Origin of the sequence: Roseicella sp. DB1501 (assembly GCF_013112485.1) — a bacterium.
GTDB lineage: Bacteria > Pseudomonadota > Alphaproteobacteria > Acetobacterales > Acetobacteraceae > Paracraurococcus.
Map to the genome: position 1 here is coordinate 1 of NZ_JABFHG010000022.1, position 53,406 is coordinate 53,406.

Consider the following 53,406-nt stretch of genomic DNA (forward strand, 5'->3'; position numbering starts at 1 on the left):
CCTGCCGGCCGTGCGCCGCGCCATTATGGCGCGGCTGCTCGCTGAGCTTGTCCCACCGATCTGCTGTCCGCATTGCCGACGCCGGTTCCGACCGCCACCAGATCGAATACTGCCCAGGTAGTGCTATGACGTGTTCAAGACCGGCGCCGTTGCGGCGCGGGAGGAGGTGGACGACACCGTCGTGCCGGATGCCGTCACGACGACCCTCGGCAGCGGCAGCGACACGCTGGTGCTGAAGATCTCGCAGGAGGCCTATCAGGGCAGTGCCCAGTATACCGTCGCGGTCGACGGCAAGCAGATCGGCGACACCCAGACCGCCGGCGCCCTCTATGGCAGCGGCGGCGACACGATCACCTTGCTGGGCGATTTCGGAGCGGATGCGCATACGGTCACGGTGACCTTCCTCAACGATGCCTGGGGCGGCTCCGCCGACAAGGACCGCAACCTGCATGTCGATGGCATCACGCTGAACGACACGGAAGTCGAGGGCGCCGTCGCAACCCTCGGCACGACCGGCTCGACGAGCTTCACCGTGAAGGCGGCGACGCGCACCGCCTGATACCGGGGGTGGCGAGCCTGGTGCATCGCCGCCCCTTCGCTCCTGCCAACAATGCCATGGCCGCCGTCGCAAGAACCGTCACGACGGCGGCTGGAGTTCCATGCGGCACGCGACGGATCGGTCGCCTGCGGTCAGGATGCATCATCCGGCTTACGACCGAAGACGCGGCCGGTGACGTTGTTGCGCCAGAGATCCTCCGGCCGGAGATAGCCCAGCGCGACCTCGCTGGATTTGTGCCGGGTCTGCCGCATGAGATCGGCAAGGCCCGCCCCCGCCTCGGCCGCCGCAGTCGCCAGCCCGGCCCGCAGGCTGTGTCCGGAATAGCGGCCGGGATCCGGCAGGCCGCCCTCGGCGGCCGTGCGCTTCACCAGCCGCCAGACCGCCTTGTCGGACAGGCCGGCGCCGGTCACCTGCCCGCGCCGCGTGATGGCGCAGAAGAGGGGACGCTCGGCATCGCTGTCGCTGCGCGTCAGGTCCGGCGCCTGGCGCCGCACCGCCAGCCAGCGCGTCAGCGCGGCGACCGGGCAGAAGGCGCTGTCCTGCGGATTGGCGCAGACCGCGACCTCCTGCCCGCTGCCGCGTGGATCGGTCTTCGATCGGCGCAGGAGGACGCGCAGCCCACGGCCCGGGACCATCTCGACATCGCCGAGCGCGAGGCTCGTCACCTCGCTGCGTCGCAAGGCCGCGGCGAAGCCGAGCAGCAGCATGGCCCGGTCGCGCGCACCACGTGCCGTCGTGTCGGGCGCGCAGGCGGCCAGCATGAGGCGCAGGGCCTCCGGCCCCGCTGCCGCGGCCCGGCGACGCGGCCTTAGGCCCTTGCTGCGGGTGATGCCCTCCATGACCATGCCGAGGCGCGGATCCCGAGGATCGAGCGACAGGCCGGCCAGCCGGTGCGCGGCCTGGATCGCGGCGAGATGCACGCGCAGGCTCGCCACCGAGAGGCCGTCATCGGCGCGGCGCACGGCATACATGGCGATGGTCTCGGCATCGCCGGCGAGCGGGTCGCGGCCGAGGCTCCGGCACCAGGCGGCATAGGCCTGCCAGGCGGAACGGTAGGCGCGGCGCGTGCCCTCGCTTCGGGCCCGCGTCGCATAGAGGGCGGCGCGGGTGGCCAGGTCCCGCAAGGTCTCGGCGCGCGCTGCGCCCTGCGGCACGACGAGCGTGCCGAAGAGATCGGTCTCGAGCGACAGGTCATCCTTGTCGGCAGGGCAGCTCATGCATCCTCATGCGGCATCCGACGCATCGCGCAGCCCACAGGGCGTCGATGCGGCTCTTGGCCTATTCCATCACCTGCACCAGGCTCGCATGCACCCAGCCGAGCGAGGCCGGATCGCCGACGCGCATCCAGCCCCCGGGCGCCCGCTCGAGGACATCGAGGGTCTTGCCGCGCGGTAGCACGCCGATGACCGAAGCGCCGCCCCCCGGACCGGTGCGCAGGTTGACCGGCGAGCGCACGGCGATCCGGCCGAGGACCAGTGCCGGCGGGGAGGAGGCCGGGCGGAGGTTGCCGCCGCCCTCGGCAGGCACCGCGGCCGGCGCGCCGGAGGTCCCCGTCGGCATCGCCGAGGCGGGCGGCGCAGGGGCCTGCGCGGTAGGGGGCGCAGCCAGGCGTGGGGCAGGCGATGGATCGCGGACGGGCGCAGGCTGGACGGGCGCCGCGGGGGAGGCCGTTCCGTCGCGGCAGAAGCGCTGGCGCGCCAGGTACAGCGCGCGCATGCCGCCGGGCCCCTCGGCCAGGAAGACCTCGGTGCTGGTCACCGCCGGACGGCTGCCGCTCGCCGCGCGCTCCAGCCGCACGCGGACCGCGAAATCCGTCCAGCTCCCGCCGGTGCGGGGACCGGCGAGGACGCGGCCGCAAACCCCGCGCTCATCATCAAGAGCATTGTTGTACTGGTAGACGGCCATGTCGCGCCATTCCGGCTCCTGCTCGCCGGCGGGCAAGGCCTGGGCAACGGCCTGCTGGCCAACTCTCTCAGCGGTCGCCGACCAATCGGCGGCCGACCCGGAGCCGGCGATGCGGAGGATGGCGAAGCCGGCCAGGACGGCAAGGGCGAGTGCCGCGACCAGCCAGGCCGCGGACAGCCGGCCACGACGGGCGCGCGCTCTGCCCTGGCTGGTTGTGCCCTGGCTGGTTGTGCCCTGACTGGTTGCGCTCTGACTGGCCGTAACCACCTTCGCCATGCCGCCTCCTCGGATGCCACGCGGCGTCCATGCCGCAAGGGATTGCGGCGCCACGCCCGCAGCCCCGACGCGCCGATGACGCAATGACTTCTCTGCGGCGCTTTCCGCGGCGAAAAGGGCAAGGCGAGGAAGATTATACAGCCAGGGCGTTGGGGCACGGTAGCCTGGGGCAGCAAGGCCGGGGCGTCACGGGCGGGTTGAACAGCGGATTGTTGATGCTGGCGATCGTTGTGGTGCCGCATCCTGCGGCGCGGCCCTGGCGCAGGTCAGGCATGGACATGCAGGTGCCGATGCGCGCCGGCGCCGTGGTCGTGCCGTGTCTCCTCCAGCTGGGCCGGCACGAGATGCAGGGCGTGGTGTCGGACGCCGCGCTGGCTGGTGATCGAATCCGCGAGCCGCCTGACGGCGCCCGAGGGTCCGCGCAGCACGGCGATCTCGAGCCGGGCGTGGTGATCGAGCTGCAGCTGCTGGGTCGTCACCGCCAGGTCGTGATGATCGTGATAGGTCCGGGCCAATCGCTGCGCCAGGCCCCGCACGGCGTGGTCATAGACATAGGACAGGGTGGCGATGCAGGGCCGCTCGGGCGTGGTCTCGCGCTGCGTCGCCGCGCGCACCAGGTCCCGGACGGCTTCCGACCGGCTGGCATAGCCCTTCCGCGCCACCAGGCTGTCGACCATCGCCAGAAGCTCTTCATCGATCGTGATGGTGATGCGGTCCAAGGCCGCCTCCCGCAAGCGCAAGAGCGGCATCCTGTCCACGCGCCCGCCCGCACGGCAAGCGGCGCCTAGGCATCGGAGGGCCGCGGCGGCGACCGGCCTGGCGCTAGGCCCGGCCCGCGCGGTGGAGCTCGACGAGGAAATCCGTCGTGATCTCGTTATAGCCCCAGAAATTCCGCAGCGAGAGCCGCAGCGTGTTGGGCGGGCGGCGAAAGCGGGTGCCGCAGCGTCGGGTCACGGGCAGGACCGGCGCGAGCGCATCCCGCCAGAAATCCGTCTCGAAGCAGGCATCGTAGATGCCGAGATGCTGGGCGGGATGCGGCTCCCGCGACCCTTCGGCGAAATCGAAGGGCGGCTTGCCCAACATGATGGCCTGCTTGCCGAAGAAGCCCGCCTCGATCAGGACGCTCGAGCTGATGCTGATCACCCGGTCGATGTTCTCCTGCGCGAGCAGCGCATAGACATTCGTCGAGGTCCAGTGCAGCGCGCGGTGAGGCAGGCCGATATCGTACAGGCCGAAGGGCGCCTGGTTGTAGGGATGCGGCTTGAACAGGATCTGGTCCTGGCCCTGGAGCAGGGACCGCAACCTCTCCGCGTGATGCCCGAAGTTCTGCAGGACGCCCGCCGAGATCAGCGACCGGTCGACATTCGTCTGGCCGATCAGGAGCGCCGTGTCCCTGGCGACGGAGGGCTGCGGCAGCCGCACCACCGAGGCCGACAGCAGATCCGCCCAATCCCGGAAACTGGCGCTGGGCATGTCGTGCGCCTGCATGGCGTGGAAGATCTCGGCGCGGTTCGTCTGGATCGCGAAGAAGACGTCCGGGAGAAACCGGACGGGATGGATGACGACGTCGATGAAGGGGATGCGCAGATGGCTCAGGATGCGCTTCACGCTCTCGGGTAGCTCGAAGGAGATGACGAGCGAGGCGCGGAAGACGCTTTCGATATGCCGCACCGCCTCGGCGGGAACCTCGAGCATCGAGCAGGCCTCCGCCCAGCCGGATATGCTGCGGTCGAGTTCGAGCAGGCGATAGAGCAGGGGCGTGTCGATGCCCTTGCCCCAGGCCCTGACCTCGCAGCCGAGCCCCGTGGCCTCGGCGAGACGGCGGCGCATCAGGCGGTGGAACCAGGCGATGTTCTCCGTCTGCGACGGGCGGAAGGCCGCCTGGCCGGACAGGCCGAGACCATCGGCGCCATCGAGCGGACGCAGGAAATCGCCCGTGAAGATCACCCGTTCGATCACGGCGTCACGGGTCCAGCCTTGGCGGCCTCCGCAGCGGGGCGGCGAACGGTGAGGATGCGGGCCATGGCGCTAGGCGGCCGAGGCTTCCGCACCGTCCTCGATCCTGCTGAGGATGAGCTTGTGAAGCCCGAGGCCGAGATGCCGCGATTCATGCGCCGGGCGTCCGTTGGTCAAGCTCGCGGTCATCGTCTGCAGCACCAGGGCGAAGCTGCCGGACCCGTCATCCTCCGGTAGTTCGACGATGCCCGTGAAATGGCCGCCCGAACCCTGGACGCGGGTGGGCAGGAGTTCGAGCGCCCGGTCATTCGCCAGCGCCAGCATCGGCTCGGCCGGGAAGGCTTGCTGGAACGGCAGCATCAGCACCAGCTTCAGGCTGAGGCGCCCCCCGCCCAGGCTCGGCAGCACCACCGAGGCGCGCGGGCCGAATCCGCTCCAGCGCCAGGTGAAGCCGTCCTTGCTTTCCGCGTTATGCCAGCCGGTTCCCTGGAAGGCCGGCGAGTTCGCCCGCAACTCGAATTGCCGCGGCACCTCCGCCGCGGCCGATCGGCGGGTCTCGGCGATCAGCGGCAGCGGATCGAGGCGAATCAGCTCGGCGCGGCTGCGCGTCGCATGGTCGAGCCGCTGCTGCACGGCATCGAGCTGGGCCGACAGCCGCGCCACGGCCTTCAGGATGGTCTCGACGATCTGCCTGGCTTCCGGGTCGGCCAGGGCATCGAGCTGACCGACCTCCTTCGTCAGGGCGGCCCGATGGGCGAGCAGCAGGGCGTCCGACACCAGGGCATCGGCCTTGGCGCCGGCCGTGAGGTCGATGGCGTCCGCGGCGGAGGGGATGCGTGTTGCCATGTCCGTCATCGCAGGGTCTCGGGCGCCAGGCGGGCGCCGCGCGTATGGCCGATCGGCGCCGGCAGGCGCAGGCGGGGCGCGGGGCAGGATGCCTCCGTCTCCGGCGCGGCGCGCAGCATCGCGGCCATGGTGGCGATCGCCGGCCGCATCGCGGCGCTGGCGAAATGGCGCCGGCCGAAGGTGAAGGCGCGCTCGGAGAGAGACTGCCGAAGCGCCGGGTCGCGCAGCAGGCGGTCGAGATGCTCGACGAAGCCGGCACGCGACCGCGCCAGCAGATAGGCCTCGCCCTCGCCGTCATCGATGCCGAAGACGGCTTCCAGGGTGAGGACGGAAGGGATGCCGTAGCAGAGATATTCGACGGTCTTTATCTTCAACCCCCCGCCGTAATAGACCGGATTCACGGCGATGTCGGCGGCGCTGAGGAAGGCCGGAAGGTCGTCGACGCGGCCATGCCGCACGACGTCCGGGCCGGCATCCGCCAGGGCGTTGCAGACCGCGCCGGCCACATGCAGCTCCGCGCCATGGCGCCCGAGACAGGGCCAGACCTGGGCGAGGAACCAGGCCAGGCCGTCGCGGTTCATCGGGTTGTCGCCGCCGACGAAGACGACGCGCAGCGGCTCCGCCCGCACTCGCCGCCGCGCGACGCTCGGGATCGCGTGCGGCAGATGCAGGACCGCATTCGGGAACAGCGCATGCAGGTAGCGATATTCATGCGCCTGGATGGCGAGGGAGAGGCTGAAGCCGGACAGGATGCCGAGCTCCTCCCGGGCGCTGACCTGGATGAAGTGCTTCTTGCCGAAGCGGCTGAAGGCCTCCACGCGCATCGACATGATGTCGTGCAGGTCGATGATGCGGAGGGCCGGGGCGCGGCGGGCATGGCGCAGGTAGGAAAGGCGGAGATATTCCAGCAGCAAGCCGCTGTAGCGATGCTTCTGCAGATGCTCCTCCAGCGCCGTGAAGGCGCCGCGATGGAAGCTGCGCCGCTCGAAGCCCGAGAGGCTGGGCGAGGATTCGATCCAGGAGGGCTGCGTCCGATGCGCCCCGGGATAGGCGCTGTGCACGAAGACCCGCCCGCGGGCGCCGAGGACCTGCTGCGCCGCCGCCTTCTCCGCCGCGGACAGGCTTCGGAGCATGAAGAGGTCGATATCCGCCTCACCGCGCAGGCCCCGGATCAGCCCGGCGATCCGGGCCTGGTTGCCGAGGCATTCCTGCCAGAAGGCGATATCGGTGACGAGGAGCATCCGCGGACGCCGCGCGCGGACCCGCAGGGCGTCGAGGTCCCGGAACATGGCGTACTGCGCCTCGACGCGCCGGCGATAGCGCTCGAAGACGCGCCGGCTGGCCTCTGCGACCCGGAGGCGGAACTCCGGCTGTTCGGCGAAGCGCATGACAAAACCGGCCAGCTCGGCCGGCGAGGCCGCCGCATGGAAGACCTCCTCGGCATCGAGTCCGAGGAAGGCGTCGCCCGTTCCCATCACCGGAACGCCGTGGGCGAGCGCCTCGATCGTCTTGATCTTCAGGCCGGTCCCACCCTCATGCGGATTGATGGCCAGGGCGAGCGAGCCGTAGAATTCGTCGATCCTCTCGACCCGGCCGATCCGCTCGACGAAAGGGGCGTCCCGCCCGACCTCCGCCGGGATGCCGCCGGCGATGCGGAGCCGCAGATCCGCCGCGGCGAGGCGCCCGGGATCCATCGCCTCGATGCAACGCCCGATGGCCCGCGCATTCAAGGGGTTCGGACTGCCGATATAGCCGATGCTGCGGGCGTCCTCGCCCTGGGGCGGCGCTGGCGCGATGCCGGGCGGCAGGTGACCCAGCGTGACGACCGCGGCGCGCGTCATCGCCTGCAAGGCGGTGGCTTCCTCGTCCTGGATGGCGAGAACGAGATCGGCGCGATCGAGGCCCCGCGCCTCCTCGGCGCGGGTCGTGAAGAAGAAGCCGGGCGTCAGCCCCAATTCCTGCAGGCGGAGATGGCGATCGCTGAAGACGTCATGGGTGTCGATGACCTTCAGCACCGCATCGTCGAAACAGCCGAACGCCCGGCTGCAGAAGACGTATTCGGCGATCACGACGTCCGGGCGTTCCAGCGCGGCGAGCCGCTCGATGCCCGCGACCAGCGAGGCCGGGAACCAATCGTCGATGCCGAAGACCGCGCCGAGGCTCTTCCGTTCCTCGCTGCGGTCGTAGGGCAGGACGGTCAGCTGGCCCCAGTCCTGCTGCATCTGCCGCAGATGCGCCTCCTCCACCGCCTCGCGCGCGATGAAGCAGAGATGCAGCTCGTGGCCGTATTGCCGCAGCCGGTGCAGCAGCGCGAAAATGCGCTGCCGGTTTCCGGCATCCTGTGGGTGCGTCGGCGTCGGCGATACGACAAGGACCTTCACGGCGTCTCCGCTCTCGGCCGCAACAACGATGCCTCAGGGAAGGATCCATCATGGCGGCCGGCCGATCCGGATCCGGCTCGATCGGGTCGCTTCCTGCCCAGGCCTGACCTGCCCTGTCGCAGGCTCGGCCGATTGCGCGACTGAAAAATGAATGCCGCTTCCGCCGTTGGCATGGGACGGCTTCGCGGGCAGGCTGGGGCCATGCCCGACCGTCGCAGCCTTCTCGCCGGCGCCGCCGGCCTGCTCGCCGCGCCAGCCCTGGCGCAGCCCGGGGCGGCGGCGACGCTCCGCATGGTGCCCCAGGCCGATGTCACGGTGCTCGACCCGCTGGCCACCACCTCCTACGCCGTGCGCAACCACGGGCATCTTTGCTGGGACACGCTGTACGGTCTCGATGCCGGCTATCGGCCGCAGCCGCAGCTCGCCGAGGGGCATGTCGTCGAGGATGCGGGCAGGCGCTGGATCTTCACCCTGCGCAACGGCCCGACCTTCCATGACGGGGAGCCGGTCCGGGCCGCCGATGCCGTTGCCTCGATCCGCCGCTGGATGGGGCGGGATACGCATGGGCAGACCCTGGCCGCGCGGCTCGACGCCGTCGCGGCCCTCGACGACCGGCGGTTCGAGATCCGGCTGCGCCAGCCCTTCGGCGTCATGCTGGACGCGCTCGGCAAATCCTCCTCCTATCCCTGCTTCATCATGCCGGAGCGCTTCGCCGCCCGCCCGGCGGCGGCGCCGCTGACCGAGATCGTCGGCTCCGGCCCCTATCGCTTCGAGGCCGCGGAGCGGCGGGCCGGCGAGCAGCTCGTCTACCGTCGCTACGACCGCTACGTGCCGAGCCCGGTCGGCCTGCCGGCGGTGACGGCCGGCCCGAAGCTCGCGCTCTTCGAGCGGCTGGAATGGCGCATCCTGCCCGATGCCGCGACCACCGCCGCCGCCCTGCAGGCCGGCGAGGTGGATTGGTGGGAGCGCGTCACGCCCGACCTGCGGCCGCTGCTGGCGCGGCGGCGCGACCTGGTGCTGGACCGGGTGGAGACGCTCGGCACCATGGCCATGCTGCGGCCCAACCACCTGCACCCGCCCTTCGACGATCCGGCGGTGCGGCGGGCCGTGCTGCCGGCGTTGTCGCAGGCGGATTTCATGGCCGCGCTGTTCGGCGACGAGCGCAGCCTGTGGCGGGATGGCGTCGGCTGCTTCCCGCTCGGCAGCGCCCTTGCCTCGGAGGAGGGGCTGGCGGCGCTGACCGGGCCGCGCGACCTCGGCCGGGCCCGCGCCGCGCTGGCGGCGACCGGCCAGGCGCGGGCGAGACTCGTCATGCTGCATCCGGCGGATCAGCAGACCAACAGCGCCCTCACCATGGTGGCCGACGACCTGCTGCGGAAGATCGGCTTCGAGCCGGAGGACGCGACCTCGGATTGGGGCACCATGCTGCAGCGCCGCGCGAGGAAGGAGCCGCCCGCGCAGGGCGGCTGGAATGCCGTGGTGGTGTTGTTCGGCGCCGAGGACCTGCTGAACCCGGGCGGCCATCCGCTGCTGCGCGCCAATGGCGGCGATGCCTGGTTCGGCTGGCCGAGCAGCCCGGCGCTGGAGGCGCTGCGCGATGACTGGCTCGCGGAGTCGGACCTGGCGGGGCAGCAGCGGACGGCGCGGCGTATCCAGGCCCAGTTCTTCACCGACCTGCCCTATTGGCCGCTCGGCCTCTATCAGGTGGACAGCGCCTATCGCCGCGGCCTGAAGGTCGAGCGGCGCGGCCTGGCCCTGCCGCTGAACGTCCGCCGGGAGGTGTGACGCCGGGCGTGCGCCCTCATACCTGGTGCGCGAAGTAGCGACCTACGGCCCGCAGGGCCGAGCGCCCGAATGGGCGCCGCGGCTTATGCCGCGAAGCCAAGCAAACCGGAGGTTTGCGCCCGGCGTTTGAGGCGCGCGAAGGTGAAACCTTCGCGCGCTTGGTATCAGGTCCCGGCGCCGGCATCCAGCGGCGGCGAGAAGGCTCCGAGGAAGCGCCGCACCGCCGCGGCGCCGCGTCCCGCTGGGTCGTTGCCCAGCACCGGATGCCCGACGCCCGGCAGCAGCAGGAATTCGGCCGGCCCGCCGGCGGCGGCGGCCACGCGCCGGCCATGGTCCGGCGGGATCAGGTCGTCCGCCTCGCCATGCAGCACCAGCAGCGGCACGCGCACCTCCGGCAGGCAGGCCATGCTGTCGAAGCGGTGCCGCAGCAGGGCGCGGGCCGGCAGCCAGCGATACATGGCGGCGGCGAGGTCGGCGATCGAGGTATAGGGCGCGTCCAGCACCAGGGCGCGGGCCGGCCGCTCCTTCGCCATGCGCACGGCGACGCCCGAGCCGATGCTCTCGCCGCAGAGGATCGGCGCCGACTCGCCCCAGCTCGCGGCCACCCAGTCGAGATAGGCGCGAGCATCCTCGAGGAAACCGGTCTCGGAAGGCGTGCCGGGATTGCCCGCATAGCCGCGATATTCGGCGAGCACCATGCCATGGCCGGCCTCGGCGAAGGGCGCGAGCAGGGGCGAGCGATCCGCGGCATTGCCGACATTGCCGTGGAAGACGACGAGGACCGGATAGCCCGGCAGGGGCGGCGCGGCCCAGAATTGCAGCTCGAGGCCATCCGCGGTGCGCAACCGCTCCAGGGCGAAGCGGCAGGCGGCGAGGCTGGGCGGGACGGGGCCGAGCGGCCGCGCATCGGGCCGGAAGATCAGCCGCTCCTGGCGTCCCCAGACGATGGCGACGGCGCCTAGCCAGACCAGCGTCGACAGGCCGGCGATGCCGAGCAGCGCCTGCAGCAGCGGGGCGGGGGAGAAAGCCGGCAAGGCATCGAGCGGCACGCGTGCGACCCTCCGGCCCGCAGGCATTGCGTGGCGAGGGCGCGCCCGGACCGCTCGCCGCCCGGAATGCCGCGCGGGCTGACGGCGATGCCTGGCTGGTGCGGGAACGATGCCAAAGTGGGTTTCGTTCTGGCTATGCAATTTGTTTTGATGGCGGGTCGATGGAGCGGCTCAGCGCGCCCCGCCGAGCAGGGCGGCGAGCTGCGCCTCGGTGAGCACGCCCGTCGCGGCCTCGCCGCGGCTCTCCTGGAAGGATTGCACCGCCGCCACGGTCCGCGGGCCGGGAAGGCCATCCGGCGCGCCGACGCGATAGCCGCGGGCGCCCAGCGCCTCCTGCACGCGCGCGAGGGCCGGATCGCCCGGCACGACCGCGGCCGCCGGCCGGGGCGCCGCGGGGCGCGCGCCAAGGGCCTGCTGCTCGAGCCGCGCGATCTCCTCGGCGAAGACCTCGTGGTGCGGCGCATCCGCGGCCGCCGGATCGGCGCCCGCCCGCAGCGCCGCCGGCCGCGCGAGGCTGACCTCGGTCAGCACGAACTGCCAGTCCCGGGCATCGCGGCTGAACCCGCCGAGGCGCCGCAGCAGCCGGCCGGCCGCGCCTGCCGGCGCCGGATCCAGCTTGGCGCAGCTTGCCTCCGGCTGGCGCCAGCTCCGCCAGGGCGGCAGCCCATCCTCCTTCGGCCCGGTCAGGAGGAGGATATCGGCCATGCGATCCTCTGCCCGGAAGAGCTCGGCGGCGCCGTCCCCCATCAGCGGGGCGCCGCGCAGCCGGAGCGCCAGGCCGATCGCCCGCACCGCCAGCGGGCCGGTATTCGCTAGGTCGAGGCAGAGCGCCGGATCGCCGGCCGCCCAGCGCTCGCCGGGCCGCGTCGACAACCGCAGGTAGCGCTGGCGGTATTCGGTGGCGAGGGTCTCGCCGAGGGCCGCGCGCGTCTCGGCCAGGAAGGCCTCCGCTTCCCGGCTCTGGCGGCTGGCGGCCTCCACCATGGGATCCTCGGCCTTGGCGCCGGCCTCCCGCAGCGCCTGGACGGCATCCCGCGCCGCCTTTGCATCCCGCGCCGCCTGCTGGAAGGCGGCTTCGGCGGCGGCGCGCGGCAGCGGCTCGGCCCTTGCGCCGGGCGGACCAGCGAGAAGCAGCAGCGCCAGGAGGGCGCAGGACCAAGAGAGCCATGGTTGTGGCATTCTGCCTCAACTCCACCCTGCAGATGCGGGCCAGCATGGCGCGAAGGCCTCACCGAAGCCCTAACCGGCAACGGCGCATGGCAGCGGGGCCGGCATTTACCCCTTGGCAGGGGTTCGGCGCTCTATCGCTCTCCGAAGGGCAGGCGGCCATCCCCGCGAGGCGCTGGCCCTGGCGGGTTGCGCCGGCGCCCCGCGACGAAGAGCACCGGAGAGGTGTTTCCAGCCGGACCGATGCCGGGCCAGAGCAGATCGCCGCGGGGCGGAATCGCCCGGAGGCGAGACTCTGCTCTGCAAACAACGAGATAGAGCGCATTCCGCTGTTCCAGTCAGAGGGAATGCGCTCTAGAGGGCGCGCATGCTCAAGGGTGTCCTCACCGTCGGCGGCTGGACCATGGCCAGCCGCGTCCTCGGCTTCGCGCGCGACATGCTCATCGCCGCCCGGCTCGGCGCCGGGCCGATGGCGGATGCCTTCTTCGTCGCCCTCAAGCTGCCGAACCTGTTCCGCCGGCTGTTCGGCGAGGGCGCCTTCAACGCCGCCTTCGTCCCGGCCTTCGCCGGGACGCTGGCGGTGCAAGGGCCGCGCGTCGCGCAGCAGCTCGCCGAGCGGATGGCGGCGCTGATGACGCTCTGGCTGTCGCTGCTGGTGGTGCTCGGCATCCTGGCGATGCCGCAGCTGATGACGGTGCTGGCCCCCGGCTTCACCGACGACCCGGCGAAATTCGCCCTCGCCGTCGAGCTGACGCGGATCACCTTTCCCTATCTGTTGCTGATCTGCCTCACCGCCCTCGTCTCCGGCGTGCTGAACGGGCTGGACCGCTTCGCCGCCGCCGCGGCGGCGCCGATCTTCTTCAACCTGCTCTCCATGGCCTCGCTCATCATGCTGGCGCCCTTCGTGGCGACGCCGGCGCATGCGCTGGCCTGGGGGGTGACGGCCTCGGGCGCGGTGCAGCTCGGCCTCGTGCTCTGGGCCTGCGCCCGGGCCGGCATGGCGCTGCATTTCCTGCGCCTGCCCTCGCTGGCGCCCGAGGTGCGGCAGGTGCTCCGGCGGATGATCCCCGGCATCATCGGCGCCGGCGTCACCCAGCTGAACCTCGCCGTCGATGTCATCATCGCCAGCTTCCTGCCGGCCGGCGCCGTCTCCTACCTCTACTACGCCGACCGCGTCGGCCAGCTTCCGCTCGGCGTCATCGGCGCCGCGGTGGGCACGGCGATGCTGCCCCTGCTCTCGCGCCAGGTGCGCGCCGGCGAGACGCTCTCGGCCCATCGCACCATGAACCGCGCCATGGAGATGTCCCTGCTGCTCTGCCTGCCGGCGGCGGCGGGGCAGGCGGCGGCGGCCTGGCCGATCGTGCAGGTGCTCTTCGTGCGCGGCGCCTTCGGGCCGGCGGAGGCGAGCGCGACCGCCGCGGCGCTCGCCGCCTATGCCGTCGGCCTGCCGGCCTATGTGCTGGTGAAGGTCTACGCCCCCGGCTTCTTCGCCCGCGGCGACACGGCGACGCCGGTGAAGGTGGGCCTCGCCGCGGTGGCGCTGAACCTGGCGCTGAACCTCCTCCTGACCCGCTATCTCAGCCATGTCGGCGTGGCGCTGGCGACCGCGCTTTCCGCCTGGTTCAATGCCGGCATGCTGGGCTGGCTGCTGAACCGGCGCGGCCAGATGATCCTCGACCGCCGGCTGCGCCATGCCGTGCCGCGCCTGCTGCTGGCGGCGGCGCTGATGGCCGTGGTGATCCTGACCCTGGAGCGGATGCTCTTCCCGGTCGCCGGGCTGCTGCGCTTCCTGGCGCTGGCGGTGCTGGTCGGGGCCGGAGGCGCGGTCTATTTCGCCACGGCGCAGCTGCTCGGCGCCATACGGCTGCAGGAGCTGCGCGGCATGCTGCGGCGGCGGCGCAAGCTGCCGGCGACGGCCGGCTCGGCCTGACCCGCCGGCGCAGGCCGGCTCCGCTTGACCCGCTGACTTGACCCGCTGGCCGGTCCGGGCAATCACGCGTTCCCTTCCCAACCGCGATGGTCTCCACCCCCATGCAGCGCGTCTTCTCGGGCATCCAGCCCTCCGGCATCCCGACCCTCGGCAATTACCTCGGCGCCATCCGCAATTGGGTGCCGCTGCAGGACACGCATGACGCGATCTATTGCGTGGTCGACCTGCACGCCATCACCGTCTGGCAGGACCCGAAGGCGCTGCAGACCCAGACGCGGGAGATGGCGGCGACGCTGATCGCCTGCGGCCTCGACCCGGCGCGCTGCATCCTCTTCCTGCAGAGCCATGTGCACGCGCATGCGCGGCTGGCCTGGATCTTCAACTGCGTCGCCCGGCTCGGCTGGCTGAACCGGATGACCCAGTTCAAGGACAAGGCGGGGAAGGACCGGGAGGCGGCGAGCGCCGGCCTCTATGTCTATCCGAACCTGATGGCGGCCGACATCCTGGCCTACAAGGCCACGCTGGTGCCGGTCGGCGATGACCAGAAGCAGCATCTCGAGCTGGCCAATGACATCGCCGAGAAGTTCAACCACGATTACGGCGTGCCGGACTTCTTTCCGCGCATCGAGCCGCTGATCCAGGGCGTCGCCGCCCGCGTCATGTCGCTGCGCGACGGCACCAAGAAGATGTCGAAGTCGGACCCCTCCGACCAGTCGCGCATCAACCTGAACGACGACCACGACGCCATCGCGCTGAAGATCCGCCGCGCCAAGACGGATCCCGAGCCGCTGCCCGAGCATGTCCAGGGCCTGGAGGCGCGGCCCGAGGCACGCAACCTGGTCGGCATCCTCGCCGCCATCACCGGCACCCTGCCGGAGAACGTGCTGCGCGAGCATGGCGGCAAGGGCTTCGGCAGCTTCAAGGAGGTGCTGGTCGAGGCGCTGGTCGCGCATCTGGCGCCGATCCAGGCGGAGACGCGCCGCCTGCTGGACGACCAGGCGGCGCTGGAGGCGCTGCTGCGGCGCGGCGCCGAGCGGGCGGCGGCCATCGCCGAGCCGATCGTCACCGAGGCGGAGCGCGTCGTCGGCTTCCTGCCGCGCTGATGATTGTCCCCGCGACGTTGCTGCGCGGCGTCGCGGGGGCCCTGTCACTGGGCGGCAGCTGATTCCGCTTGCGCCGGCCGTCGCCCTGCGCCTACCCTGCCGGTTCGGCCAATGCGAGGACAGGAGGGCAGGCATGGATACCGTCTATCGTCTGCAAATGCCTCCGCCATCGCGGCAGGATCGGGCCAGCTTCCGTGATCACGGGCATCCGGCCAGTCTCCACATGCGCCGTTAGGTCCGCCGCGGCTTAGGCCGCCGACCTCTCTCCCGCCTTTCCCATCTCCGGTTCCGGCCGTGCGCCGCGGGCTCATGTCCGCTTGGCTGCACGCGGCCGGCCCGTCGTCAGCGCCGCCCTCAGGGGTGGCCGGGATGCCGATCGTGACCGCCCAGACTCCCCGGCGCGCGGAGCCCTTCCGCGCCGTCCTCGCCTTTCTCTGGCGCCATTGGTGGCGCCATCCCGCCCTGCTGGCTGCCATCCTGGCCGGCATGACGCTCGCCACCCTGGCCGATGTGCTGGTGCCGGTCTTCGCCGGCGCCCTGGTCGAGGCCGTCGCCAGTGCCGAGCCTGGCGACCGGGCAAGGGCGCTGGACGCCGCGCTGCGGGCGCTCGGCCTGCTCGCGCTGCTGGGGCTGGCCGTGCTCCTCGGCCGCGCCTCGGCCATCCTGGCGATCATTGCCCTCACCCTCCGCCTGATGGCGGCGAGCGGCGCCGAGGCCTTCCAGCGGGTGCAGCGCTTCTCCGCCGACTGGCACGCCAACAGCTTCGCCGGCTCCACCGTGCGCAAGATCAGCCGCGGCATGTGGGCGATCGACCTGCTGAACGACACCATCCTCATCGCCCTGCTGCCCTCGGCGCTGATGCTGCTCGGCGCGACGCTGCTGCTCGGCGCGCGCTGGCCGCTGATGGGGGCGCTGGTGGCGGCGGGCGGCGTCCTCTACGTCGTACAGACCGTCCTGCTCTCGCTGCGCTGGGTGGCGCCGGCAGCCCGCCTCTCCAATGCCTGGGACACAAGGCTCGGCGGCGCCATGGCGGATGCGGTCGGCGCCAATGCGGTGGTCAAGGCCTTCGGGGCGGAGATGCGGGAGGATGCCCGGCTCGCCTGGCTGATCGGCAAGTGGCGGCGCCGCACCGCGCGCAGCTGGCATCGCGGCACGGTCGCCGAGGCGGCGCAGATCGTCACCATGACGCTGCTGCGGATCGCCATCCTCGGCGCGGCGCTCTGGCTCTGGTGGCACGGCGAGGCGAGCCCGGGCGACCTCACCACGGTGCTGACCATGTTCTTCATGGTGCAGGGCTACCTGCGCGATGTCGGCTACCACATCAGCAACCTCCAGCGCGGGGTGAACGAGATGGAGGAGCTGGTGGCGCTGCATGCAACGCCGCTCGGCATCGAGGACGCGCCCGGGGCCCGGCCGATCGCCGTCGGCCGCGGCGAGATCGCCTTCGAGCGCGTCACCTTCCGCTATGGCGGGCATGCGGAGCCGCTCTACCGCGACCTCGACCTGCGCATCCGGGCCGGCGAGAGCGTCGGCCTGGTCGGGCCCTCGGGCTCGGGCAAGACCACGCTGGTCAAGCTGATCCAGCGCCTGCACGACGTGACGGAGGGCCGCGTCGTCATCGACGGGCAGGACGTGCGGGGCGCCAGCCAGGCCTCGCTGCGGGCGCAGATCGCCATCGTCCAGCAGGAGCCGGTGCTGTTCCACCGCTCGATCGGCGAGAACATCGCCTATGCGAGGCCGGGTGCGACCATGGCGGAGATCCGGCGCGCCGCCGAGTTGGCCAATGCCGACGACTTCATCCGCCGCCTGCCGCGGGGCTACGGCACGCTGGTCGGCGAGCGAGGGGTGAAGCTCTCGGGCGGGGAGCGGCAGCGGGTGGCGCTGGCCCGCGCCTTCCTCGCCGATGCGCCGATCCTGATCCTGGACGAGGCGACCTCGGCCCTGGATTCCGAGAGCGAGGCCGCGATCCAGGAGGCGATGGGCCGGCTGCTGCACGGGCGCACCGCCATCGTCATCGCCCACCGTCTCTCCACGGTGCGGGCGATGGACCGGATCCTGGTCTTCGACCGGGGCCGGATGGTGGAGGAGGGCACACATGCGGCGCTGGTCGCGCGGCCGGGCGGACTCTACCGGCGCCTGTTCGAGCGGCAGGCGCTGGAGCTGACGGCGGGGGCCTGACCCCCGTCGGCGGTCAGCCGACCCGCAGCAGGGCCGGCCCGTTCTGCCGCAGCCACTCCACCGCCGCGTCGCGGTGGGGCGTCAGGCGCTCGACATGCGCCCAGAAGCGCGGGGAGTGGTTCAGCTCCTTCAGATGCGCCACCTCATGCGCCACGACGTAGTCGAGCACCCAGTCGGGCGCCATCACGAGGCGCCAGGAGAAGGCGAGGGTGCCGTCCGGGGCGCAGGACCCCCAGCGGCTGCGGGTGTCCTTGAGCCGGATGCCGCGCGGGGCGACGCCGAGCAGCGCCGCATGGCCGGCGGCCAGCACGCGGATGCGCCGCTGCGCCTCGGCCTTCAGGAAGGCGGCGAGCTGGGCGCCGACCTTGCCCTCCGGCCCGCCGACCAGGATGGCCCCGGCCGCGAGGGTCACGCCCGTCATCTCCGGGTCGTGGCGAATGACGTGCCGCAGCCCGCCGAGCGGCAATTCCGAGCCGGGCAGGAGCGGGATGTGCGGGGCGAGGGCGGCGAGGCGCTCGCGCACCCAGGCGGCATGGGTCGCCAACAGCGCCATGCCGGCGCGGCGGCGGGCCCGCGGTGGGAGGGTCACCACCACCTCCCCGGCGCGGGCATCGATGCGAAGGCTGACCCGGCGGGCGCGGTTGGAGCGGCGCCAGCGCACCGGGCAGGCCATGGCCTCGGCCGCCCCGGCCAGGGCGCCAGGCAGGGCAATGGTCTCCGCTTCGGTCTGATCCATGGCCTGGAAGATGCAGTCGCCATGGGGTCAGGTTCAACGGCTTGACATGGATCGTTGCGGAATGACCTGGCAATGTCAGGGCTGGGCGCCGCCTGGCGCCCGGAACGTTCTGCCCCATCCGGCTTCGTTGCCTCTTCAGCCAGGCAACGACTTCAGCTCGGTCTCGACGAAGGAGAGCGGCGCCGTCCCGGCATTGACGACGTTGTGCTCCGTTCCCGCATCCCGGCTATAGGACAGGCCGGCCTTCAATTCGGCGGTCATGGTCTGGCCACCCGGCAGTTCGAGCAGCAAGGTCCCGTCGGTCACCGGCACCACCACATAGAGCCAGCCATGCCGGTGCCAGCCGGTCTCCGCGCCGGGGTTGAAGTCCCAGCGGGTGACTTTCACATGTTCATTGTCGAGCTGCACCGTGCCGGTCGCCGGCTCACGGCAGCGGAGGGGGCCGCCATCCTGCGGCAGGCCGGAGGTGGCGCTCATGCCGCGTCCCGCTTCGCCGGGGTGAGGCCGGGCAGCGGCAGAGCCCCGGCCTTCTGCCAGGCGGCCCAGACTGCCTCAGCCTGCTCGCGCGTCAGCTTCAGATGCGGCGGGCGGATGGTGCGCCAGCTATCGTCGCCGGTGGAGCGGGCGATGATCTCCCGCAGCCCGGGGATCAGCGGTACCGAGGTCGCCGCCCGGCGGGTCGCGGTCAGCACGGCCTGCGCCGCATCCGCCTCCGGCCCGGTCCGCTTCGCATAGACGATGCCGCCCCAGTGGCTGTTGGCGTTGGAGGCCGCGGTGATGCAGCCGGCGCCGCCCTCGGCGAGGATGCGCTGCAGGTACTCGTCCGAGCCGGAATAGACCTCGAAGCCGTCGCGGGCGAAGGCGTCGATCATCGCCTTCATGTTGGCATGGTCGCCGCTGGAATCCTTCACGCCGCGGATGGTGCCGGGATAGGCCTTCAGCAGCCGCTCGATCAGGGCGAGGCTGAAGGGCACCGCCGATTGCTGAGGGAAGTTGTAGAGATAGAGCGCGATGCCGCCGCCGACGCGCTGGATGACCTCGGAGAAATAGGCGAACAGCCCGTCATCGCTCGGGGCCTTGTAGTAGAAGGGCGGCAGGACCAGCACACCGCGGCAGCCCTGGGCCTTGGCGTGCAGCGTCAGCTCGACCGTGTCGGTCAGGTTGGCCGTGCCGGTGCCCGGCATCAGCACTGTGGCCGGGACGCCCTGGGCGATCAGCCCTTCCAGCACCTGCTTGCGCTCCTGCAGGCCGAGGCTGTTCGCCTCGCCGGTGGTGCCGAGCACGCCGAGGCCGTTGCAGCCATGCGCCAGCAGCCACCGGGCATGCGCCGCCATGCGCACCGGATCCGGCGAGAGATCGGGCGTCATGGCCGTCAGGATGGCGGCGTTCACGCCGCCGAAGAGGGCGTCCTGCATGAGCTTGTCCTTGTACAACGGCCGTTGATGGTGACCCAGCAACAGCCCCCATTGGTGTCGCCTTGGCGCCGGGCGCAACCTCCGGTCTGCTTGGCTGCGCGACAGATGCCGCGGGCCTCGGACCGGTCGGGCGGCCGGTCCGTTGTCCTTATGCGCCGGCCTCGCGGCCTTCGTCGCGCGCTCCGGCATGGGCGTCAACCATGCGAGCTACTCTCAGCCGAGGCCGAGCTTCAGGCTGGCGCTCATCACCGCGCCGCAATTCCAGGCCGCATGCATCGCGATGCCCAGGCGCGGCGAGCCGCTGCGCTCGCGTGCCCAGCCGAGCAGCAGCGCCATGGGCAGGAGGGCCAGCATGCCGAGCGGGCCGCGCAGATGCGAGGCGATCCAGAGCCCGCCGGTCGCCACGCCGCGCAGCGCCGCGGACCGGGATCCGAGCCGGCGCCAGAGCCAGTGGCGGAAGAACAGCTCCTCGCCGACCGGTGCCAGGACGACCACGACGGCAAGGCTGAGGATCGAGGCGAGCGCGGCCAGGCCCGGATGCGCCATCGCCTCCCGAATGACGGTGCCGGGGGACGGCGCCGCGGTCGGCCCGGGCACGGGAGTGGGCACGGGGGTGGGCATCGGGTCCGGCCTGGAGGATGGCGCCGGTTGCGAGACCGGGAATGACCAGGTGAGGTGCACCAGGCCCGCGCCGCCGACCAGGCAGAGCAGCACCAGGGCAAGGCCGGGGAGCCAGCCGAGGCCCGGCGCGGGCGCGGCGGGCGGCAGGCGCCGCAGCCCGCGCCAGGCCGCGACGAGCCAGACAATCTGGCCGATTGCGATGCCGCTGCCCGAGGCGAGCGCGGCGCCGATCAGCGGCGGCACGCCCAGCCGACGCAGCAGCGCACCGGCCAGCCACATGGCCAGCGACACGGCGAGGATCGCGGCGAGGAGCCAGGCGAGGCAGCTGCCGATGATCCGCCAGACCGATTCCGGCGCGGCCGACCGGCTCATCCTCCGGCCCGCAACGGCCTCGGCCGAGCCGGGCCGATGCGCGCCGGGCGGGCGGTCACGGCGTCTCCGGCGGCGTGCTGCGCTTGCCGCGCGGCACCTGTCCGGGCCAGCGGACGATGTGGTCCTCGAAGGCGCCGGCATCGCGCTCGCGGACCGCCTTGCCGCGCACCGAGACGCCGGCCTCGTGCACCGTTTCGGGATCGCCGGAGATCAGCGGGTGCCACCAGGCGAGATCCTTGCCCTCCGCCACCAGGCGGTAGGCGCAGGTCGGCGGCAGCCAGTCGATCCGGCGCAGGCGGCGCGGCGTGAGCTTGACGCAATCCGGCACCCAGGCCTGGCGGTTCGCGTAGTCGGCGCAGCGGCAGGTCGGAATGTTCAGTAGCCGGCAGGCGACGTTGGTGAAGGCGATCTCATCGGTCTCGTCGTCGCGCAGCTTGTGCAGGCAGCAGCGGCCGCAGCCGTCGCACAGGCTTTCCCATTCGCTGCGCGCCATGCGCTCGAGCGGCTTGGTCTTCCAGAAGGGCTTGGGCTCGGACACGGGGCCAGCCTAGAGCAGATCGCCGGCCGGCGCGAACGTCCGGCCTGGCCGGATGCCGTCCGGAGGATCACTCCTCGGTGCCGGGCGAGCCGGACCCGCCCCCTGCCGATCCGGGGCAGACATCGGGTCGCGGCCGGCTACGCTGGGCGGGCGGCACCTTGCAGTCATTCACCCGTTGCTCGTCCGCGCCCTTCCCGCCCAGGCGCTCCTTTCCGGTGCGCAGGGCAGGGTGCCCGGCCGGGGACGGCGATGCGGCAGCCAGAAGGGCGGCCACCGGGGACAGGATCAGGACGCGGCGGCGCGGCATCGGCATTCCCCCACGGGTCGGGCCGCAGCCTTCCATGGTCGCGCGCCGCCCGCCATCCGCCCGTTGCGGCGATCCGCGGTCGCGGCGTCAGCGCCGCGGGCCGGCGATCGGCGGCAGAGGGCTGCTCTGCACCGCGCCGGCACCCGCGGCGGGGCGCTCCGCCGGCAAGGCGGCCGGCGAAGCGGGTGGCGAAGTGGGCGGCGCCTGGGCCGACGCTGCGCCCTCCGGCGTGCCGAAGCGCATCAGCATCGCCCGCAGCGGATCGGCGCCGGGATTGTGCGCCTGCATCGCCACCACGATCTGCCGCGGCGAGACCTCCTGCCGGTAATAGGCCCGATTCAGCTCGCTGCGGGCCGAGAGCAGCGAGCCCTCCAGCGCGATGCCGGCGAAGAGGCCGCGGCTGCGGGCGAAGGCGATGATGTCGGCGCCGGCGGCCGCGGTGGTCGAGCCCTCGACGCCGGCGCCGATGGTGGCGACGGCCATGGCGGCATCGGCGCCGAACTTGAACTGGCTGTCCATCAGCGCGGTCAGCGCCCGGTCGGACATGATCAGCATCAGCACCTGCATGTCCTGCACGCCGATCTGCAGACCGAGGCTGCCCGAGGCCATGCCGTAGAAGGCCGGTGAGGACCAGGAGCCGGCGGCGTCGCGGCCGAGCAGCACGCAGCCGCCGCCCTCGCCGCCCAGGATGAAGCCGGCGCGGAAGACGCGCGGGCAGATCATGGCGGCGCGGGCGCGGCGGAGGAAGCGCTGCGCATCGGCGATCGCCTGGGCGTCGCCGGTGGTCAGCAGCTCCTGCACCGTCAGCGCGCTGCGGTCGACCAGCTCCTGCGCCTCGCCGGCATCCTGTGCCCAGGCTGGAGACAGGCCTGGCAACAGGCCAAGCAGCAGGAGCAGCCCGGCGAGCAGGCGCCGCATCAGCGGAGCGGCGGCAGGGTCGATTGCTGCACCGGCCCACTGCCGAGCGTCTGGCCGGGCGTGATGCCGGCCGGGTTGCCGTTGGCCTGAGCCGGGGTCATCGCAGGGGCCGCCGCGCTGCCGCCCGGGCTGCCGAAGCGCATCAGCGCCGCCCGCAGCGGATCGGCGCCGGGGTTGTAGACCCGCATGGCGACGACGATCTCGCGCGGCCCGACCTCCTGCCGGTAATAGGCGCGGTTCCACTCGCTACGGGCCGAGAGCAGCGAGCCTTCCAGGGTCAGGCCGGCAAAGAGGCCGCGGGCCCGGGCGAAGGCGACGATGTCGCCGCCGACCGCCGTCGTGGTCGCCCCCGAGACCGAGCCGCCGACGGTGGCGACCGCGATGGAGGCATCGGCGCCGAGCTTGAGCTGGCTGTCCAGCACCGCGTTCAGCGCCCGCTGGTTCATGATCAGCATCAGCACCTGCGCATCCTGGATGCCGGCCTGCAGGCCGAAGCTGCCGGAGCCGATGGTGTAGAAGGCCGGCGAGGACCAGGAGCCGGCGGCGTCGCGGCCGACGAGCACGCAGCCGCCGCCCTCGCCGCCGAAGAAGAAGCCGGCGCGGAAGATGCGCGGGCAGATCATGGCGGCGCGGGCGCGGCGCAGCAGGCTCTGGGCGTTCAGCTTGTCGTTGCCCTCGCCCAGGATCTCCTGGATGGAGAGGGTGGCGCGGTCGACCAGCGCCTGCTCCTCCCCCGCGCTTGGCGGGCTGCTGGCGCAGCCGGACAGGGCGGCCAGCACGAGGCCCAGCGCCGCCAGACGCCGCTTGATGAGACGCCGCATGAACACCCCCTGACAAACCCCCGGAATTGACGCGACGTTACCGGGTCGGCGCCGACTCTCCAAGGGTTGTGGGCCCGGCGTTGCGGCAGGCGCTGCCGATTTTGGCGCCAGGCCAACTTCTGCTGACGCTTCTGACGCGTAACCGCATCAGGGGCCCTTCAGACGCCAAGCGCAAACCTCCGGTTTGCCTGGGCCTTCGCCGCGCTTGCGGCGGGCCCCATTCGGGGCCTCGGACCGATCCGTTGGGATTATTCCCAGTGGGATTATTCCCAATCAGGCGGGGTCCAGGGCTCCTCGTTCACCGCGGCGATGCGCCAGTCCGCCCCGACCCGTTCCAGCCGCGTCAGGCCGAGGTTGCGGATGGAGAAGGCGAGCGCCTGGTGGCCGGTCAGGCCGAGCGCATGGGCGAGGGAGGCGCGGATCGAGCCGCCATGGGCGACAATCACCACATCGCCGCCGGCATGCGCCGCCACCAGCCGCTCGAGCGCCGCGCCGACCCGCGCCTGCAGGTCGGCGAAGCTCTCGCCGCCGGGCGGCGTCTCCTCGGCGGCATGCGGCCAGAAGGGGTGCGGCGCGTGGCGCAGCCGGACGGCCAGCGCCTCATGCGCGATGCCCTGCCACTCGCCGAGATGCTGCTCCGCCAGGTCGGGCTCGATCTCGAGCTCCTGCTCGGGATAGCCGGCGGCGAAGATGGCGGCGGCGGTGGCGCGGGTGCGGGCGAGGTTGGTGACGACCCAATGCGCCGGCCGCGGCAGGCGGAAGGCGAGCCAGCGATAGAGCGCCGCCTCCTGCCGCAGGGCGAGGTCGCAGAGGGCGACATCCAGGCTGCCGTAGAAGGTGGCGCGCGCCGAGGGCTCGACGAGGGCGTGGCGGATGAGGAAGAGGCGGGTCGGGTCGGGCACGCCCGCGATGTAGCAGGGTCGCGCCCGGCGCCATAGCGGCGGCGCGCTACTCCACCCGGATCCCCTGGACGCGGATGATCTCGCCCCAGCGCTCGCGCTCCGCCGTCACCCGGCGGGCGAAGGCGCCCGGCGCGTTGGGCAGGGTGATCAGCCCCTGAGCGGCGAGGAAGCGCTGTGTCTCCGGCAGGTCGGCGACGCGCGTGTATTCCGCATGCAGGCGCTGCAGCACCGGCGCCGGCGTGCCGGCGGGCGCGATCACCGCATACCAGGTGGAGACGTCGATATCGGGATAGCCGGCTTCCATCAGCGTCGGCACCTCGGGAAGCTGCGGGACCCGCACCGGCGTGGTGACGGCGAGCGGCCGGACGGCGCCGGAGCGGATCTGCGGCAGCATCAGCGGCAGCGTGTCGAACATCGCCTGGATGTCGCCGCGCATCATGGCGGGCAGGCTCTCATTGGTGCCACGGAAGGGCACGTGCTCCATGGCGATGCCGTCGCGCTGGCGGAACATCTCGAAGATCAGGTGCTGCGCCGTGCCGACGCCGACGCTGGCGTAGTTGGAGCGGTCCGGACGGGCGCGCACCCAGGCGATGAACTCCGGCACGCTGCGCGCCGGCACGTCATTGGCCACCACCAGCACGAGGGGCGAGGCGGCGAACATCACCACCGGCACCAGGTCCCGCCCGGCATCGTAGGGGATGTCCTTGAAGAGGTGCGGGAAGATGGTCAGCGGGCCGAGATTGCCCATGCCGATGGTGTAGCCGTCCGGCACGGCGCGGGCGACCTCGGCGACGCCGATGCGGCCGCCCGCGCCGGCCTTGAAGTCGTTGACGATGGGCTGGCCGAGGGCGCGCGAGACCGGGTCGTTGAAGGCGCGCGCGATCAAGTCGTTCAGCCCGCCCGGCGGCCAGGGGACGACGAAGCGGACCGGGCGGTCGGGCCAGGAACCGAGCGAGGCGGGTTGCGCCCGCGCGGCGAGCGGCAGGAGGGAGGCGGCGAGCAGGGCACGGCGATGCATTCGCCCATCCTGCGGGGCGGCGCGGCCCCTGCCAAGCGGCAGCGCAACGAGACAGGCTCGATGGGGCGCGCTATCCTCGCGCCGAGGAGGCCCCGCCCGCATGACGCTCCAGACCCTCTCCCGCATCGGCGGCCGCGCCGCCTGGACCGGCGCCGATCTCGCGCGCGATTCCGGCTGGATCATGCCGCTGCCGCCCGGCGCGGCGCGGGAGATCGAGGCGGCGCTGGACAGCCTCGGCGAGCGGGCGCCGCCGCGCTTCGGGGCGCCGGACTTCCCGCTGCCGGAGACCGCCGGCTTCCTGGCGCGGGTCGCCGAGGAGCTGGAGCATGGCCGCGGCCTGGTGCGGCTGACCGGCCTCGACCCGGCGCGCTACGCGCCGGCCGATCTGAAGCGGGTCTTCTGGGGGCTGATGTGCCATCTCGGCACGCCGCTGCCGCAGAACACCACGGGCGAGATCCTGGCCGAGGTGAAGGACGAGACCGGCAGCGGCGCCGCGGTCTCGGCCGGCACGGCGCGGGCGCGCAGCCGCTCCACCGGCCCGCTGCGCTGGCATACCGACAAATGCGACCTGCTGGCGTTGCTCTGCGCCTCGAACGGCATCGCCGGCGGCGTCTCGCGCATCGTCTCGACGGTCGCCATCCAGGATGCCATGGCGGAGCGCTGCCCGGATCTCCTGGCCACGCTCTACGAGCCGTTCTGGCGCGCCCGCCCGGCCGACGAGGAGGGCGAGGGCATGGCGGCGAAGCCCTTCCCCATGCCGGTCTTCGCCCGTGGCCCGCAGGGCGACTTCACCAGCCAGTACAGCCGCACCTATGTCGAACTGGCGCAGGGCCAGCCCGGCGTGCCGCCGCTGACGGAGCGGCAGGTGGCGGCGATGGACAGGCTGGCGCAGGTGGCGGACGAGCTCTGCATCGAGATGCCCTTCGAGCCGGGGCAGATCCAGCTCATGAACCAGCACGTCACCTATCACGGCCGCACCGCCTATGCGGATGGCGCCGGCGGGCGGCGCAACCTGCTGCGCATCTGGCTGGCGAGCCCGCTGAGCCGCGCCCTGCCGGCGGGCCATGCCGGGCAATGGGGCGATGTGCGGGCCGGCGCGTTGCGCGGCGGCGCGATGCCGGGCCGGAGCGCGCTGGCGGCCTGATGATATCCCCACGACGTCGCTGCGCGCCGTCGCGGGGGCCCCGGTGAATCCCTTCAAGCCCGAGGGGTGTCACGCCCTGCCGCGGCGAAGCCGCGGCAGGGCATCAGGACGGCGCTACTCGTTCAGGCCCTTGCCCGGATAGGGGTGGGCGGCGATCCAGTGCCGGGCGATGTCGGCGCGGCGAGTGATCCAGACATCCCGGCGCGTCAGCATGTGGTCGAGCAGCCGCTGCAGCCCGGCGGCGCGCGCCGGATGGCCGATCAGGCGCATGTGCAGCCCGACGGACATCATCTTCGGCGTCGTCGCCCCTTCCTCGTAGAGCATGTCGAAGGCGTCGCGGATGAAGGCGAACCACTCGTCGCTGGTGCCGACCCAGCCGGCATATTTGCCGTCGTTGTTGGTCAGCGAATAGGGCACGACGAGTTGCGGCCGGCCTTCCACCGTCACCCAGAAGGGCAGCTCGTCGCCGTAATAGTCGCTGTCATAGAGGAAGCCGCCATGCTCGACGACCAGGCGGCGGGTGTTCTCGCTCGGCCCGTAGCGGCAATACCAGCCCTCCGGCTTGCGGCCGGTCATGCGCTCGATGCTGGCGACGGCGCGGGCGATGTGCTCGCGCTCCGCCGCCTCGTCGAGCTCGAAATGCTTTACCCAGCGCCAGCCATGCGAGCAGATGTCGTAGCCCGCCTCGCGGATCGCCGCCGAGGCCTCGGGATTCGCCTCCAGCGCCAGGCCGCAGCCGAAGATGGTGAGCGGCAGGCCGCGTTCCTGGAACAGCCGGTGCAGCCGCCAGAAGCCGACGCGCGAGCCGTATTCGAACATGCCCTCGGCGGCGAGGTCGCGGCCTGACTTCAGCTGGTTCAGCCCGTGCGATTCCGTCAGCCCGGTCTCGGTGACGCCGTCGCCCAAGGCGAAGGAGGGCTCGGAGCCTTCCTCATAGTTGATGACGAAATTCACCGCCAGCCGGGCGCCGTCGGGCCAGCGCGGGTCCGGCGGTTTCGCCCCGTAGCCACGGAAATCGCGCCGCACCTCGTAAGCCATGCCGGTCCCCTCCCGATCGCCGTCCACTACAATTCCACGCCGAATTCCGGCACCTCGACGAATTCCTCGTCGCCCTGGCTGCCGTCGCGCCACATGAGGATGACGAAGCGTGCCTCCCGGTCCAGCACCGTGAAGGGGTGGTGCCAGACATCGGCGCCATAGGTGACGCCCTGGTCGGGCCGGGCGAGGAAGGCGCGGGCGCGCGCCATGTCCGGCCCGCCGCCGGCGGCATGCGGCGCGACGATGGCGAGCCAGCGCCCGCCCTCCTGCGGGATGAAGGATTGCGAGGAGAATTCGTGCCGCTCCATGGTGGTGGAGCGCAGCGGCAGCGCGGCGAGCGGCGCCTTCACGGTGAGCGAGATGCTCGGCCGCGCCTTGGGCCGCAGATTGGCGAGCGCATCCTCGAAATAGGTGCGGCCCGGGATCCGCGGGCATTCGATGACCTCGCCGAAGGGCAGGAAGGCGGCGGAGGTCAGGGGTTCGGCCTTCAGGAACATCATGTCAGCCCCGCATGCGGCGCGTCAGGCCGGTGAGCCGCTCCATCACCAGCATCAGCAGGAAGGCCACGAGCACGAGCGTGCCGGAGACGGCGGCCACCCGGACATCGAGCGTGCTTTCCATCATGCCCCACATCCGGATCGGCAGCATGTCCGTCCGTGCCGAGGAGAGGAAGAGGGAAACCGGCACGTTGTCGACCGAGGCCATGAAGGCGAGGAAGGCGCCGGCCGCGATGCCCGGCGCGATCAGCGGCAGGGTGACGCGGCGGAAGCCATGGAGCGGGCTGGCGCCGAGGCTGAGCGAGGCATCCAGCAGCGCCGGGTCGAGCTGCGAGAGGGAGGCGCCGACGGTGCGCAGCACGAAGGGCGCCACCACCACCAGATGCCCGGCGATGATGAGCCCGAGCGAGGGACGGAAGCCGAGCAGGGTGAAGTACATCAGCGCCGCCAGGCCGAAGGCGAGGCCGGGCAGCACCAGCGGCGACATCAGGAAGGCATCGGCCGCCCGACCGGCCCGCCCGGCCAGGCGCGACAGGCCGAGCGCCGCCGCCGTGCCGAGCAGCGTGGCGAGGCCGGCCGAGACGAGCGCCACATGCAGCGTGTTGCCGGCGGCACGATGGATCTGCCGCGACCGGCTGCCATCCAGCAGCAGCTCGTACCAGCGGATCGAGAAACCCTCCGGCGGGAAGCGGATGGAGCGGCTGTCGGTGAAGGAGGTTGCCAGCACCACCAGCACCGGCCCGACCAGGATGAGCAGGGCGAGGATCGCCAGCCCGTTCATGACGAGGCTGTAGGACAGCTCGCCCGTGCTGCGCCGCTTAGCCATGCGCATGCCCCGCGGCGACGCGGCCGGCATAGGCGATCACCGCGATCACCGCCGAGACCGAGACGAGAAGCGCGATGGCGGCTGTCGCGGCGAAGGGCCAGTTCGCCACCACCATGGCCTGCTGCCAGATCATCGCCGGCAGGTAGACCAGCCGCCCGCCGCCGATGACCGACTGGCTGATGAAGGCGGTGGTCGAGGAGGCGAAGACCAGCAGGCAGCCGGCCGCCAGTCCGGGTGCGGCGAGCGGCAGGGTCACGCGGAACAGCGTCCGCCAGGGCGAGGCGCCGAGTGAGGCGGAGGCGTCGAGCAGCCGCGGGTCGATCCGGGCCATGACCGAGAGCAGCGGCAGCAACAGCAGCGGCATCTCGATCTGGGTGAGGGCGATCACCAGGCCGAGCTCGGTCTGCAGCAGCCGCAACGGCTCCGCCGCCAGGCCGAGGCCGAGCACGAGCTGGTTCACCACCCCCTCGCGCCCGAGGATGACGATCCAGGCGAAGGTGCGGACGACGACGCTGGTCAGCAGCGGCATGACCGCGACGAAGAGCAGCGCGCGCTGCCAGCGTGGCGAAGCGCCGCGGTAGAGCAGGGCGAGCGGGAAGCCGAGCAGGGTGGTCGCGGCAACCGATTTCAGGCCCAGCAGCAGCGTGTCGGCCACCACCTTCCAGTGGAAGCTGTCGAGGAGGAAGCGCTGCCACTGGTCGAGGCCCCAACGCGTCATGCGTTCATCGGCATAGAAAGAGACGGCAAAAAGCATCAGCAGCGGCGCGACGAAGAAGCCCGCATAGGCAAGGCCGAGCGGCGCCGCCAGCCCCCAGGTGGTCAGGCGGCGGGATCGCAAGGGTGCGGCGGCACCCGTGATGGTCCCTGGGGCGGGCGCCGCCGGGGCCGCCGCGCCGCTCACTTCGCCATCTCGCGGTTGAAGCGCTCGATCCACTGGCCGCGGAGCGGGTTGATCTTCGCCCAGTCATGCGTGACGAAACCCGACATCTCGTCGAGGCTCTTCATCGGCAGGTTGGGCGAGAGGGCGATGTCCTTGTTCACCGGCACCAGATTCGCCGGCGGCTTGGTCAGCGCCTGCTGCACCGGCGCGCTCAGCACGGTGTCGATGTACTTGTAGGCCGCCTCGGCATTCTCGCTGCCCTTGGCGATGTGCAGCGTGGTGAAGAAGGCAACGGCGCCCGTCCTCGGCGTGGCGAATTCGATGTCGACGCCGCGATCCTTCAGCGCCATCACCGTCTGGGTATTGGTGTACATGACGTCGCACTGGCCCTGCTGGAACAGGCCCGGCATCGCCGCCGGGGTGCCGACGGCGGCGATCTTCGGCAGCACCTTCTTCAGCTCGGCCAGGGCCGGCTCGACATTGGTTTCGCCGCCGCCGAAGACCTTGGCCAGCTCGATCAGGCTGACCGTGCCGAAAGTGGTGCCGAAGCCGGTGAGGCCGAGGCGGGAGACCCAGGGCTCCTTCAGCAGGTCGTCCCAGCCGCCGGGCTTCGGCACCTTCTTCGGGTTGTAGGCGATGCCCACCACCTGCGCGGCGCAGCCCGCGCCCCACTGATCGACGAGCTGCGGCGGCAGCTTCGTCAGGGTGGTGAGCTTCCCGCCGTCGAAGGGTTCGAACATGCCGCGCTCGATCGCGGTGATGCGCGGGCCCGGATCGAGCACGAAGGCGTCGAAGGGCGGCGCGCCGCGCGAGGCGGCGAATTTGGCGATCTGATCGACGGCGAAGAGCGCCTGGAACTCGACCTCGACGCCCTTGGTCTTCAGCGCGGCCGGGGCGACGATCTCGCGGAAGCTGTCGTCCCAGATGCCGGGATAGGTGGTGGCGACCAGGCTGCCGCCCTTCTGCGCACGCGCGGCGCGGAGCATCGCCGATGGCGCGGCGAGCGCCGCGGCGCCGGCCAGCAGGGCGCGGCGCGGGAAAGCCAGGGACATGCTCAATCCTCCTCGGAGTCGGGGCGTGGGAAGAGGGCGGGCCGGGCGCCGGGAGCGAGGCCGCAGAAGGCCCGCTCCCCAAGCTCGCGGATCGCACCGAGGCGGGGTTCGGTCAGGCGCAGCGCGGTGCCGTCCGCCAGAAGCGCCTCGCGGATCGCCTGGCCGCCGAGCGGCAGGGCGAGGCCGAGGGCGACAGGAAAGCGGCCGGGGCCGCCGGCATCGTGCAGGACGAGCTGCTCCGGCCGCACCGTCAGCAGGGCCGGGCCGGGCGGCGCCTCGCCCGGCAGGTCGAGCGCGGTGCCGTCGGCGAGGCGCAGCGCCACCCGCCCGCCCTCCGACCGTTCGACGGTGCAGGGCAGGCGGTTGGTGGTGCCGATGAAGCCGGCGACGAAGAGGCTGGCCGGCTGGTCATAGACCTCGACCGGCGTGCCGAGCTGCTCGATCCGGCCGCGGCGCATCACCGCGATCCGGTCGGCGACGCTCATCGCCTCGTCCTGGTCATGGGTGACGAGGATGGCGGTCAGGCCGAGCTGGCGCTGCAGCCGCTTGATCTCGATCTGCATGTCGAGGCGGAGCGAGCGGTCGAGCGCGGCGAAGGGCTCGTCGAGCAGCAGGATCGAGGGCTCGATGGCCAGCGCCCGGGCCAGGGCGACGCGCTGCTGCTGGCCGCCGGAAAGCTGGCCCGGCCGCCGGTCGCGCAGCGGGCCGAGCTGCACCATCTCCAGCAACTCGGCGACGCGCGGGGCGATGCGCGCCCTGGCCTCGCCGCGAGCCCGCAGCCCGTAGGCAACATTCTCCGCCACCGACATATGCGGGAACAGCGCGTAGTTCTGGAAGACGATGCCGACGCGGCGGCGGTTGGGCGGCAGGTCGTCGATGGCGCCGCCATCGATCAGCACCTGGCCGGCATCCTGCCGCACGAAGCCGGCGACGGTCCGCAGCAGCGTCGTCTTGCCGCAGCCCGAGGGGCCGAGCAGCGCCAGCACCTCGCCCGCCCGCACCGATAGATCGACGGCATCGAGAGCGGTGAAGCCCCCGTAGCGCACGCCGAGCCCGAGCACGTCGAGCGTATGGCCGCGCAGCGAGGCCGCCTGGCCCGGGGCCGGCGAAGAGGGACGAAACAGCACAGGCGTCTCCGGTTTGGAATGACGCGAACGCAACCCGCATGCCAGCGCATGGCCCTGCCTTGACGCGGGACGCGGGGCCATGCCTGGTCAATCCGGCGGCAGGATGCCCGCGAGGCATGCAGCGGCTGGGGTGGTTCCGTGCCGTTGCGCCCCATGCCATGGTCCGGTCGATGCCGCGCGACCTCCCGGCCCTGACCAGCCGCCACCAGCGCGCCGATGGCGCCTTCGACCTGGTCTTCGGCACGGCCTCCCGCGGTGCCGCGGCGCCGGCGACGGTGTTGCGGCACCTCTACCAGCAGGCGCCGCTGCGCATCCTCTTTCCCCGCCCCGAGCCGGGGGAGCCGCCGACGGCGGCCTTGCTGAACTGCGCCGGCGGCCTCGCCGGGGGCGATGCGCTGCGCCAGGCGGTGCGGCTCGAAGAGGGCGCCTGCGCGACGCTCTCCACCGCGGCGGCGGAGAAGGTCTATCGCAGCCTCGGTCCCGAGACGCGCATCGAGAGCCATCTCGCGCTCGGCTCCGCGGCGCGGCTGGAATGGCTGCCGCAGGAGACGATCCTCTTCGACGGGGCGCGGCTGGACCGGCGGATGCGCGTCGACCTCGCGCCGGGGGCGGTGCTGCTGGCCACCGAGATGCTGGTCTTCGGCCGCGTCGCCCGTGGCGAGCGGATGGCGGCGGGAATGCTGCGCGACCGCTGGCGGCTGCACAGGCCGGATGGGGCGCTGCTCTGGGTTGATGGCCTTGTCCTCGAAGACGGGATGCCGGCGGCCGAGGCCGATCCCTTCGGCTTCGCCGGGGTGGAGGCGCTCGGCACGCTGCTGCTCGCCGGCGGCGCGGCCGAGGCCATGCGGGACCTGCTGCGCGGCCTGCCCGCCCCGGCGCCGGGCGCCGCCACCCTGCCGCACCCCGGCCTGCTGCTCGCCCGCTGGCTCGGCCCCGCCGCGGCGGTGCGCGCGGCGCTCGGCGCGGCGATCCCGGCATTGCGCGCGGCGGCGCTCGGCCTGCCGCCCCGCCTGCCGCGGCTCTGGACGACATGAACGCCGCCACCGCATGATCCCGCATCCCGCCCGAGGCCCTGCATGAACCTGACGCCCCGCGAGAAGGACAAGCTGCTGATCGCCATGGCCGCGCAGGTGGCGCGCCGGCGGTTGGAACGCGGCGTGAAGCTCAATCACCCGGAAGCCGTCGCGCTGATCACGGATTTCGTGGTCGAGGGCGCGCGCGACGGCCGCAGCGTCGCCGAGCTGATGCGCGACGGCGCGACGGTGATCACCCGCGCGCAGGTCATGGAGGGCATCGCCGAGATGATCCACGAGATCCAGGTGGAAGCGACCTTCCCCGATGGGACGAAGCTCGTCACCGTGCACGAGCCGATCCGATGATCCCCGGCGAGGTGCTGCCCGCGAGCGGCGAGATCGAATTGAATGCCGGCCGCGATTCCATCGAGTTGTCGGTGGCGAATACCGGCGACCGGCCGGTGCAGGTCGGCAGTCACTACCATTTCGCCGAGACCAACCCGGCGCTGGATTTCGACCGGGCGCAGGCCCGCGGCCGGCGGCTGGACATCCCGGCCGGCACCGCGGTGCGCTTCGAGCCGGGGCAGAGCCGCAAGGTGCGCCTCGTCGCCCTGGCCGGCGCCCGGCTGGTGCACGGCTTCCGCGGCGAGACGGAGGGACAGGTCTGATGCCCGCACGCCTCTCCCGCGCCGCCTATGCCGGCATGTATGGCCCGACCACCGGGGACCGGGTGCGGCTGGCCGATACCGACCTGGTCATCGAGGTCGAGCGCGACTTCACCATCTATGGCGAGGAGGTGAAGTTTGGCGGCGGCAAGGTGATCCGCGATGGCATGGGCCAGTCCCAGGCTACCCGCGCGGCCGGCGCAATGGACACCGTCATCACCAATGCCCTGATCCTCGACCATGCGGGCATCGTGAAGGCGGATATCGGGCTGAAGGACGGGCGCATCGCCGCCATCGGCAAGGCCGGCAACCCGGACACCCAGCCGGGCGTCACCATCATCATCGGCCCGGGCACCGAGATCATCGCCGGCGAGGGGCGGATCCTCACCGCCGGCGGGCTCGACGTGCATATCCATTTCATCTGCCCGCAGCAGGTGGAGGAGGCGCTGGCCTCCGGCATCACCACCCTGTTCGGCGGCGGCACCGGCCCGGCGCATGGCACCCTCGCCACCACCGCGACGCCGGGGCCCTGGCACCTGGCCCGCATGCTGCAGGCCGCCGAGGGGCTGCCGGTCAATCTCGGCTTCCTCGGCAAGGGCAATGCGGCGCTGCCGGCGGCGCTGGAGGAGCAGATCCTCGCCGGCGCCTGCGGCCTCAAGCTGCACGAGGACTGGGGCACGACGCCGAAGGCGATCGACACCTGCCTCGCCGTCGCCGATGCGCTCGACGTGCAGGTGGCGATCCATACCGACACGCTGAACGAGAGCGGCTTCGTCGAGAGCACGGTCAAGGCGATCGGCGGCCGCACCATCCAGGCCTTCCACACCGAGGGCGCGGGCGGCGGCCATGCGCCCGACATCCTGCGGGTGGTGGGCGAGCCGAATTTCCTGCCGAGCTCCACCAACCCGACCATGCCCTATACGGTGAACACCGTGGACGAGCATCTCGACATGCTCATGGTCTGCCATCACCTCGACCCGCGCATCCCAGAGGACGTGGCCTTCGCCGAGAGCCGCATCCGGCGCGAGACCATCGCGGCGGAGGACATCCTCCACGATCTCGGCGCCATCAGCATGATGTCCTCGGACAGCCAGGCGATGGGACGCGTCGGCGAGGTCATCATCCGCACCTGGCAGACCGCGCACAAGATGAAGCAGCAGCGCGGCCGGCTGGAGGCGGAGACGGGCGACAACGACAACATCCGCGCCCGCCGCTACATCGCCAAGTACACGATCAACCCGGCCATCGCCCAGGGCATCGCGACGCATGTCGGCAGCGTGGAGGTGGGCAAGCTCGCCGACCTCGTGCTCTGGTCGCCCGCCTTCTTTGGGGTGAAGCCGGACCTGGTGCTGAAATGCGGCAGCATCGCCATGGCGCCGATGGGCGACCCCAACGCCTCCATCCCGACGCCGCAGCCGGTGCACTACCGGCCGATGTTCGCGCAATTCGGCGCGGCGATGCAGGCGAGCAGCGTCACCTTCGTCTCCCGCGCGGCGCTCGAGGCCGGGATCGGCGGGCGGCTCGGCCTGCGCAAGCCGCTGCTCGCGGTGGCCAATACCCGCGGCGGCATCGGCAAGCGCGACATGGTGCTGAACGACGCCCTGCCGCGGATCGAGGTGGATCCGGAGACCTACGAGGTCCGCGCCGATGGCGAGCTGCTGGTCTGCGAGCCGGCGAAGCGGCTGCCCATGGCGCAGCGCTATTTCCTGTTCTAGGACACCGGCATGACCGAGACCCTGCCCCGCGCCACGCAAATCCTGCCCAAGGGCGGCTGGGTGGAGCGCACCGCGAGGCATGTCGTCACCCTCGACTTCGACGACCGGTTCCGCCGCCGGCGGCGCTACGTGGCCGAGGGCGGCTTCGCCTTCCTGCTCGACCTCGAGGCGGCGGTGGCGCTGCGCGACGGCGACGGGCTGCTGCTGGAGGAGGGCGGGGTGATCCTGGTGCGCGCGGCGCCGGAGCCGCTGGTCGAGGTGCGGGCCGCGACGCCCGAGCGGCTGATGCGCCTCGCCTGGCATCTCGGCAACCGCCACCTGCCGACCGAGATCGGGACCGACCGGCTGCTGATCCGCGACGACCATGTCATCGCCGCCATGCTGCGCGGCCTCGGCGCCGAGCTGCGGCGGGTGGACGCCCCCTTCAACCCGGAGGGCGGCGCCTATGACGAGCACAACCGCCCGCCGGGGCACCATCACCACGGCGACGGGCACGGCCATTCCCATGACGGCTGCGATGGCCATCACCACGACTGAGATCGAGCCGTTGGCGACCGGGGCGCTGCACCGGCTGCTGGCCTGGCTCTCCCCTGCCTATCCAGTCGGCGCCTACAGCTACAGCCACGGGCTGGAGATGGCGGTGGAGGAGGGGCGGGTGACCGACCGCGCCACCCTCATCGCCTATGTCACGACCGTGCTGCGCGCCGGCGCCGGCCGGATCGACGGGGCGCTGCTGGTGGCTGCCTGGCGCGCCGCCGCGGCGGGGGAGGCGGCGCGGCTCGACGAGCTCACGGCGCTTGCCGCCGCCTGGCGCGGCACGGCCGAGACGGCGCTGGAATCCCTGGCCCAGGGCCAGGCCTTCGCCGCGGTGACCCAGGCGGCCTGGCCGGAACCGCGCTTCGCCGCCTTCGTCGCCCGGCATCCACGGGCGCTGACGCATGCCCTGGCCTTCGGCGCCGCCGCCGGCTTCCAGGGGGTGCCGCTGCGGCCGGCCCTGGCGGGTTGGCTCGCTGGTTTCGCCGCCAGCCTGGTCTCGGCCGGGATGCGGCTGGTGCCGCTCGGCCAGACCGACGGGCAGGTGGCGACGGCCGCGCTGCAGCCGGTGGTGGAGGCGGCGGCCGATGCGGCGCTCGCCGCCGAGCTGGAGACGCTCGGCACCGCCGCGCCGTTGCTCGATCTCCTCTCGATGCGGCACGAGACGCAATATACGAGGCTGTTCCGATCATGAGCGGACCATTCAGGCCGGGGATCGGCAGCCAACGGCCGTTCATCGTCACCACTCTCAAGGAGGACAAGGGCATGGCGAGGATTGCGGACATCACCCTGGCGCAGGGCGGCATCGCGGGGCAGGAGCGCGCGGCATGAACCGCCCGCTCAGGTCTCTCGCCGCCGCGGCGCTCATCCTGGCGCCGCTGCCGGCCCTCGCGCATCCAGGGCATATGGAGGGGGCCGGCCTCCTCGCCGGCCTCCTGCATCCGCTCAGCGGCATGGACCACCTGCTGGCCATGCTGATGGTGGGCCTCTGGGCCGGGCTGCAGGGCGGAAGGGCGCGGCTGGCGCTGCCGGCCGCCTTCCTCGCCACCATGCTGGCCGGCTTCGGCCTCGGCGCCGCAGGCCTCGCCATGCCCGGAATGGAGACGGGCATCCTCGCCTCGGTCGTCGTGCTGGTGGCGCTGGCGGTGCTGGCGGTGCCGCTGCCGCTCTGGGCCGCCACCGGGATCGTCGCCCTCGCCGGCCTGCTGCATGGCCAGGCGCATGGCGTGGAGGGCCTGGCGCAGCCGGGCTTCGTCCTCGGCGTCCTGGCGGTGAGCGCGGGGCTGATGGGCCTGGGCCTGGCCGTCGCCACGGTCCTGCGCCGGATCGGCCTCGGCACCGGCCTGCGCCGGGCCCGCGCGGCCTGAGGCAGGGGCGGCGCCCGGTCCGCCGCCGCGCTGCACGACGGGGCGATGTCGACGCTCTACCCGGTCTGCGCGGCGCATGCGCATGACCGCATGCCGGCCAACCGCGTGATCGCGGTCAGCGCCAACCTGATCCTGATCAGCGGCATCGACCCGATGCTCGGGACCAGCGCCATGGGGTGGTTCGGCCTCGACGGGCTGCTCTGGACCATGATCCGCTCACACAGGGGCGCGGATCATGGTCCAAGCCGTCGTTTGATGGCGTAATTCACGTTTTTCGGTGAGTCCGCCTCAAGCGATCACGCTCTAAGGCATGGCGGCGGTGGCGCTGCCGATCGGCGCGGTCGCGCTGCTGACGAGCCTGGGCCGCGCCGCGCCTCTTCGCCTCACGCGGCCCATCGCCATTCCTGGCCCCGGACGCTTGCCGCTGGCGCATGACCCGCGGGCGGACGAGGCGCCCCGACGGCGGTCGGCGTCATGCCGAGCAATATGAGGTTCCGGCCTGCGACCCGCAGAGCCGAGCGCCCGAATGGGCGCCGCAGCTCGTGCTGCGAAGGCCCAGGCAAAAAGGTTTGCGCCCGGCGTCTGAGGGGCACGAAGGTGGAACCTTCGTGCACGCAGTATCAGTAGCGTTTGTACGGCAGGAACTTGCCGGACATGGTGATCTTCACCCGGTCGCCCTTCTGGTCGGGCTGGCGCTCGAGCGTCATGTCGTAGTCGATCGCCGACATGATGCCATCGCCGAACTCCTCCTGGATCATCTCCTTCCAGCTGGTGCCGTAGACCAGCACCAGCTCGTAGAAGCGGTAGATCAGCGGGTCGGTCGGCGGCATGGGCTGGGCGCCGCGATAGGGGATCTCGCAGAGCAGCGCCGCCTCCTCCTCGTCGAGGCCGAGCAGCTCGGCGATGCCCTTGGCCTGGGCCGGCTCGGCGCTCATCTGGCCCATGCACATGGCGCAGGTCCAGACCGGGCTCATGCCGATGCGAGCGGCGATCTCGATCCATTTGAGGCCCTTCGCCCGCTTCAGGCCCAGGATCTTGCGGCCGAGCGCGGTCTTCGGGTCGTTCATGCGGCATCTCCCGGACGAGGCAGTGGTGCCGCAGCGGCTGGCAACCCGCGTGCCAGCCGCGTGGCCGGCGCCGCTACTCCAGCCGGATGCCGGCCCGGCGGATCACCTCGCCCCATTTCCGGTGCTCGGCGAGGATATGCGCGCGATAGGCCTCCGGCGTCCCGGGCAGTGGCGTCGCGCCGAGCTCGGCCAGCCGGCGGCCTGCCTCCGGCATGGCGAGCATCCGCACCAGCGCCGCATTCGCCCGGGCGACGATCGGCGCCGGCGTGCCCTTCGGGGCCAGCAGCCCGAACCAGGCGGTGACCTCGTAGCCCGGCAGGGTCTCGGCGATGGCCGGGATCTCCGGCGCGCCGGACCAGCGCTGCCGGCTGGTCACGCCGATGGCGGTGAGGGCGCCGGAGCGGATATGCGGCAGGATGGAGGGCAGGTTGTCGACGCCCCAGGCGATGCGGCCGGGCAGCAGGTCCCCGAGCATCGGCGCGCTGCCGCGATAGGAGACGTGGTCGCCCTCGATCCCCGCCTGCAGCCGGAAGAGCTCGGCGGCGAGATGCGTGCTGCCGCCGATGCTGGTCTCGCCATAGGCAAGGCGCCGCTGCTTCGCCAGCGCGATCAGCGCCGCCGCGTCGCGGGCGCCGAGGGAGGGATGCGCCGCCAGCAGGTTCGGCACCTCGGCGACGAGGGAGATCGGCGCGAAATCCTCGATCCCGTCATAGCCCGGATCGGGATAGAGATGCGCGTTGATCGCCTGGGTGCCGGGCGAGCCCATCAGCAGGGTGTAGCCATCCGGCTGGGCGCGGGCGACGGCGGCGGCGCCGATATTGCCGCCGGCGCCGGAGCGGTTCTCCACGACGAAGCTCTGCCCCAGCACCTCCTGCAGCCAGGCGGCGGTGAGGCGGGCCATGATGTCGACGGTGCCGCCGGGCGGGAAGGGCGCGACGATGCGGACGGGGCGCGCCGGCCAGGGCTCCTGCGCAAGGGCCGGCAGGGGGGCTGGCAGGGGGGCTGGCAGGGCGGGCGCGAGGGCGGCGAGCGCGGCGAGCAGCGGGCGACGGCGCATCACGCGATCTCCTCCGCGGGGGCGAGCGCGGCGAAACCCTCGCGCAGCGCCGCCGGGATCGGGGTTGGCCGGCGCGCCGCCGGGTCCAGCATCACCATCACGGCGCGCGAGGTGGCGAAGCAGGCCCCGCCGTGGAACAGCCCCTGCTCGACGGTGAGGCTGCTCTCGCCGAGCCGCGTCACCGCCGTGCCGATGCGGACCTGGCCGGGGAAGTGGATCTCGGCGCGGTAGTCGATCTCGACCCGGGCGACGACCATGCGCACCGGGCTGTCCTCCGGCGGGCCGGCGACGGCGCGCATCACCTCGACCCGCCCGGCCTCGCAGAAGGCGCCGATGGCGCCGTTGTTGACATGGCCGTTCATGTCCGTGTCGGCGATCCGCAGCTTCTCCTCCGTCCAGAAGGGGAAGCGTGCGGGCGCGGGCGGTGGCGGCGGCATGGGCGGGGATCCTCCGGGCTTTGGCCCGAGGCTCCCGGCCGCGCCGCCGCGCGTCAAGCCGGGCTCAGCGCTTCTTCTCGGCCTCGTAGCGCGCCTTGTTCTCGGCATTCGGCGGGTAGAGGCCGGGCAGCTTCTCGCCCTGCTCGACCTTGCTGACGATCCAGGCCTCGAGCCGCTCCTGCTCCGTGCCGCCGGCCAGCACCTCGTCGAGGAAGGCGGCCGGGATGCAAACCGCGCCATCGTCGTCGGCGACGATGATGTCGCCCGGGAAGACCGCGACGCCGCCGCAGCCGATCGGCTCCTGCCAGCCGACGAAGGTGAGACCGGCGACCGAGGGCGGCGCCGCCCCGCCGCGGCACCAGACCGGCATGTCGGTGCCGACCACGCCGGCGACATCGCGCACGCAGCCATCGGTGACGAGGGCGGTGACGCCGCGCTTCATCAGCCGGGCGCAGAGGATGTCGCCGAAGATGCCGGCATCGGTGACGCCCATGGCATCGGCGACGGCGATGACGCCTTCCGGCATGTCCTCGATCGCGGCGCGGGTGGAGCGGGGGGAGGACCAGCTCTCGGGCGTCGCCAGATCCTCGCGCGCCGGGACGAAGCGCAGCGTGAAGGCCGGGCCGACCAGCCGCTTGCCCTTGGCGGTCGGGGTGAAGGGCTGCGGGCCGCGCATCCAGATGTTGCGCAGGCCCTTCTTGAGCAGAAGGGTGGTGATGGTGGCGGTGGAGATGGTCTCCAGCATCGCGCGGGCGGTGGGGTCGAGGGACATGCGGCGCTCCTGATCGTCTGCCACAGGCATAAACCCGGCCCGCTCGCGCAGCCAGCCGACGCCGCCATGCCGCGGCCCGGCCGACCCGTGGGTAACTAATCCATAAGTTGTGATGTATTCTCTTGTCTCTACCTTACTGCGATGAGACCAAGAGGCAGACCGAGTCGTGGAAAACGCGAGACCTGTCGCGGCCATCTTCTGCAAGAGCTTCCGCCCGGATTTCGAGCGCCTGGAGCGTCTCGTCGACAGCGTCGAACGCTTCGTGGAACCCGATATCTGCTTGCTTCTCTCCGTCCCTGCGGAGGACCGGCGAGCTGCCGATGCCCAGTTTGGCCGCAACGGGCGGGTGCAGATCGTCTGCGACGAGGACTATGTCCGGAACGGCACGACGAAAGGCTGGGTCGGCCAACAGATCTGCAAGATGAACGTCTTTCGGACCGGCTTCGCGGACCTCTACTTCGCCATCGATTCGGACAGTTACTTCATAAGGCCATTCGGGTATGCCGATTTCCATGATGAGGGCGGCTGTCCGAAGGTGATCGCCTCGCCAGTCTTCACTGGCTACGAGGACTGGAACACGCGCCTCAAGGCGTTGCTTGACGGTGCCGAACCACCCCCGCTTCCCATCATACGACCCGAAGGGTCGCGGCCCCGGCTTGATCTGTCCGGGCTGCGGACGGCCAACCTCGCCACCCTGTCCGCCGGCGAGCGCGAACCTCTGCTGGAATTGGTCTTCGGCCGGCAGACGCGTGGGCTGGCATTCCAGCCTTGCCAATTCCTTGCCGCGGCTGTGTTGCGAAGCCTGGAGGAGGATCTCCTTGCGCAGGACGTCAGCTTGCACGATGCGCTGCACATGGTGCCGTGGGAGTACAACTGGTACGGCAGCTACTGCCTGCATTCACGGCCCATCGCCCTGGCGCTGGTGACTTCACCGACGATCATGTTCGCCACCCTGAACGCGGTCGAGAATGCGCGGCAGCGCGACCTCACGCATGCCGTGCTGGCGCGGCACTTCGCCGCGGTGCAGATGGCAGCGCGGCATCACGATACCCTGAGTCTGGAGTAATGGAATCCACGGCGCGGCCGATGCATCGGCCGCGCCGCCAGTTCGTCGGCGTCAGGCCGCCGCCATCTCCACCATATGCTGCGCGGCTTCCAGCAGGCGATGCGCGCCATGCTCGCGCTGCGCGAAGCGGCGCCCCTCCTCGCCGAACTGCCGCAGGCTGCCCGGGTCGCCCAGCAGGCCGGCGACGGCCGCTTCCAACTCGCCGGTGCCGACGAGACGGACACCGGAGCCTTCGCCGAAGCTGCCCTGGATGGCGGCGGCATGCGCGACCACCGGGGTGCCGCAGGCAAGGGATTCGATCAGGGCGCGGGGAACACCCTCCCAGAGGGAGGAATGCACCATGAGGCGCGCTCGCCCGAGCTGGGCCAGGACATCGGCATTTGGCAGCGCACCTAGGAGGCGGATGCGGTCGTGCCCCGCCGCCGCGGCAGCCACCTCATCCTGCATCTCGCCGCTGCCGATCATGGCGATGCTGAAGCGCCCGAAGAATGGGCGCAGCGCGATCTGATTTTTTCGCGCCTCGAAGGTGCCGACATTGATGATGTCGTAATGTGGGGCGTGGCCCTGGCGCTCGGCATGCACCCGGTCGGCGACGGTCCAGTCGATGAATTTGGGCAGGATCCGGCAGGCGACCCCATCTCCGGCAGCGGTCCTGACCGCCGCCATCTGGCTCCCGCTCTCCGCGAACACGAAGCGGGCCGCCGCGAGTTCGGGCTCCACGGCATTGCCGCCGAGGATAAAGCCGATCTTCGGGCGGGATGCCGCCAGGGCGGCGAGGATGAACGGGACGATGTCGTAGCCTATTCCCTTGAAGACGATGGCATCCGGCCTGTCCGCGGCCAGTGCGTCGCGCAGGGCGGTGGAAACGCTGCGGTGCGGTGCGGCGGAGCGATCATCGGCCGGAAAATAAACAACCGGGACAGTGTCGGCGAAGACGTCGCGCTTGAAATCGCTCCCGCCGTAAACCCGATAGATGGCGGCGTCATGTCCCTGCCGAACGAGCTCCTGCGCGATTACAGCTTCCCGGATTTCACCAAAGAGCTCCGACGCAGGATGGGACAGAATGATTCGGATTTTCATGGGGCCGGCGCGATTGTTTATTCTTATCAATCAGCAATCTTTATAATAGTTTATTAATCGCCGCTTCCACCAGAACCTCCGGCGCCGCCTCCACCGACAGTTCGATCACCCCCTCCTCCGCGCCCGGCAACTCAAACGTCGCGAACTGGCTCGCCATCAGGCTCGGCGGCATGAAATGCCCCGGCCGCGCCGCCTGCCGCGCGCCGATCAACGCCGGGTCGCCCACCAGGTGCAGCAGCCGCAGCGCCGGCCGCCCGGCCCGCAGCCGGTCGCGATAGATCCGCTTCAGCGCCGAGCAGGTGACGACGCCGCCCAGCCCCGCGCCGCTCCGCGCATCCACCCAGGCGCCGATCGCGTCCAGCCAGGGCCAGCGATCCGCATCGACCAGCGCCTCGCCGCGGCTCATCTTCGCGATGTTGGCCGGCGGGTGGAAGGAATCGGCATCGGCGAAGGCGACGCCCAGCCGCGCCGCCAGCAGCGTGCCCACCGTGCTCTTGCCGGCCCCGGAGACGCCCATCACCAGGACCAGCGGCTTCGCCTCCACCATGCCCGGCGTCTCAGCCCTTCGCATCGGCCGGCTTCGGCGGCTCCAGATGCCCGCCGAAGCCCTTGCGCTGGGCGGAGAGCACCTTGCCGGAGAAGCGCGCCTCGTCGCGGCTGGCGAAGCGGGCATAGAGCGCCGCTGAGAGCACCGGCGCCGAGACCGCCGTCTCCACCGCCGCCTGCACCGTCCAGCGGCCCTCGCCGCTGTCGCTCACATGGCCGGAGAAGCCGGCCAGCTCCGGATCGCTGGCCAGGGCCTGCGCCGTCAGGTCGAGCAGCCAGCTCGCCACCACGCTGCCGCGGCGCCAGGCCTCGGTGATGTCGGCGAGGTTGAGGCTCAGCCGCTGCTCCGGCGGCAGGGACTCGCTATCGGCATGCTTCAGGATGTCGAGCCCCTCGGCGAAAGCCTGCATCATCCCGTATTCGATGCCGTTATGGACCATCTTGGTGAAATGCCCGGCGCCGTTCGGCCCGGCATGCACATAGCCCTCCTCGGGCCGCGGATCGGCGCCCTCGTCCCGGACCCGCCCGGGCGTCGGCGCCGCCGCCGCCTTGCCCGGCACCAGCGCGGCGAAGATCGGGTCCAGCCGCCGCACCACCTCGGCCTCGCCGCCGATCATCAGGCTGTAGCCGCGCTCCAGCCCCCAGACGCCGCCCGAGGTGCCGATATCGAGGAAATGCAACCCCCTGGCGCGCAGCATGGCGCCACGGCGGACGCCGTCCTTCCAGAAGCTGTTGCCGCCATCGATCAGCACGTCGCCCGGGGCGAGCAGCCCGGCGAGCGTCAGCAGGGCCGCCTCGGTCGCCTCGCCCGCCGGCAGCATCACCCATACGGCGCGCGGCGGGGCGAGGGCGGCGACCAGCGCCTCCAGATCCGCCACGGCCTGCGCCCCCTCGGCGGCCAGCACCCGGCCCGGGGCCGGGTCGCGGTCGAAGGCGATGCAGGCATGCCCCGCCCGCAGCAGCCGCCGCACGATGTTGCCGCCCATCCGGCCGAGGCCGACCATGCCCAGCTGCACCCGGTGATCCTTTCCGCAACGGTGGCGAGAAAGGGGTGTGTAGCCCCGGCCGGTCGGGTCGGGGAAGCGGGCGGCGCGGCACGGAAATGGCTAAGCTCAATCCTATGAAAGGCGGAGCCATGCGAGACTGCGACCCATGAGCGACCGCATCGGCTTCCTGCTCAACGGCGCGCCGGTCAGCCTGCCGGCCGGCACCTCGCCGACCATGACCCTGCTCGACTGGCTGCGCGGCCCGGCCGGCCTCACCGGCACGAAGGAGGGCTGCGCCGAAGGCGATTGCGGCGCCTGCACGGTGGTTCTGGAGGCGGCGGATGGCGGCCGGGCGCCGATCAATGCCTGCCTCGCCATGCTCGGCCAGATGCATGGGCGCGCGATCCGCACGGTGGAGGGGCTGCGCGGCGAGGAGGGCGGGCCGCATCCGGTGCAGCGCCGCCTGGCCGAGGCGGATGCCACGCAATGCGGCTTCTGCACGCCCGGCATCGTCATGGCCGCCTGGGCGCAGGCGCGCGAGGGCGGCGACCCGCATGAGGCGCTGGCGGGCAATCTCTGCCGCTGCACCGGCTACCGGCCGATCCTCGACGCCCTCGCCGCCATGCAGGATGACAGGGCGCCGCCGCCCGTGCTGCCGGTGGCCGGCACGGCGTGTTTCACTGCCGAGGGCCAGGTCTTCCACCACCCGGCGAGCCTCGCCGAGCTGCTGCGGCTGCGGGCGGCGCATCCCGCGGCGCTGCTGCTTGCCGGCGGCACCGATCTCGGCCTGCTGGCGAGCGAGCACCGCCAGCGCCCCGCCGCCGTCATCGCGCTCGACGCCGTGCCGGAATTGCAGGCTTGCACGGGCGATGCGGCGGGGCTGAGCATCGGCGCGGCGCTGCCCTATGGGCGGCTGCTGCCCTGGCTCGATGGCGGGCTGGCGCCCTTCGCCGCCCTGCTGCGCCGCCTCGGCTCGCGGCAGATCCGCAGCCTCGGCACGCTCGGCGGCAATCTCGGCACCGCCTCGCCCATCGGCGATGCCCTGCCGGTGCTGCTGGCCCTGGGCGCCGGGCTCCGCATCGCCTCGGCACGGGGGGAGCGGGCGTGCGCGGTGGAGGAGTTCCTCACCGGCTATCGCCGCACCACGCTGGCGCCGGACGAGGTCATCCTGGCCATCCGCCTGCCGCGCCCCGCCGCGGGCGAGATCCTCGTCTGCGAGAAGCTGTCGAAGCGACACGACCAGGACATCGCGGCGGTGAGCGGCGCCTTCCTGCTGCGCGTCGAGGCGGGGCGCGTGGCCGCGGCCCGGCTCGCCTTCGGCGGCATGGGGCCAATGGCGGCGCGGGCCCGGGCGGCCGAGGCGGCGCTGACGGGGGCGCCCCTGGCACGTCCTGCCTTCGAGGCCGCGGCGGCGGCGCTGGCGCAGGATGTCGCGCCGCTCTCCGACTGGCGCGGCAGCGCCGCCTATCGCCTCGCCGCGGCGCAGGGGCTGCTGCGCCGCCTGCACTGGCGCATCGCCCGCCCGGACCTGCCGCTCGAGGTCCACGCGCTGTGACGGCGCATCCCGCACCCCCGCAGGCCGCCGCGCGCGGCATGGGCGCCGCGCTGCGGCAGGACAGCGCGCTGAAGCACGCGACCGGCGAGGCCCGCTTCCTCGACGACCTGCCCGAGCCGCCCGGCCTGCTGCATGCGGCGCTCGCCCTCTCCCCGGTCGCGCATGGCAGGCTGGCGCCGCTCGACCCGGCGCCGGCCCTGGCCCTGCCCGGCATCGTCGCGGTGCTGCGGCCGGGAGACATTCCCGGCCGCAACGACATCGCCTCAGCCGGCAGCAACGAGCCGCTGCTGGCCGAGGGCATGGTGGAGCATGCCGGGCAGCCGCTCGCCATCGTGGTCGGCATGACGCGCGACGCTGCGCTGGCCGGCGCCGCGGCGCTGCGGCCGGAGATCGCGCCGCTGCCGGCGATCCTCAGCCTCGAGGAGGCGATCGCCCGCGAGGCCTGGGTGATGCCGCCGCAGGAGATCCGCCGCGGCGATGCCGCCGCCGCCCTTGCCGCGGCGCCGCACCGGCTCGCGGGCGAGTTCCGCGCCGGCGGGCAGGAGCATTTCTATCTCGAGGGCCAGATCGCCCTCGCCTTGCCGGGCGAGGATGGCGAGATGACCATCCATTCCTCCACCCAGCACCCGACCGAGGTGCAGCACATCGCGGCCCGCGTGTTGGGCTGCCCCTTCAGCCGCGTCACCGCGGTGACGCGCCGCATGGGCGGCGGCTTCGGCGGCAAGGAGAGCAATGCGAGCTGGGTGGCCGCGGCGGCGGCGCTGGCGGCGCGGCATACCGGGCGGCCGGTGAAATTGCGCCTGTCCCGCAAGGCGGACATGGCGGCGACCGGCAAGCGCCACCCCTTCCTCTATCGCTGGCAGGCCGGCTTCGACGGCACGGGCCGAATCCTGGCGCTCGACGCCACCCTGGCGGCGGATGCGGGCCACAGCCTCGACCTCACCGCCGGCGTCGTCTTCCGCGCCATCACTCATGCGCTCGGCTGCTGCGACGTGCCGGATGTGGCGCTGCGGGCGCTGGCCTGCCGGACCAACACCGTCAGCCACACCGCCTTCCGCGGCTTCGGCGGGCCGCAGGGGGCGCTGCTGATCGAGGATGTGGTGCACCGGGTGGCGGGCGCGCTCGGCCAGCCGCCGGAGGCGGTGCGGGCGCGCAACTTCGCCGGCGGCGAGAACGGCGCCGAGACGCCCTATGGCCAGGCGCTGGAGGGGGCGCTGATCCGCCGGGTCTGGGCCGAGGCGCAGCGGGATGCGGACTGGTCGGCGCGGCGGCGGGAGATCGCCGCCTTCAACGCCGCGCATCCGACGCTGCGCCGCGGCCTCGGCAGCATGGTGCTCGCCTTCGGCATCTCCTTCGGCCAGATGCACATGAACCAGGCCGGCGCGCTGGTGCATGTCTACACCGACGGCTCGATCCGCCTGAACCATGGCGGCACGGAGATGGGGCAGGGGCTCTTCATCAAGGTGGCGCAGGTGGTGGCCAGCGTCTTCGGCGTCGATGTGGACCGCATCGCCCTCTCCGCCACCAGCACGGCCGAGGTGCCGAACACCTCGCCCACCGCGGCCAGCACCGGCAGCGACCTCAATGGCTGGGCGGCGCATGCGGCGGCGAGCGCGATCCGCGGCCGAATGGCGGCGGTGGCGGCGGCGGAATGGGGTGTGCCGGCCGAGGAGATCGCCTTCGCCGAGGGCCAGGTGACGGCCGGCGGCAACCGCGCCATGGAATTCGGCGAACTCGCCCGGCTCGCCTACATGCAGCGGGTCTCCCTCTCGGCGACCGGCTTCTACCGCACCCCCGACATCCACTGGGACCGCGCCGCCATGCGCGGCGAGCCCTTCTTCTACTTCTCCTACGGCGCCGCGGCGGTGGAGGTGGCGGTCGACCTGCTGACCGGCGAGCATCGCTGCCTCGCCGCGCATCTGGTGCAGGATTGCGGCCGCAGCCTCAACCCGGCGGTGGATCTCGGCCAGGTGGAAGGCGCCTTCGTCCAGGGCCTCGGCTGGCTGACCTGCGAGGAGCTGTGGTGGGATGCCGAGGGACGGCTGCGCACCCTCGGCCCCTCCACCTACAAGATCCCGGGCAGCCGGGACGTACCGCCGGTGCTGCGGGTGCGGCTGCTGGAGGGGGCGCCGGCGCGCTCGGAGACCATCTTCCGCTCGAAGGCGGTGGGCGAGCCGCCGCTGCTTCTGGCGACGGCGGTGTGGAACGCGCTGAAGGATGCGATCGGCACCGACCGGCTGGACGCGCCGGCGACGCCGGAGCGGGTGCTGATGGCGATCCGCGGGGGCTGAGCCCGGCCCGCAGGACGCCCGCCGGGACGTGCTTCGGGCCCCGAGGCGAATCCCGGGCCCCCACGAGGCCGCGCAGCCGCGTCGTGGGGAGGCTACGCCCGATCGGCCGCCGCACGCGGGGTCGGCATCACCGCGCCGCCGCCCTCGCCCGGCGGCGCCAGCGCCGCCTCCATGGCCAGGCGCAGGGCGCCGAGCTTGCGCTCGTTCTCGACCTTCAGGCCGAACACGTCCTTGACGTAGAAGACATCGACCGCCCGCACGCCATAGGTGGTGATGTGGGCGGAGCCGATCTGCAGCCCCTGGTCGCTGATCGCGGCGGTCACGTCGTGCAGCAGGCCCGGCCGGTCGCGGCCGTTCACCTCGATCACCGTATGGGTGTTGGAGGCGTGGTTGTCGAAGACCACCCGCGGCGGCACGGTCACGGCGCGCAGCCGCGCCGGCTCCCGCCGCACCTTGCGGATCTCGTCCTTCAGCCGCAGCCGGCCCGACAGCGCCTGCTCGATCAGCACCGAGAGCCGGGCAAGGCGGTGCGGCGCGTCGAAGGCGCCGCCGGCGGCGTCCTGCACCCAGAAGGTGTCGAGCGCCATGCCGTTGGTGAGCGTGTGGATGCGGGCATCGACGATGGAGGCGCCGGCGACGGCGAGCGCCCCGGCGATGCGGCTGAACAGGCCGGGATGGTCGGCGGCGTAGACGGTGATCTCGGTCACCGCCCGGCTCTCCAGCACCCGGGTCTTGACCGTGAGCGGCGCCTTGCAGGCCTCCGCCTCGCGGATCAGCTCGGCATGGCGGGCATGCGTCTCGGCATCGAAGGAGAGCCAGTAGCCGGGATAGCCGAGGCCGAGGAAATGCCCGCGGTCCGCCTCGGGCCAGCCCGCCAGCATGGCCGCCGCCGCCTCCCGCGCCCGGGCGACGCGCACGTCGCGCTCGGGCACGGAGAGCCCGCCGGCCAGCACCTCGGCCACGCGCCAGTAGACCTCGCGCAGCAGGGTCGCCTTCCAGCCGTTCCAGACCTTGGGCCCGACCGCCCGCATGTCGCAGACCGTCAGCACCAGCAGCAGCCGCAGCCGTTCGGGCGACTGCACCAGGTCGGCGATGTCGAGGATGGTCTTCGGATCCTCGATGTCGCGCTTGAAGGCGGTCTGGCTGATCAGCAGGTGGTGCAGCACCAGCCAGGAGACGGTCTCGGTCTCCTCCGGCGTCAGGCCGAGCCTGGGGCCGAGCTCGCTGGCGATGCGGGCGCCGAGCTCCGAGTGGTCGCCGCCGCGGCCCTTGGCGATGTCGTGCAGCAGCGTCGCCATGTAGAGCGCCCGGCGCGACTGCAGCTGGCTGATCAGCTCGGAGGCGACCGGCGCCGCCTCGGCCAGCTCGCCGCGCTCGACCTGCTGCAGCACCCCGATCGCCTCGATGGTGTGCTCGTCCACCGTGTAGACATGGTAGGTGTCGAACTGCATCAGCCCGACGATGCGGCCCCAATCGGGGATGAAGCGGGTGAGGAAGCCCGTCTCGTTCATCAGCCGCAGCCAGGTGGCGGCGTCGCGGCCGGTCAGCAGGTCGAGGAAGAGGGTGTTGGCCTCCGGCGTGCCGCGCAGCTCGATCGCGTGATGGGCGTTGCGGATCAGGGCGCGGATGGCGAGGGGGTGGATCTCCAGCTTGCGGTCCCGCGCCGCCTTCAGGATCCGCAGCATCAGGATCGGCTCGCGGGAGAAGTCGCGGTTCGGCGGCGCCGCCACCAGCTTGCCGTCGGCGAAGGCGAGGCCCGCCTCGGCCAGCGCCGCATCGCCCTGCCGCCGGGTGGCGGGCGGGCCGAGCGATGCCCGCTCGATCGCCGGCTCCAGCACCCGGGTCAGGCGGAGCACGTCCCGCACCGTCAGGAACAGGTGCTTCATGAAGCGCTCGACGCCGTCCTGCCGGCCGCGCGGGGTGTAGCCCATGCGGGCGCCGACCACGGGCTGGAAGTCGAAGGTCAGCCGGTCCTCGGCGCGGCCGGCGACGTAGTGCAGGTGGAAGCGGACGGTCCAGAGGAAGTCCCAGGCGCGGCGGATGGCGCGCGCCTCGTGCTCGGTCAGCAGGCCGCCGCCGGGGCTCTCCGGCCCGACAAGATCTGGCATGCGCTGGGTGTTGAAGGCGTAGCGGGCCAGCCAGTAGAGGGTCTGCAGGTCGCGCAGCCCGCCGCGTCCCTCCTTGACGTTCGGCTCCACCAGATAGGGGCTGTCGCCGTAGCGCGCATGCCGGGCGGCGCGCTCGGCCCGCTTGGCGGCGAGGAAGGGGCCGAGGCCGCGCTGCTCGCGCATGCGGGCGAAGGTCTCGGTGAAGCGGTCGAAGATCGGCCGCTCGCCGGCCAGGAAGCGCGCATCGACCAGGGCGGTCATGATGGTCGCGTCCTTGGTGCTCTCGTCCAGGCAGTCCTGGATGCTGCGGGTGGCGTGCCCGACCTTCAGCCCGAGATCCCAGAGCAGGTAGAGCACGAACTCCACCACCCGCTGCGCCCGCGGACCGGCCGTCCGGTCGGAGAGGAAGAGCAGGTCGATGTCGGAATAGGGCGCCAGCACGCCGCGGCCGTAGCCACCGGTCGCGACCAGGGCGAAGGGCGGCTCGGCCAGCTCCGCGGCGCCGCGCGCCGGCACCATCGCCAGGGCGTAGTGATGGATCGCCAGCATCAGCCCGTCGCTCAGCGCCGCCAGCCAGCGGGCGGCGGCGAGGCCGGAGAGCTCATGCGCCTCGAAGCTCTCCTGCACCGTGCCCTGGATACGGCCGAGATGCCGCCGCAGCGTGTCGAGCGCATCCTCCCGGCGGATCGGGCCTCCTCCGGCTTCCCCGGTCAACTCGGCGATCAGGTCCGGGATGACACTCGGCATCTCGGCCAGCACCGGATGGCGCTGGGCGTTGGCCCGGGCGGGAAGAGCGGAGGCGGCGGTCATTCCCGCCAGAGTAGCCGCACTCAGTCGCCGGGGACAGCACCATCCAATAGGCTTTTAAGGTGATACAGCGCCTCCTGCGCCTCCCGCGGCGAGAGCGCGTCGGGATCGAGCGCCGCCAGCGCGGCCAGGGCGGGATGCGTCGCGGGAGGGGTTGCGGGCGGCATCGGCGCATCGCCGGCGCCGGCCGCGGCAGGCCGGGCAAAGAGCGGCAGCTCGTCCGAGAGCGGGTCGAGGCCCTTCGCCCGCGCCTCCAGCGCCGCCAGCACCTGCGCCGCCCGTGCCAGCACCGCGCGCGGGACGCCGGCGAGCTTCGCCACATGCAGGCCCCAGGACCGTTCGGCGGTGCCGGGCGCGACGCTATGCAGGAAGACCACCTCGCCTTTCCATTCCTTCGCACGCATCGTGGCGGGCGCGAGTTCGGGCAACTTGCCGGCGAGCGCGGTGAGTTCGTGAAAATGCGTGGCGAAGATGGTGCGGCAGCGGGTGCGGTCGTGCAGCGCCTCGAGCGCCGCCCAGGCGATGGCGAGCCCGTCCCAGGTCGCGGTGCCGCGCCCCACCTCGTCCAGCACCACCAGGCTGCGCGGCCCGGCGAGGTTCAGGATCGCCGCCGTCTCCGCCATCTCCACCATGAAGGTGGAGCGGCCGCCGGCCAGGTCGTCCGAGGCGCCGACGCGCGAGAACAGCCGGTCCACCAGGCCGAGCCGGGCGCTCTCGGCCGGCACGAAGAGCCCCGCCTGGGCCAGCACCGCGATCAGCGCATTCTGCCGCAGGAAGGTGGACTTGCCGGCCATGTTCGGGCCGGTGAGCAGGCAGATCCGCCGTCCCGGCGAGAGGTCGCAGTCATTCGGCACGAAGGCGGGGCCGCGGTTGCGGGCGAGCGCCGCCGCCACAACCGGATGGCGGCCGCCCATGATGCAGAACTCCGGCCGCGCCGTGATCTCCGGCCGGGACCAGCCGCCCTCGGCGGCGAGCTCGGCGGCGGCGGCCTGCAGGTCGATCTCCGCCAGCGCCGCGGCCGCCTCGGCGATCCCCGGCGCGGCGGCGAGGCAGAGCCCGCGCAGGTGCCGGGCGATCGCCTTCTCCCGCCGCGCCGCTTCCGCCGCCGCCTCGGACAGGCGGCGGTCGAGGGCGGCGAGGCTGGCGCAGGTGAAGCGCACGCCATTCGCCATGGTCTGGCGGTGGATCGGGGCGAAATCGCCCGTGGCGCCGGCGGGTGGGTTGCGCAGCAGCGCCTCGCCGGCGGCGGCCGGCAGCTCGGCGAGATAGCCGAATTGCTGGTGGTGGCGGACCTTCACGCTCGCCACCCCCCAGGCCTGGGCGAGGTCGAGCTGCAGCGCGGCGATGGCGCCGCGAGCGTCGTCGCGCAGCCGCCGCAGGCCGTCGAGCTGCCCGTCATAGCCCGGCGCCACGATCCCCGGATCGTCGAGCCGCGCCGGCAGGGTCTCGGCCAGGGCGCGGGCGAGCTCCGGCGAGGGATCCTCGGCCGGGCGCAGCGCCCGGGCGCAGCCGGCGAGCAGGGGCGGGACCGGCACCAGCCCCTCCGGCTGCGCCAGCGCCTCGGCGATGGCGGCGCCGCGCGCCAGCCCGTCGCGGATCGCCGCCAGGTCGCGCGGCGCGAAGCGGTCGAGCGCCAGCCGGCCAAGGGCGCGGGCCATGTCCGGCATGCCCTTCAGCCTGGCCCGGATCGTGGCGCGCAGCGCCGGCGCCGCCAGCAGCGCCGCCACCGCATCGTGCCGCGCCGCGATCGGCCCTGGCTCGGCCAGCGGGCAGCCGAGCCGGTCGGCGAGCAGCCGCGCCCCGGCGGCGGTCACGCTGCGGTCGACGGCGCCGAGCAGGCAGTCGCGCCCGCCGCCGCGCTCGCTTTTCAGGATCTCGAGGCTGCGGCGGGTCGCGGCATCCATCTGCAGCACGCCGCGGCCGCCGCGCGGCACCGGGCGGGAGAGATGCGGCAGGGCGCGGCCGGCCTCGCCCTTCTGGGTGGCGCGGACATAGTCGAGCGCCATCGCCGCCGCTGCCGTCTCGGCCGGCGAGAAGCTGCCGAAGCCATCCAGCGTGGCGACGCCGAAGGCCTCGGCGAGGCGCCGGGCGCCGTCGCGCGGCGGGCTCGCCTCCACGGCGCCAGGGAGCGCCGCTGCCAGCGCCGCCGGCGCCAGCACCTCGGCCGGCTCCAGCCGCGCCAGCAGCGCCGGCAGCTCGCCCGCCGCCAGCGCCTCGGTCTCGAAGGCGCCGGTCGAGAGGTCGAGCCAGGCGGCGCCGAGCCGCTCGCCCTCCTTCTCCCCCGACCTGTCTCCCTCCGGCGCCAGGGCCAGCAGCCAGGCCGGCCGCGCCGCGTCCAGCAGTGTCTCCTCGGTGACGGTGCCGGGGGTGACGAGGCGCACCACCTCGCGCCGCACCGCGCTCGCCTTGCGCCGCTTCGCCTCCTCCGGCGTCTCCATCTGCTCGGCGATGGCGACGCGGAAGCCGCGGCGGATCAGCCGTGCCAGGTAGCTCTCATGGCTGTGCGCCGGCACGCCGCACATCGGGACGCGCTCACCTTGGTGCTCGCCGCGATAGGTGAGGGCGATGTCGAGCGCCTCGGCCGCCGCCTCGGCATCGGTGAAGAACAGCTCGTAGAAATCGCCCATGCGGAAGAAGAGCAGCGCATCCGGATGCGCCGCCTTCAGCCCGAACCACTGCGCCATGGCGGGGGAGGCGCCGGCGGCGCTGGGCAGCCGGGCGGAATCGAGGGCCTGGTCCATGCCGGTCTCTACCCCGTCCGCCGCCCCGGCGGCAGCCCCGGAGGCAGGTTGCTCGTTTTCGCCCGGAAACGATGCTTCGCGGCGGCGAAGCGCCCGCCTTCACGGCGGCGGCGGGGGCTGCCTAACACTACCTGGGCAGTATTCGATCTGGTGGCGGTCGGAACCGGCGTCGGCAATGCGGACAGCAGATCGGTGGGACAAGCTCAGCGAGCAGCCGCGCCATAATGGCGCGGCGCACGGCCGGCAGGCTCG

50 protein-coding genes are annotated in these 53,406 nt (G+C 72.3%); 18 read left to right on the plus strand and 32 right to left on the minus strand.

Annotation, left to right across the window (positions count from 1 at the left end; all coding sequences use genetic code 11):
• Positions 1 to 130 precede the first annotated feature (130 nt).
• Entirely contained in the window at positions 131 to 559 is a 429-nt protein-coding gene (locus HJG45_RS26590; RefSeq protein ID WP_171616814.1) for a carbohydrate-binding domain-containing protein, read from the plus strand.
• Positions 560 to 690: 131 nt separating this feature from the next.
• Here the strand turns inward: HJG45_RS26590 and HJG45_RS26595 are convergent, their stop codons facing one another.
• From HJG45_RS26595 to HJG45_RS26620, 6 genes are all read right to left on the minus strand, one after another.
• Positions 691 to 1,776 (minus strand): site-specific integrase, encoded by a 1,086-nt coding sequence (locus tag HJG45_RS26595; protein ID WP_171616816.1) that lies wholly within the window; start codon positions 1,774 to 1,776, stop codon positions 691 to 693.
• Positions 1,777 to 1,837: 61 nt separating this feature from the next.
• Positions 1,838 to 2,794, minus strand: coding sequence for an SH3 domain-containing protein (locus tag HJG45_RS29575; RefSeq protein WP_171616818.1), 957 nt, complete (start codon positions 2,792 to 2,794; stop codon positions 1,838 to 1,840).
• 212 nt (positions 2,795 to 3,006) lie between these two features.
• Positions 3,007 to 3,459, minus strand: coding sequence for a nickel-responsive transcriptional regulator NikR (gene nikR / locus HJG45_RS26605; protein WP_171616820.1), 453 nt, complete (start codon positions 3,457 to 3,459; stop codon positions 3,007 to 3,009).
• A 103-nt stretch (positions 3,460 to 3,562) separates the two neighbouring features.
• Entirely contained in the window at positions 3,563 to 4,699 is a 1,137-nt protein-coding gene (locus HJG45_RS26610) for a hypothetical protein (protein WP_171616821.1), read from the minus strand.
• Positions 4,700 to 4,768: 69 nt separating this feature from the next.
• On the minus strand, positions 4,769 to 5,542 hold the full coding sequence (locus HJG45_RS26615; RefSeq protein ID WP_171616823.1) for a hypothetical protein: 774 nt from the start codon (positions 5,540 to 5,542) through the stop codon (positions 4,769 to 4,771).
• Positions 5,543 to 5,547: 5 nt separating this feature from the next.
• Positions 5,548 to 7,923 (minus strand): glycosyltransferase, encoded by a 2,376-nt coding sequence (locus HJG45_RS26620; RefSeq protein ID WP_171616825.1) that lies wholly within the window; start codon positions 7,921 to 7,923, stop codon positions 5,548 to 5,550.
• Between the two features lie 201 nt (positions 7,924 to 8,124).
• Between HJG45_RS26620 and HJG45_RS26625 the strand changes: the two genes are divergently transcribed.
• Positions 8,125 to 9,708 carry an ABC transporter substrate-binding protein gene (locus HJG45_RS26625; protein WP_171616827.1) on the plus strand — a complete coding sequence of 528 codons (1,584 nt, stop codon included), beginning with the start codon at positions 8,125 to 8,127 and terminating at the stop codon, positions 9,706 to 9,708.
• Positions 9,709 to 9,872: 164 nt separating this feature from the next.
• On the opposite strand, the gene HJG45_RS26630 is transcribed toward HJG45_RS26625, so the two are convergent.
• Together HJG45_RS26630 and HJG45_RS26635 are read right to left on the minus strand one after the other, a co-directional pair.
• On the minus strand, positions 9,873 to 10,757 hold the full coding sequence (locus tag HJG45_RS26630; protein WP_171616830.1) for an alpha/beta hydrolase: 885 nt from the start codon (positions 10,755 to 10,757) through the stop codon (positions 9,873 to 9,875).
• 171 nt (positions 10,758 to 10,928) lie between these two features.
• Positions 10,929 to 11,936 carry a peptidoglycan-binding protein gene (locus HJG45_RS26635; RefSeq protein ID WP_171616832.1) on the minus strand — a complete coding sequence of 336 codons (1,008 nt, stop codon included), beginning with the start codon at positions 11,934 to 11,936 and terminating at the stop codon, positions 10,929 to 10,931.
• Between the two features lie 355 nt (positions 11,937 to 12,291).
• On the opposite strand from HJG45_RS26635, the gene murJ reads away from it, so the two are divergent.
• The 3 genes from murJ to HJG45_RS26650 all read left to right on the plus strand — a co-directional run bounded on the left by murJ (position 12,292) and on the right by HJG45_RS26650 (position 17,135).
• A complete protein-coding gene (gene murJ, locus HJG45_RS26640) occupies positions 12,292 to 13,854 on the plus strand; it encodes a murein biosynthesis integral membrane protein MurJ (RefSeq protein ID WP_171616834.1) in 1,563 nt (520 codons plus the stop codon).
• A 101-nt stretch (positions 13,855 to 13,955) separates the two neighbouring features.
• On the plus strand, positions 13,956 to 14,957 hold the full coding sequence (trpS, locus tag HJG45_RS26645; RefSeq protein ID WP_171616836.1) for a tryptophan--tRNA ligase: 1,002 nt from the start codon (positions 13,956 to 13,958) through the stop codon (positions 14,955 to 14,957).
• Between the two features lie 369 nt (positions 14,958 to 15,326).
• On the plus strand, positions 15,327 to 17,135 hold the full coding sequence (locus HJG45_RS26650; RefSeq protein ID WP_217363051.1) for an ABC transporter ATP-binding protein: 1,809 nt from the start codon (positions 15,327 to 15,329) through the stop codon (positions 17,133 to 17,135).
• Between the two features lie 13 nt (positions 17,136 to 17,148).
• Here HJG45_RS26650 and HJG45_RS26655 read toward each other — a convergent pair whose 3' ends face one another.
• The 9 genes from HJG45_RS26655 to HJG45_RS26695 form a co-directional block, all read right to left on the minus strand.
• Positions 17,149 to 17,871, minus strand: coding sequence for a M48 family metallopeptidase (locus HJG45_RS26655; RefSeq protein ID WP_171616840.1), 723 nt, complete (start codon positions 17,869 to 17,871; stop codon positions 17,149 to 17,151).
• 135 nt (positions 17,872 to 18,006) lie between these two features.
• A complete protein-coding gene (locus tag HJG45_RS26660) occupies positions 18,007 to 18,348 on the minus strand; it encodes a cupin domain-containing protein (protein ID WP_171616842.1) in 342 nt (113 codons plus the stop codon).
• On the minus strand, positions 18,345 to 19,286 hold the full coding sequence (locus HJG45_RS26665; RefSeq protein WP_171616844.1) for a dihydrodipicolinate synthase family protein: 942 nt from the start codon (positions 19,284 to 19,286) through the stop codon (positions 18,345 to 18,347). The genes HJG45_RS26660 and HJG45_RS26665 overlap by 4 nt, the downstream gene beginning before the upstream one ends.
• 213 nt (positions 19,287 to 19,499) lie before the next feature.
• Positions 19,500 to 20,279, minus strand: a complete 780-nt coding sequence (locus HJG45_RS26670) for a CPBP family intramembrane glutamic endopeptidase (protein ID WP_171616846.1) — start codon at positions 20,277 to 20,279, stop codon at positions 19,500 to 19,502.
• A 55-nt stretch (positions 20,280 to 20,334) separates the two neighbouring features.
• Positions 20,335 to 20,817, minus strand: a complete 483-nt coding sequence (locus HJG45_RS26675; RefSeq protein WP_171616848.1) for a YcgN family cysteine cluster protein — start codon at positions 20,815 to 20,817, stop codon at positions 20,335 to 20,337.
• 394 nt (positions 20,818 to 21,211) lie between these two features.
• Positions 21,212 to 22,042, minus strand: coding sequence for a lipid-binding SYLF domain-containing protein (locus HJG45_RS26680; protein WP_171616850.1), 831 nt, complete (start codon positions 22,040 to 22,042; stop codon positions 21,212 to 21,214).
• Positions 22,042 to 22,863: a lipid-binding SYLF domain-containing protein gene (locus HJG45_RS26685; RefSeq protein ID WP_171616852.1), complete on the minus strand. Its 822-nt coding sequence runs from the start codon at positions 22,861 to 22,863 to the stop codon at positions 22,042 to 22,044. Before HJG45_RS26685 ends, HJG45_RS26680 begins: the two co-directional genes overlap by 1 nt.
• A gap of 263 nt (positions 22,864 to 23,126) precedes the next feature.
• A complete protein-coding gene (locus HJG45_RS26690) occupies positions 23,127 to 23,765 on the minus strand; it encodes a histidine phosphatase family protein (protein ID WP_171616854.1) in 639 nt (212 codons plus the stop codon).
• A gap of 46 nt (positions 23,766 to 23,811) precedes the next feature.
• Positions 23,812 to 24,783, minus strand: coding sequence for a tripartite tricarboxylate transporter substrate binding protein (locus HJG45_RS26695; RefSeq protein WP_171616855.1), 972 nt, complete (start codon positions 24,781 to 24,783; stop codon positions 23,812 to 23,814).
• Between the two features lie 100 nt (positions 24,784 to 24,883).
• Here HJG45_RS26695 and HJG45_RS26700 point away from each other — a divergent pair, with 100 nt between their 5' ends.
• On the plus strand, positions 24,884 to 25,927 hold the full coding sequence (locus HJG45_RS26700; protein WP_171616857.1) for a TauD/TfdA family dioxygenase: 1,044 nt from the start codon (positions 24,884 to 24,886) through the stop codon (positions 25,925 to 25,927).
• Between the two features lie 114 nt (positions 25,928 to 26,041).
• On the opposite strand, the gene HJG45_RS26705 is transcribed toward HJG45_RS26700, so the two are convergent.
• From HJG45_RS26705 to HJG45_RS26730, 6 genes are read right to left on the minus strand one after another with little or no spacing between them, the layout of a single operon-like run.
• A complete protein-coding gene (locus HJG45_RS26705; protein WP_171616859.1) occupies positions 26,042 to 26,965 on the minus strand; it encodes an allantoinase PuuE in 924 nt (307 codons plus the stop codon).
• Between the two features lie 26 nt (positions 26,966 to 26,991).
• Positions 26,992 to 27,465, minus strand: a complete 474-nt coding sequence (locus HJG45_RS26710) for an ureidoglycolate lyase (RefSeq protein ID WP_171616861.1) — start codon at positions 27,463 to 27,465, stop codon at positions 26,992 to 26,994.
• Between the two features lies 1 nt (position 27,466).
• Positions 27,467 to 28,288 carry an ABC transporter permease gene (locus HJG45_RS26715; RefSeq protein WP_171616863.1) on the minus strand — a complete coding sequence of 274 codons (822 nt, stop codon included), beginning with the start codon at positions 28,286 to 28,288 and terminating at the stop codon, positions 27,467 to 27,469.
• Entirely contained in the window at positions 28,281 to 29,126 is an 846-nt protein-coding gene (locus HJG45_RS26720) for an ABC transporter permease (protein WP_254452820.1), read from the minus strand. Before HJG45_RS26720 ends, HJG45_RS26715 begins: the two co-directional genes overlap by 8 nt.
• Before the next feature lie 59 nt (positions 29,127 to 29,185).
• Positions 29,186 to 30,220, minus strand: a complete 1,035-nt coding sequence (locus HJG45_RS26725) for an extracellular solute-binding protein (RefSeq protein WP_171616865.1) — start codon at positions 30,218 to 30,220, stop codon at positions 29,186 to 29,188.
• 2 nt (positions 30,221 to 30,222) lie between these two features.
• A complete protein-coding gene (locus HJG45_RS26730; RefSeq protein WP_217363052.1) occupies positions 30,223 to 31,347 on the minus strand; it encodes an ABC transporter ATP-binding protein in 1,125 nt (374 codons plus the stop codon).
• A 116-nt stretch (positions 31,348 to 31,463) separates the two neighbouring features.
• Between HJG45_RS26730 and HJG45_RS26735 the strand changes: the two genes are divergently transcribed.
• From HJG45_RS26735 to HJG45_RS26775, 9 genes are read left to right on the plus strand one after another with little or no spacing between them, the layout of a single operon-like run.
• Positions 31,464 to 32,381 (plus strand): urease accessory protein UreD, encoded by a 918-nt coding sequence (locus HJG45_RS26735; RefSeq protein WP_171616869.1) that lies wholly within the window; start codon positions 31,464 to 31,466, stop codon positions 32,379 to 32,381.
• 42 nt (positions 32,382 to 32,423) lie between these two features.
• Complete coding sequence (locus HJG45_RS26740; RefSeq protein WP_171616871.1) at positions 32,424 to 32,726, plus strand: urease subunit gamma; 303 nt, start codon at positions 32,424 to 32,426, stop codon at positions 32,724 to 32,726.
• Complete coding sequence (locus tag HJG45_RS26745; protein ID WP_171616873.1) at positions 32,723 to 33,028, plus strand: urease subunit beta; 306 nt, start codon at positions 32,723 to 32,725, stop codon at positions 33,026 to 33,028. The genes HJG45_RS26740 and HJG45_RS26745 overlap by 4 nt, the downstream gene beginning before the upstream one ends.
• Positions 33,028 to 34,740 carry an urease subunit alpha gene (gene ureC / locus HJG45_RS26750; RefSeq protein WP_171616875.1) on the plus strand — a complete coding sequence of 571 codons (1,713 nt, stop codon included), beginning with the start codon at positions 33,028 to 33,030 and terminating at the stop codon, positions 34,738 to 34,740. The genes HJG45_RS26745 and ureC overlap by 1 nt, the downstream gene beginning before the upstream one ends.
• 9 nt (positions 34,741 to 34,749) lie before the next feature.
• Complete coding sequence (locus tag HJG45_RS26755; protein WP_171616877.1) at positions 34,750 to 35,277, plus strand: urease accessory protein UreE; 528 nt, start codon at positions 34,750 to 34,752, stop codon at positions 35,275 to 35,277.
• On the plus strand, positions 35,258 to 35,968 hold the full coding sequence (locus HJG45_RS26760) for an urease accessory protein UreF (RefSeq protein WP_171616879.1): 711 nt from the start codon (positions 35,258 to 35,260) through the stop codon (positions 35,966 to 35,968). The genes HJG45_RS26755 and HJG45_RS26760 overlap by 20 nt, the downstream gene beginning before the upstream one ends.
• Positions 35,965 to 36,105: a hypothetical protein gene (locus HJG45_RS26765; RefSeq protein ID WP_171616881.1), complete on the plus strand. Its 141-nt coding sequence runs from the start codon at positions 35,965 to 35,967 to the stop codon at positions 36,103 to 36,105. Before HJG45_RS26760 ends, HJG45_RS26765 begins: the two co-directional genes overlap by 4 nt.
• Positions 36,102 to 36,641 carry a HupE/UreJ family protein gene (locus HJG45_RS26770; RefSeq protein WP_171616883.1) on the plus strand — a complete coding sequence of 180 codons (540 nt, stop codon included), beginning with the start codon at positions 36,102 to 36,104 and terminating at the stop codon, positions 36,639 to 36,641. Before HJG45_RS26765 ends, HJG45_RS26770 begins: the two co-directional genes overlap by 4 nt.
• Before the next feature lie 45 nt (positions 36,642 to 36,686).
• Positions 36,687 to 36,905 (plus strand): hypothetical protein, encoded by a 219-nt coding sequence (locus tag HJG45_RS26775; RefSeq protein WP_171616885.1) that lies wholly within the window; start codon positions 36,687 to 36,689, stop codon positions 36,903 to 36,905.
• A 356-nt stretch (positions 36,906 to 37,261) separates the two neighbouring features.
• Here the strand turns inward: HJG45_RS26775 and cynS are convergent, their stop codons facing one another.
• The 4 genes from cynS to HJG45_RS26795 form a co-directional block, all read right to left on the minus strand.
• Positions 37,262 to 37,708, minus strand: coding sequence for a cyanase (cynS, locus tag HJG45_RS26780; protein ID WP_171616887.1), 447 nt, complete (start codon positions 37,706 to 37,708; stop codon positions 37,262 to 37,264).
• 73 nt (positions 37,709 to 37,781) lie between these two features.
• Complete coding sequence (locus HJG45_RS26785; protein ID WP_171616889.1) at positions 37,782 to 38,765, minus strand: tripartite tricarboxylate transporter substrate binding protein; 984 nt, start codon at positions 38,763 to 38,765, stop codon at positions 37,782 to 37,784.
• Positions 38,765 to 39,202 carry a thioesterase family protein gene (locus tag HJG45_RS26790; RefSeq protein ID WP_171616891.1) on the minus strand — a complete coding sequence of 146 codons (438 nt, stop codon included), beginning with the start codon at positions 39,200 to 39,202 and terminating at the stop codon, positions 38,765 to 38,767. The genes HJG45_RS26785 and HJG45_RS26790 overlap by 1 nt, the downstream gene beginning before the upstream one ends.
• A 64-nt stretch (positions 39,203 to 39,266) precedes the next feature.
• The gene (locus HJG45_RS26795; RefSeq protein WP_171616893.1) at positions 39,267 to 39,974 is read right to left on the minus strand and encodes a ribonuclease activity regulator RraA; all 708 of its coding nucleotides are present in this window, start codon (positions 39,972 to 39,974) and stop codon (positions 39,267 to 39,269) included.
• 166 nt (positions 39,975 to 40,140) lie between these two features.
• Here HJG45_RS26795 and HJG45_RS26800 point away from each other — a divergent pair, with 166 nt between their 5' ends.
• Positions 40,141 to 41,040, plus strand: coding sequence for a DUF6492 family protein (locus HJG45_RS26800; protein WP_171616895.1), 900 nt, complete (start codon positions 40,141 to 40,143; stop codon positions 41,038 to 41,040).
• A 51-nt stretch (positions 41,041 to 41,091) separates the two neighbouring features.
• On the opposite strand, the gene HJG45_RS26805 is transcribed toward HJG45_RS26800, so the two are convergent.
• From HJG45_RS26805 to gnd, 3 genes are read right to left on the minus strand one after another with little or no spacing between them, the layout of a single operon-like run.
• The gene (locus tag HJG45_RS26805; protein WP_171616897.1) at positions 41,092 to 42,120 is read right to left on the minus strand and encodes a glycosyltransferase family 4 protein; all 1,029 of its coding nucleotides are present in this window, start codon (positions 42,118 to 42,120) and stop codon (positions 41,092 to 41,094) included.
• A 40-nt stretch (positions 42,121 to 42,160) separates the two neighbouring features.
• Positions 42,161 to 42,691, minus strand: a complete 531-nt coding sequence (locus HJG45_RS26810) for a gluconokinase (protein ID WP_217363053.1) — start codon at positions 42,689 to 42,691, stop codon at positions 42,161 to 42,163.
• On the minus strand, positions 42,678 to 43,682 hold the full coding sequence (gene gnd, locus HJG45_RS26815) for a phosphogluconate dehydrogenase (NAD(+)-dependent, decarboxylating) (RefSeq protein ID WP_171616899.1): 1,005 nt from the start codon (positions 43,680 to 43,682) through the stop codon (positions 42,678 to 42,680). The genes HJG45_RS26810 and gnd overlap by 14 nt, the downstream gene beginning before the upstream one ends.
• A 136-nt stretch (positions 43,683 to 43,818) precedes the next feature.
• On the opposite strand from gnd, the gene HJG45_RS26820 reads away from it, so the two are divergent.
• Both HJG45_RS26820 and xdhB read left to right on the plus strand, forming a co-directional pair.
• Entirely contained in the window at positions 43,819 to 45,207 is a 1,389-nt protein-coding gene (locus HJG45_RS26820; protein WP_171616901.1) for an FAD binding domain-containing protein, read from the plus strand.
• On the plus strand, positions 45,204 to 47,498 hold the full coding sequence (gene xdhB, locus HJG45_RS26825; RefSeq protein ID WP_368040684.1) for a xanthine dehydrogenase molybdopterin binding subunit: 2,295 nt from the start codon (positions 45,204 to 45,206) through the stop codon (positions 47,496 to 47,498). The genes HJG45_RS26820 and xdhB overlap by 4 nt, the downstream gene beginning before the upstream one ends.
• A 92-nt stretch (positions 47,499 to 47,590) precedes the next feature.
• On the opposite strand, the gene HJG45_RS26830 is transcribed toward xdhB, so the two are convergent.
• The gene (locus HJG45_RS26830) at positions 47,591 to 50,416 is read right to left on the minus strand and encodes a [protein-PII] uridylyltransferase (RefSeq protein ID WP_171616903.1); all 2,826 of its coding nucleotides are present in this window, start codon (positions 50,414 to 50,416) and stop codon (positions 47,591 to 47,593) included.
• Between the two features lie 20 nt (positions 50,417 to 50,436).
• Positions 50,437 to 53,154, minus strand: coding sequence for a DNA mismatch repair protein MutS (mutS, locus tag HJG45_RS26835; protein ID WP_171616905.1), 2,718 nt, complete (start codon positions 53,152 to 53,154; stop codon positions 50,437 to 50,439).
• Positions 53,155 to 53,406: the final 252 nt, after the last annotated feature.

Coding starts and splice junctions, on each gene's coding strand:
- HJG45_RS26595 (WP_171616816.1), bottom strand. CDS start 1,776: ATGAGCTGCCCTGCCGACAAGGATGACCTGTCGCTCGAGACCGATCTC.
- HJG45_RS26615 (WP_171616823.1), bottom strand. CDS start 5,542: ATGGCAACACGCATCCCCTCCGCCGCGGACGCCATCGACCTCACGGCC.
- HJG45_RS26625 (WP_171616827.1), top strand. CDS start 8,125: ATGCCCGACCGTCGCAGCCTTCTCGCCGGCGCCGCCGGCCTGCTCGCC.
- HJG45_RS26635 (WP_171616832.1), bottom strand. CDS start 11,936: ATGCCACAACCATGGCTCTCTTGGTCCTGCGCCCTCCTGGCGCTGCTG.
- murJ (WP_171616834.1), top strand. CDS start 12,292: ATGCTCAAGGGTGTCCTCACCGTCGGCGGCTGGACCATGGCCAGCCGC.
- trpS (WP_171616836.1), top strand. CDS start 13,956: ATGCAGCGCGTCTTCTCGGGCATCCAGCCCTCCGGCATCCCGACCCTC.
- HJG45_RS26650 (WP_217363051.1), top strand. CDS start 15,327: ATGCCGATCGTGACCGCCCAGACTCCCCGGCGCGCGGAGCCCTTCCGC.
- HJG45_RS26655 (WP_171616840.1), bottom strand. CDS start 17,871: ATGGATCAGACCGAAGCGGAGACCATTGCCCTGCCTGGCGCCCTGGCC.
- HJG45_RS26660 (WP_171616842.1), bottom strand. CDS start 18,348: ATGAGCGCCACCTCCGGCCTGCCGCAGGATGGCGGCCCCCTCCGCTGC.
- HJG45_RS26665 (WP_171616844.1), bottom strand. CDS start 19,286: ATGCAGGACGCCCTCTTCGGCGGCGTGAACGCCGCCATCCTGACGGCC.
- HJG45_RS26670 (WP_171616846.1), bottom strand. CDS start 20,279: ATGAGCCGGTCGGCCGCGCCGGAATCGGTCTGGCGGATCATCGGCAGC.
- HJG45_RS26680 (WP_171616850.1), bottom strand. CDS start 22,042: ATGCGGCGCCTGCTCGCCGGGCTGCTCCTGCTGCTTGGCCTGTTGCCA.
- HJG45_RS26685 (WP_171616852.1), bottom strand. CDS start 22,863: ATGCGGCGTCTCATCAAGCGGCGTCTGGCGGCGCTGGGCCTCGTGCTG.
- HJG45_RS26695 (WP_171616855.1), bottom strand. CDS start 24,783: ATGCATCGCCGTGCCCTGCTCGCCGCCTCCCTCCTGCCGCTCGCCGCG.
- HJG45_RS26700 (WP_171616857.1), top strand. CDS start 24,884: ATGACGCTCCAGACCCTCTCCCGCATCGGCGGCCGCGCCGCCTGGACC.
- HJG45_RS26705 (WP_171616859.1), bottom strand. CDS start 26,965: ATGGCTTACGAGGTGCGGCGCGATTTCCGTGGCTACGGGGCGAAACCG.
- HJG45_RS26710 (WP_171616861.1), bottom strand. CDS start 27,465: ATGATGTTCCTGAAGGCCGAACCCCTGACCTCCGCCGCCTTCCTGCCC.
- HJG45_RS26715 (WP_171616863.1), bottom strand. CDS start 28,288: ATGGCTAAGCGGCGCAGCACGGGCGAGCTGTCCTACAGCCTCGTCATG.
- HJG45_RS26725 (WP_171616865.1), bottom strand. CDS start 30,220: ATGTCCCTGGCTTTCCCGCGCCGCGCCCTGCTGGCCGGCGCCGCGGCG.
- HJG45_RS26735 (WP_171616869.1), top strand. CDS start 31,464: ATGCAGCGGCTGGGGTGGTTCCGTGCCGTTGCGCCCCATGCCATGGTC.
- HJG45_RS26740 (WP_171616871.1), top strand. CDS start 32,424: ATGAACCTGACGCCCCGCGAGAAGGACAAGCTGCTGATCGCCATGGCC.
- HJG45_RS26745 (WP_171616873.1), top strand. CDS start 32,723: ATGATCCCCGGCGAGGTGCTGCCCGCGAGCGGCGAGATCGAATTGAAT.
- ureC (WP_171616875.1), top strand. CDS start 33,028: ATGCCCGCACGCCTCTCCCGCGCCGCCTATGCCGGCATGTATGGCCCG.
- HJG45_RS26755 (WP_171616877.1), top strand. CDS start 34,750: ATGACCGAGACCCTGCCCCGCGCCACGCAAATCCTGCCCAAGGGCGGC.
- HJG45_RS26760 (WP_171616879.1), top strand. CDS start 35,258: ATGGCCATCACCACGACTGAGATCGAGCCGTTGGCGACCGGGGCGCTG.
- HJG45_RS26765 (WP_171616881.1), top strand. CDS start 35,965: ATGAGCGGACCATTCAGGCCGGGGATCGGCAGCCAACGGCCGTTCATC.
- HJG45_RS26770 (WP_171616883.1), top strand. CDS start 36,102: ATGAACCGCCCGCTCAGGTCTCTCGCCGCCGCGGCGCTCATCCTGGCG.
- HJG45_RS26775 (WP_171616885.1), top strand. CDS start 36,687: ATGTCGACGCTCTACCCGGTCTGCGCGGCGCATGCGCATGACCGCATG.
- cynS (WP_171616887.1), bottom strand. CDS start 37,708: ATGAACGACCCGAAGACCGCGCTCGGCCGCAAGATCCTGGGCCTGAAG.
- HJG45_RS26785 (WP_171616889.1), bottom strand. CDS start 38,765: ATGCGCCGTCGCCCGCTGCTCGCCGCGCTCGCCGCCCTCGCGCCCGCC.
- HJG45_RS26790 (WP_171616891.1), bottom strand. CDS start 39,202: ATGCCGCCGCCACCGCCCGCGCCCGCACGCTTCCCCTTCTGGACGGAG.
- HJG45_RS26795 (WP_171616893.1), bottom strand. CDS start 39,974: ATGTCCCTCGACCCCACCGCCCGCGCGATGCTGGAGACCATCTCCACC.
- HJG45_RS26805 (WP_171616897.1), bottom strand. CDS start 42,120: ATGAAAATCCGAATCATTCTGTCCCATCCTGCGTCGGAGCTCTTTGGT.
- HJG45_RS26810 (WP_217363053.1), bottom strand. CDS start 42,691: ATGCGAAGGGCTGAGACGCCGGGCATGGTGGAGGCGAAGCCGCTGGTC.
- HJG45_RS26820 (WP_171616901.1), top strand. CDS start 43,819: ATGAGCGACCGCATCGGCTTCCTGCTCAACGGCGCGCCGGTCAGCCTG.
- HJG45_RS26830 (WP_171616903.1), bottom strand. CDS start 50,416: ATGACCGCCGCCTCCGCTCTTCCCGCCCGGGCCAACGCCCAGCGCCAT.
- mutS (WP_171616905.1), bottom strand. CDS start 53,154: ATGGACCAGGCCCTCGATTCCGCCCGGCTGCCCAGCGCCGCCGGCGCC.